This is a genomic window from Achromobacter sp. 77 (assembly GCF_020541125.1).
Lineage (GTDB): Bacteria > Pseudomonadota > Gammaproteobacteria > Burkholderiales > Burkholderiaceae_B > Achromobacter > Achromobacter mucicolens.
Window position 1 is genome coordinate 3333597 of the sequence record NZ_CP059848.1, and the last position, 56950, is coordinate 3390546.

A 56950-nucleotide genomic window follows, 5' to 3' on the forward strand; every position below is an offset into this window, starting at 1 on the left:
GATCCTGGCGCCCGCCATCGAATATGCGCACGAAGAGCATTTCATCATCACGCCCGCGCTGGAGCTGAGCAACGCCTGGCGCGCCGCCGCCATCCCGGTCGGCATGGGCCTGATGGGCATCATCGCGCTGCTGCGCCTGTTGCGCACGCAGCCGCTGCCGCAGGTCGCGATGGCGCTGACCGGCGTGGCCGCCGTCGTCGGCATCTTCTGGATGGCGCAGCCGCTGTTCTCGGGGCTGGGCAAGCTGAACCTGGTGATCTTCTTCGTGGGCATCGTCGCCGCCACCGTGTTCTCGGGCGTGCCGATCGCGTTCTCCTTCGCGCTTGCCACGTTCTCGTACCTGGCGCTGACCACCAACACGCCGATGGTCGTCATGGTGGGCCGGCTGGACGAAGGCATGTCGCACCTGATGCTGCTGGCGGTGCCGCTCTTCATCTTCCTGGGTTCGCTCATCGAAATGACGGGCATGGCGCGCGCCATGATCCAGTTCCTGGCCAGCCTGCTTGGCCACGTGCGCGGCGGACTGTCCTACGTGCTGATCGGCGCCATGTACCTGGTGTCCGGCATCTCGGGTTCCAAGATCGCCGACATGGCGGCCATCGCGCCCGTGCTGTTCCCCGAAATGAAAAAGCGCGGCGCCAAGCCCGGCGATCTGGTCGCCCTGCTGTCGGCCACCGGCGCGCAGACCGAAACGATTCCGCCGTCCATCGTGCTCATCACCATCGGTTCGGTGACGGGCGTGTCGATTGCCGCGCTGTTCACGGGCGGCCTGCTGCCCGCCGTAGTGCTGGGCCTGGCGCTGTGCACCGTGGTCTGGTGGCGCTACCGCAAGGAAGACCTGAGCCTTGTGCAGCGCTTCACCTTCAAGGAGATCGGCCACTTCTTCATGATCGCGCTGCCCGCCGTGGCCCTGCCCTTCGTGATCCGCGCCGCCGTCGTCGAAGGCGTGGCGACCGCCACCGAGGTCTCCACCATCGGCATCGTGTACTCCGCCGTCGTGGGCCTGTTGATCTACCGCTGCTTCGACTGGGCGCGCGTCAAGCCCATGCTGATCGAGACCGCGTCCCTGTCCGGCGCCATCATGCTGATCGTGGGCTGCGCGACCGCCATGGCGTGGGCGCTGACGCAATCGGGCTTCTCGGGCGACCTGGCCAAGCTGATGGCGGGCATGCCCGGCGGCAGCTACGGCTTCCTGGCGGTGTCCATCGTGGCCTTCATCATCCTGGGCAGCGTACTGGAAGGCATCCCCGCCATCGTGCTGTTCGGTCCCCTGCTGTTCCCGATCGCGGTGCAGGCTGGCGTGCACGAGGTCCACTACGCGATGGTCGTGATCTTTGCGATGGGCATTGGCCTGTTCGCCCCGCCCTTCGGTGTCGGTTACTACGGCGCCTGCGCCATCAGCCGCGTCGATCCCAACGAAGGCATCCGCCCGATCTGGGGCTACATCGGCGCACTGCTGATCGGCCTGATCGTCGTGGCCGCCTTCCCCTGGTTCTCCATCGGTTTCCTGTGACGCGACGCGGCCCCTCGCGGGCCGCGCCCTTCCCGTCCCTCAGCCACCCCTTTTAAAAAGATCCATCATGAGTCGTTTCCTAGGCGAGATCCGCCAACTCGGTTATGTCGTGCACGACATCGAAGCCGCCATGGACTACTGGAGCACCAAGCTCGGCGTGGGCCCCTGGTACTACAACCCCCGCGTGCCGATCGTGAACTATGAATACGACGGCCAACGCCACGAGCCCCACAATTCCGTCGCCTTGGCCAACTCCGGCTACGTGCAGGTCGAACTGATCCAGACCCGCAACGACGTGCCGTCCATGTACCGCGACTTCCTGCAGGCCGGCCGCACCGGGCTCCAACACGTCGCCTACTGGACCGAAAGCTACGACGCCGATCTGGAGCGCCTCTTGGCGCAGGGCTTCAAACCCAAAATGAGCGGCGAAGTCGGCGAAAAGGGCCGCTTCATCTATTTCGACACCGAATACCACCCCGGCACCGTCATCGAGCTCTCCGAAGTCGCGGGCCCCAAGGGCCGCCTCTTCGACCTGATCCGCGAAAGCTCGGTGAACTGGGACGGCAAGGATCCCGTCCGCGCCTTCCCCGACCTGAGCCGCCTCTGATACGCCCCTGCCGCACACCGCCACCATGAATTCCCAATCGTTTACCGCCACCTACCTGATTGAAACCCCCGTCGACCCCGCCAAGGTCGCGGAAGTCATGGCCGGCGAGCAGTCCTGCGGCACCTTCACGCGCGTTCAGGGCGAAACCGACGAGCTGCGCGCCCGTGCACGCGCCCGCATCGAATCCATCGAAACGCTGGAAACCGTCGACGTGCCCAGCCTGCCCAACGCCTATCTGGCGCGCCAGGCGGGCGGCATGCCCGGCAAATTCCAGCGCGCGCGGATTCGCATCGCGTTTCCCGTCGCCAACGTGGGCGCCAACCTGCCCACGCTGGCGGCCACCGTCGGCGGCAATCTGTACGACCTGGGCGAGGTCACCGGCTTGCGGCTCGAAAGCATGGAACTGCCCGCCAACTATCGCGCACAATTCGACCTGCCGCAGGTCGGCATTGCCGGCACGCGCGCGCTGACCGGCGTGGACAAGGGTCCGCTGGTCGGCACCATCATCAAGCCCAACGTCGGCCTCTCGCCCGAGCAAACCGCGCATCTGGTGGCCCAGCTTTGCGCGGCCGGCGTGGACTTCATCAAGGACGACGAGGTGTGCGCCAACCCGGCCCACGCCCCGCTCGCCCAACGCGTCGCCGCCGTGATGGCCGTGGTGCGTGCGCACCGCGAACGCACCGGCCGCAACGTGATGGTCGCCTTCAACATCACCGACGAAACCGACGCAATGCGCCGCCACGCCGACCTGATCGAACGCGAAGGCGGCACCTGCGTCATGGCCAGCCTGAACTGGTGCGGCTATTCGGCCATCCAGACCTTGCGCCGCAGCACGCCGCTGGCGCTGCACGGCCACCGCAACGGCTTCGGCGCGCTGTCGCGCCACCCGCTGCTGGGCATCGGCTTTCAGGCCTACCAGACGCTGTGGCGGCTGGCGGGCGTGGACCACATGCACGTGCACGGCCTGCAAGGCAAGTTCTCGCAGGAAGACAGCGAAGTCGTCGACTCGGCCCGGGACTGCCTGGCGTCGCTGACGCCAGGCATCGACGACGCCGTCATGCCCGCCTTCTCGTCCGGTCAATGGGCCGGCACCGTGCCCGCCACCTGGGCCGCCGTGCGCAGCGACGACCTGCTCTTCATGTCGGGCGGCGGCATCCTGGCCCACCCCGACGGGCCCGCCGCCGGCGTGCAGAGCATCCGCCAGGCCTGGCACGCCGTGCGCGACAACCAGACCCTGCAAGACTACGCCCGCAACGCGCCCGAGCTGCAGCGCGCGCTGGAATTTTTTGGAAGCCGCGCATGATTGGCGGCGCCGCGCCGCAGGTGTGCTGGTATGGCGACGACTTCACCGGCGCCACCGACACGTTGGCCGAGGTCGCTCGCGCCGGGCTGCGCAGCCTGCTTTTTCTGAGCGTGCCTTCTTCCGCACAACTGGAACGTGCCGGGCCATTGGATGCCATCGGCATCGCGGGCGCCGCCCGCGGCATGGCGCCTGCGGAGATGACGGACGAGCTGCGGGCGGTCGGTGCATTCATGGCAAGCATCGGGGCGCGCGTGCTGCACTACAAGTGCTGTTCCACCTTTGACAGCGCGCCGCACGTCGGCAGCATTGGGGTGGCGGTGCGCGAATTGCGTCGGCATTTTGCGAATTCCATCGTGCCGATCGTGGGTGGGCAGCCCAGCATTGGCCGGTATTGCAGTTTTGGAAACCTCTTTGCTCGCGCGGGGTCCGCGCTGGAGGTTCACCGCATTGATCGCCACCCGGTAATGAGTGTGCATCCCGTCACGCCGATGCACGAGGCGGATCTGCGGTTGCACCTGGAGGCGCAGGGTTTGGCGGGCATACGCTCGGTGCCGCACACGGCCTACCCTTCGGCCTTGGAACCAGATGCGAAAACGGTTGCAGCCACAGCCGATGCCACCGCCGCGCACTCAGCCGCGCTCGATGCCTGGATCGATCAGGTCATCGACAGCACCGACGGTCCGCTGCTGCTGGATCTGGTGGACGAATCGCAGCTCCCCGTCATCGGCCGTTTGATTCAACGCGCCGCTTCCCGCGACCCCCTCTTGGCCGTCGGCCCCAGCAGCGTGCAACAGGCGCTGGCCCGCGCTCGGCCCGAGGGGTACGCCGGCGCGGCACCGGCGACGCCACTCGGCCCTGCCAATGGCCCGGTGCTGGTCGTCGCGGGCAGCCTGTCGCCCGTCACCGCCCGGCAGATCGCCGCGTGCGAAACCTATACGCGCCAAGCGCTGCACGTCGAACGGCTGCTGGCGGATGACGACTACGCCGCGCAACAGGTCGCATTGGCCGCCGCCACGCTGGCCCAGGGCCGCAACGTGCTGGTGCATACCGACAAACCTGCCGGCGCCGTCAACGCAGACCAGACCGCCGCCACCGCCCGCGCCACGGCGCGGCTGGTCGCGGACATCGTGCGCGCCAGCGCCCAGGCCGGTCACCGGCTGAACCGCATTGGGATTGCCGGTGGCGACACGTCCAGCCAGGCAACGCTTGCGTTGGGACTGTGGGGATTGGCGTTTCGCTGCGTGCTGGCGCCCGGCGTGACCGTCAGCGTCGCACGCAGCGACGATCCGGTGACGGATGGCGTTGAGCTGATGCTCAAGGGCGGGCAGATGGGTGGGGATCGGCTGTTTGACGAGTTGGCGGCCGGCAAGGTCTGACCCCCGGCCCACGCGTTCTGACGTGCCGGGGAGGCTAACGGCCATGCCAATACCGTCTCGCACGCTCGCGCTGTCCCCACACTTCCAACGCATCCGGCAGCGACGCCGCCATCACGGCGCCGTCCCGGTCGCTACGCCAGAAGCTGGCGCCCGCCCGGCTCCAACGCAGCTCCACCGCCCGTGCCGGGTGGCGGAACCGGTTCAGGTGCCCAGCCTGCGCAATGGCATGGACGGCCTGCGTCGCGTTCACCAGGTCATGCCCCGACGACGACCCTGACCCGTGATGCGGCGCCAGCACCACATCGGCACTGGCAAGCCCCTGCGCCACCATGTCCCGCTCCTGCGCCACGCCGACGTCCCCTGTCAGCAACAGAGAATGGCTTTCCCCCTCCACGCGCAGCACGCAACTGTCGGCATTGCGGTCATCTGCCTTCGCGCTGCGTTCTGACGGACCCGGATGCAGGAAGGTGAACAACACCCCGTCCGCTTCCCACCCGAGTCCACGTTCGCACCGCGCCATCGTATCGGGCAACACCGGTTCGGCATTACCGACGTCGGGCCACAACCTTGCGTCGCGCCGTAGATAAGCGGGCAGATCGAACGACGTATAACTTCGCCCCACCGGCACCGCCCCCAGCACCGCGCGCGTGCCGCCGACATGATCCATATCTGCGTGCGACAGCACCAGCACATCCAGCCGCCCTATCCCCCGCGCTTGCAGAAATGGCGCGACGACCCGTTCGCCCGCATCGCTGCCGCCGTAGCTGCGCGGGCCCGCGTCAAACAGCAACGACTGAGTCGCCGTTTCCACCAGGATGGCGCTGCCCTGCCCCACGTCCATCGCGCTCATGCGCCAATGGCCCGGCTCAGGCTTGTCGGGCCGCCAGAACAGCAACGGCAGCATGCAGAACCACCCAAGGTGCCGACCCGGCCAACCCTTCGCCTGCAGCGCCCAGATCATGCCCGCCACCGCCAGCAGCAGCCAGGGCCAGCCGGCCGCGGCAACCGGCACGCTCGACCAGCTTGCATTGCCGACCCACGCAACCGGCGTCATGGTCAGGTCGAACGCGGCCAGCCCGGCCTGCCCGGCCAACGCCGCCAGCGCCTCGGCGCCGGGCACGGACGACAGTGCCGCGCACAGCAACGCCAGCGGCGTCACGATGAATGTCACCGACGGAATGGCGACGGCATTGGCAAACGGCGAACCCAGCGACACCTGATGCACCAGAAAGGCCAGCAGCGGCATCAGTCCTACCGTGACCATCAGCTGCACGTGCACGGCCTGCCGCAGCCGGGCCGCGCATCGCGCGCGCCAGCTGGCATCCACATCGATCGGCGCGGCCGCGATGCGCAACAGCACCGCCACCGCGCCGAACGACAACCAGAAGCCCGCAGACATCGGCGCCCATGGGTCCAGCGCCACCACGGCGGCCGCCGCGCAGGCCAGGACCCGATCACCCGACAAGGGCAGCCGCGACAACGCCGCCCCCAACACCACCAGCAGCATGAAAAACGTGCGGCGTGCGGGCACGCCCCAGCCCGCCAAGAGGCAATACAGCAACGCAACCACCGCCGCTACCGCCCCGCCGGCAACGCGCGCAGGCATCCGCTCAGCCAGGCCCACGCCCCGCCACCGCACGCGCCGCCAGAGCGAAGACGCCAGCAAGCCAGCAATACCGGCAATCGATGTCACGTGCATGCCGCTGATCGACACCAGATGCGTGATGCCGCTGCGATTGAAGATCCGCCAGTCGTCGCGCGCCACGCCAGCCTGATCCCCAATCGCCAACGCAATCAGCACCGGCGCGTAACGATGCTCGCCCAACGCCGCGCGCATGCCCTCGCGCACGAGATGCCGGGCGCGTTCGATGGCAATGCCGGGCGTGGCCCACGGCCGGTCGTCCAGGAGGACGGGTTGCCCGCGCACGGTTCCCGTGGCGCGAATGCCGTTGGCAAACATGCGCCCCTCCACGTCCGGCCCCGCGGGGTTGAGCAACCCATGCGGCCGCCGCAGCACCAGCGCCATTCGCCACACTTGCCCGGGCAGTACCTGCGGCACGGCCTGGTTGGACCCCGCGCCAGCCTGCCAGGTGACCTGGACGTGCGAGGGAACGCCGGGACGAGCGGGCGGCATCACCTCGGCCAGGAAGCGCTGACGCTTCGCGTCGCCATCGGGCAATGCGGCCACGCGCAACACCAGCCGCGACACCTGATCCTGATGCGCGTCGGCAAGCCCATCGTCCAACCGTTGCTGCGCTTGCAGCGCCGCATTCAAGAAGCCGGCCGAAAGCCCCAACGCCAGCGCCGCCAGTACCCGCCATTGAAAATTCCCGACGCGAACCCACACGGCGCAGGACGCAGCGCACCCGGCCGCCGCCAGCCACAGCCCAATCGAACCCGGCAGAGACGGCAGCATCTGCACCAGCCCCGAGCCCGCGACAAACGCAATACAGAACGAGCGGCCCGTGATGGCGTTCTCCCAGAAACCGAAGAGAATAGGTCACGGCAAGAATGGGATTAGCGGCAAGTGAACGAATCGATCCCCCTCGGCCAGCCGCCACCGTCCGGGCGTCAATGCAATAGGCCAAACGAAGAAATGGATTGGGTCTGGCTCCCCGTCAGACCATGTGCACGCCATTGCTTGAGCGGCAGCACACGGCCTGGGGGCTCTTCAAAGTTGAGGTTAGTTGCCGACCGGAATCGGATTGTCGGCGATCGACTGATTGAAGGCGTTGACGAGTTCATGCTCGCTGGAGCCAGGGTTGTCTCGCAGGGCTTGAATGGCATCGACATACACTTCGTCCTTGCCACTGGCCAAGCCTTTCATGGTGTCCGCCACGAAGTCGGCCAGCGGCATGGCGCGTGCATCCCCACTCTTGAAAATCAGGTCAGTATCGACCCAGGGCGGCGCAACCTCGATGACCTTCACTCCGCTCTGACGCAGGGAAAAGCGTTGCGACAGCGTGTAGGAGTGCATCGCGGCCTTGGTAGCCGAATAGAAAGCGTTGGTGGCGATCGGAACGAAAGCCAGCACCGACGAGTTATGAATCACAACGGCATTGGCTTGCTGCTTAAGATGGGGCAGCAATGCGGCGGTCATGCGGACGGGGCCAAGCAGATTGGTGTTCACCGTTGCAAGAATGCTGGCCTCGTCGACATCGCCGGCGGCGTCGTCAAAGGGCATGATGCCGGCATTGTTGAAAAGCACATTCAGTTTTGGATAGTCGGCAACCAGTTTTGCTGCCACCGCCTTGATCTGAGTCGGGTCCTGGACATCCAGCTCGATGCCTTGCATACCCGGATTGGCGCGGGTCACTTCATCCAGCAAAGCCTTGCGACGGCCACTGATGATGACTTGGTTGCCCAGCCTGAGAAAAGCCTCCGCAATACCGCGACCAATGCCTGAGGTGCCGCCAGTGATGAATATCGTATTTCCGGTCATGTTCATGATGAATCCTTTAACAACAAGTGAGATAACGGGTTCTGCAGCGAGGCGGGATCACTTGACCAAGTAACGTGCGCCCGGCGACGAGTGACCAAAGCGGTTGGAAAGTTGCTTGCGAGCGGCCTCGAAGTTGTCCCATTCCGCGCCGTCTTGCAGTGGGGGAATGGTCACGACCTCCCCGATATCGAGGCCGGCCAGAGCGGCGTCGACCATGTCCTCCGTGCGCATGACGATCTCGCCCGGAAGGTTGCTGTGCGGCAGTCCGGCCACGTCCCAGAACTCAGTCGCGGTGGCGCCTGGCAATACGGCCTGAATGCGCAAGCCCTTGGCTGCCAATTCATGATGCAGGGATTGCGTAAGCGCCAGGACGTACGCCTTGGTGCCGCCGTACACGCCGTTCAGGATTTCCGGGCCGATGGCTGCGATGGAAGCGATGTTGATGATGGTGCCGCCACCTTGCTTGATGAAGACGGGCGCGGCGGCATAGGTCAGGCGAGTCAGGGCTGTGACGTTGAGGTCGATCATCTTGACCATCTCGCCAATCTCGCTCTGCGCAAGCGGCGTCACCGCGCCGAAGCCGGCGTTGTTGAGCAGCAGGTCAATGCCGCCATTGGCCAGAATGGTTTCGACTCGCGCCACTCCCTCGTTGCTGCCCAGATCAGCCTTGACGGTTTGCACGTTGCGTCCGGTAGCGGTCGAGACCCTTTCTGCGACCGCGCTCAGGCGATCCTGGTTGCGGGCCACCAGGATCAGGTCGAACCCCCGACGAGCCAGTCGATCGGCATAGACGGCGCCGATTCCGGAAGACGCGCCCGTGATAAGTGCGGTTTTGTCAGTCATGGTCAAGCTCCTTAGTTGATGTGCCGAGTTGCGTTGTTGATGCGATGAAGCCATTGTGCTTTCAGCTGAAAAGACATTTCAGACAACAAACACGCAATTTCTGCCATCACTGACGCCGCAACACAAACACTACGCCCTTAAGTGACTGTCTGATAAGGAATAATTGACATTGCAGAGTTTCGATGGCAATGTCCTCATAAATCAAAAAAACGCATTTAAGGACTTCCATGATCAAGCGCATCGGACTGGTCGTCTATCCGGGCTTCCAAGCTTTGGATTTGGCTGCCCTCACCGTTTTCGAATTTGCAAACGGCTTGCAGAAAGACGTGGTGTACGAATTCGCTGCCTTATCGGTCTCGGGCGGACTCATTGAAAGTTCGACCGGCGTCGTTGTCGGCACCGAGGCGATAGGTTGGGGAAGCTATGACACGCTGCTCATCGCAGGTGCTACAAGCATTCCAAATGCGACACCTGACCTGATCGATAAAATTCGACACGCAGCCGGAGCAACCCGGCGCGTGGCAAGCATCTGTACAGGTGCCTTCATCCTGGCCAAGACTGGCCTGCTGAACGGTAAACGGGCCACTACGCACTGGTACTTCGGAAGACTTCTGCAGGAGCAAAATCCCGAAATTCAGGTTGATGAGGACAAGATCTTCGTCAAGGATGGCGACATGTGGTCATCGGCCGGTGTGACAGCGTGCATCGACTTATCGTTGGCGCTGGTCGAGGTTGACCTAGGCGTGGAAATCGCCAAGACCATATCGCGCCTCATGGTCGTCTACCACCGCCGCACGGGTGGGCAGTCTCAGTTCTCGGCGATGGCGGAAATGGAGCCTAGCTCTGATCGCGTCAAGGAAGCCCTGAGATTTGCAAAGGAGAACCTGAGCAAGGATCTGAGCGTCGAGGATCTGGCGGAACACGTGCATTGGAGTCCCCGTCATTTCAGCCGGATTTTTCAAATGCAAACAGGCATGGCGCCCGCAAAGGCGATTGAAAAGCTAAGAATCGAGGCTGCCGAGACGCTCATTGATCAGGGCCATGCATCAGTAAGCCGTATTGCCTCGCTGACGGGATTTGGCGATGAAGAGCGCATGCGTCGCGCATTCATGCGGTCGCATGGCGTTACGCCGAAGGCCTTGGTCTTGCAGGCCCGCAGCAAGCGCGACAACGTTTATATCAACTGATTCCAACACGCCGGAAAAATGTTCCCGGCGTGTTTTCCGCGCGCCGCGATTACGGAATTTGTGGAAAATCGATTGCCGTATCGTTCACGCGATTGAAGATATTGGTGAATGTAATCACAGAGACGACCAAGCCAATTTCAATGATTTCGGCATCGCTGAATCCGGCGGACTTGATATCGGTAAAGGCCTCGTCGGCAAGCGTGCCAGGGTTGCTTGCAAGCTTGCGAACAAAGCGGGTAAGCGCATCGAAACGCACGTTTCCGGTAGATTGATCTGCAATGACCTGCTTCAACGTCTCTTGCGGAACGCCTGCCAGCTTGCCAACCAGAAAGTGCGCGGCTTGGCAGTAATCGCAACCCGATGCCGAACTGACGGCCAGCTTGATGACTTCCTTTTCCTGTCTGCTCAAGGTGCCGGGCACACTGTCCGCCTGCAAGATGGCTTTCAGGGCGGCAGGGTTGTGTGCGCCGATGGCCGCGTAGGCATTCGGGACGCGACCAGCCGCCTTGCTGATCTGGGAAAAGAGTTCTGCAGTGGCTCCAGAGGCAGACTCAACCGGAGGGGTAACGATTCGGGACATGACTAACTCCTTTGAGAGCAAAGATGGGAGTAGTCACTGTATTTCCCTCAACGACGTTGCTGAAGACGAGCAAGGCTCAACAATATGCTCATTCGTCTCACACACCTGAAAGCGCTGAATTCGCGAACATGACCAATACTGACTGGCTCAGCAACCTGCTGGATATCGTGACCGTGAGAGGGCGCCTGGAGGTGCGCTGCTTGTTTGGTGCCCCGTGGCGCGAGACGTTTGAACAGGCGCCTGCCGACGAGATTCCCTATCACGTGATACTGAGCGGCAGTGCCGTGCTTGAACTTCCAGATCAGCCGCCGCAGCTTCTTGAGGCAGGGACGATTTTCATGGCGGTTGACGGTGGCCCGCATGTCCTGCATGACGGAAGTGGCAAGGCGTCCCTGCCGATCAAAAAGCGCAGTCTCGCCAACATCACGGTCGGCGAAAATCAAGGGCCGGGTGCCAAGATGGACATGTTGTGTGGACGCTTCATGCTGAAGCAACCCTATGACGGGCTCATGCGCAAGCATCTGCCTCCTGCTCTGATCGTCAACACCAATCCGGATAATCAGACCGACCGCGGCACCGAGCTCAATAACCTGATCGGTTTAATCCGCAATGAGTCAATGAATGAGCAGCTAGGCGGCCTCGCCATCCTTAACGCCTTGTCCACTGCGCTGATGGCAGTCGCATTGAGACATGCGGCAAAAGCCGAACAAGCCGCATCTGGATTGCTGGCATTAACCAACAACCCGCGCTTGGCGCCGGCCTTGAATCAGATGTTTCAAGCGCCGGGACAAGCCTGGACACTCCCGGACCTGGCTGCCCTTTGCAATATGTCCCGCGCCACGTTTGTCAGGCACTTCCAGGAAGCGCTGGATTGTTCAGCAATGGAGTATTTGCTGGACATACGCATGTCAAAGGCTGCACAACTCTTGCGCGAGAGTGGCGAATCCATCGGCGGCATCGCCGAGCGCGTGGGTTATCAGTCGGACGCGGCGTTTCAACGCGTTTTCAAGCAGCATCTTGGCGTGACTCCCGCGCAATGGAGAAAATCACCTCGAGCCGGTCTGGCGAATTGATTACCCCTGACTTTGGTGCGACGCGCGCCCGCATGCGATGTACCGCCCGGCCGCACGCTGTACAGTAGCGCCACCCGACCATCACACCCCGCTTCCCCATGAAAGGCTCCCGCAACTCCCTGTCTTCGCTGCGCATTTTCCTCACCGCTGCCGAAACGCTGAACTTCAGCCGCGCGGCCGAAGCGCTTAGCCTGACGCAAAGCGCGGTCAGCAAACACGTGGCGGCGTTGGAGGGCCGATTGGGCACCGCGCTCTTCAAGCGCATGCCCGCGGGCCTGCGGCTGACGTACGCAGGCGCCCTGTACCTGGAACGCATCAGCGCGGCGGTGCGGCTCATCGACGAGGCTGACGCGCTGGTCGCCAACCCCGCGTCGCGCGTCGCCCTGAACGTGGCGGTCTCGCCGTCGTTTGCGCAGTTTTTCCTGCTGCCCAGGCTGGCCGAGTTCTTTGAATTGCATCCCGAGATCCGCGTCAACATCCGCCCTCGCCTGCTGCATGGCCGCGACCGATCTGAACGGTTCGACGCGGAAATCCAGCTTCACACGGGATATGTGTCGGGCATGAGCGCGCAGTATCTGTGCGGCCGCGAAATGGCGCTGGTGGCAGCGCCCTCTGTGATCAAGCGCCATCCGGTCAAGTGCGTGGACGACATCGCCCGATTGCCGTTGCTCAAGCGCGCCCAGCGTGGCTATGGCTGGGACGAGTGGCGGGCCGACGTCGCCCCGCTGTGGTCCGGTCCCGCCGCCACCGCGGCGGAATACGAAGGCTTTTCGATCCTGCTGCCGGCGGTGCTCAATGGCTTGGGCGCGGGCATCATGCCGCTGTGCATGGTGCTGGAGCATCTGGAGTCGGGACGCCTGGTGCGGCCCTTCGGCGAGGCCATCGAAGGCCGCTACGGCTATCACCTGATGCAGCCCCGTCCCAACGTCGGCGGCCCCTACTGCGAAGCGTTCTGCGAGTGGGTCATCGCCCAGGGCCAGGCGCTGAACAAGCAAACGCGGCAATACGCGGGCATCGCCTAGAACCTGACTGTTTTCAGGCCGCGGGCCGCGCAACAGCGCCTATTCCAGTTTGGAATATCCTATGCGCATACTTCCTTTGCGGGGGGCCAACGCGCGCACCACAATGACGTGAATAATTCATGGATCACCATAAAAATCATGTTCAAGTGGAAAAAACTGCTGGCCGCCATGGCCGTTCCCGCGTGCCTGGCAAGCGTGCAATCCGCCTCGGCGGCCTATCCCGATAAACCCGTCAAGATCGTCGTGCCGTATTCGGCGGGCGGCAGCTCGGACGTGGTGGCCCGGGCGATCAGCGATCAATTGAGTGCCGAGCTTGGGCAGTCTGTCGTTGTCGAAAACCGCGCGGGCGCGGGATCGATGCTGGGCACCGCCTATGTGGCGACCGAAGCGCCCGATGGCTACACGCTGTTGCTGGCCGACGTGCCGTTCACCATCGTGTCCGCGCTGTACAAGGACCGGGTGAAATACGACGCGAAAAAGGATTTCGCGCCGATCACGTTGTTGGGCTTGTCGCCCATGTACCTGTTCGTGAATCCCGGGTTCGAGGCGCAGGACGTGCCGTCGCTGGTCAAGGTCGCTTCGGCCAAGCCCGACACCGTCTCCATCGGCTCGGGCGGCAACGGCTCGCTGACCCATCTGATGGCCGAGCTGTTCATGCAGAACACCGGCACCAAGCTCGCGCACATCCCCTACAAGGGCGCGTCGGCATCGGTCAATGACTTGGCCGGCCGCCAGATCGACGCCAGCTTTACGACGATGGCCTCGGCCGTTGCCCTGTTCCAGAGCGGCAAGATCAAGCCGATTGGCGTGTCCTCGCCCGCCCGTCAGGCCGGCACGCCGGACGTGCCGACTTTCCAGGAACTGGGCTACCCGGGCCTGACCGTGCAAAGCTGGTGGGGACTGGTCGCGCCGGCCGGCACGCCTGAGCCCGTCCAGAAAAAACTGTCGGAAGCGATGGCCAAGGTTATGCAGTCCGAGCCCGTCAAGCAGCGGCTCGCCAGCGTGGGCATGAACCTGCCGCCCGACACCAGCGCCGCAGCCCTCAAGGCGTTGCTGACGCAGGACTTCGCCCGCTGGGCCGATCTGGTCCAGCGCGCCAATATCACCTTCGAATAACACGCACGCAGCGCCCCGCGGCATGCGCGCGGCGCCGGAGACATTGATGACGACAAGCTGGCAACAGCAGGCCGCCGACGACGCGGCCTTGATGCACGATTTCCAGACCCTTTGCAGTTTTGGCGGACGCCTGTCCGGCACCGGGCAGGACGATGCGGCCATGGACTGGGCGCTGAATCGGCTCCGGGAAATCGGACCCGACGTGCGGCGCGTGCCGGTGCCCTACGATGGCTGGCGCTGCCTGTCCAGCCGCCTGACCCTGCTAGGCGACGCGCCCGAGGATCTGGAGTGCGTGCCCCTGCTGCGCTCGGCCTCCACCCCCGCGCAGGGCCTGGAAGGTGAAGTGCTGGATGTCGGCGCGGGCCGCCCAGAGGACTTCGAGCGTGCCGGCGATGCCGTGCGCGGCCGGATCGTGCTGGTGCGCCATGAATATCCGTTCTCGCAAACGCACGTGCACCGCCGCCGCAAATACGACATGGCGGTCGCTCAGGGCGCCGCCGCCTTCCTCATTGCCAACACGCTGCCCGGCGCGGGCCCCTTGTCCGGCTCCTCCGGCCGCCCCCGCGACGGCGCGGGCATTCCCGCGGCTTATATTGGCCACGAAGCCGCATCCGCATTGACCGCCCGGCCCGGCGCCCGTGTCCGCTTGCAGATCCAGGGCGAAGAGTTGCGCGATTCGATGGCCTGCGCGGGCGTTCTGGATATGCCCGGCGGCCGGGACAGCCGGATCGTGATCAGCGCCCACATGGACGGCCACGACCTCGGCCAGAGCGCACTGGACAATGCCACGGGCGTTGCCGTCGCGCTGGCTGCCGCGCGGTTGCTGGCTAAACGGCTGGGGCCCGGCACGCCCGGGCTGCGCATCTGCTTCTTCACCGCTGAAGAATGGGCGCTGGCCGGGTCGGCCCGCTACCTGGCCGACATGCCGGCCGCCGAGCGTCAACGGCTGAAGTTCGACATCAATCTGGACACCGTTGCGGGCGACGACACGCTCTGCGCGCTGATCAGCGACTATCCGGCGCTGGCGGACGTGGTCCAGGACACCGCCGCGCGCGCCGGGGTGCCCGTGTCGCACTGGCTGCCTTTCATGCCGAACTCCGACCACGCCAATTTCGCCAAGCAAGGCATTCCTGCCCTGCGTCTGGTTGCGGGCTTCGAGAAGCCCGAATCCCGCGTGCGCCACATCCTGTCTCGCGGCGATTTGCCGGACATCATCCGGGAAGACGAACTGCGCAACGCCTTGGCCGTCACCTGCGCGATGGCGTCGCTGGCGCTGGAAATGACCGATTCGGAACTGGATGCGTTGAAAGCCGGTTCCACTTGCCCGCGCGTCTAGCGCGACCTCGGCGACCTCGATTGCCCGGCCGCGATGCGAGCCGGGCACGCCGCTTGCTGAATATCCGGTTCCACAGGCAGCACCCCGCTGCCTGATCCTTCCAAACCAAGGAGACCGATATGGCCGATCATGTGATCAAGGTGCTGAACAACCTCATCGAAACGTCGAAGAACGGCGAGAAGGGCTTCGCTTCGGCGGCCGAGGACGCGAAGGCTCCCGAGTTGCAGGAACTCTTTCGCAACCGCTCCCGCGATTGCGCCGCCGGCGCCGCGGAATTGCAAGCGCTCGTGGCGCAGATGGGCGGCGAGCCCGAAGACAGCGGCACGGTGGCCGGCGCCATGCACCGTGGCTGGACCAACATCAAGGCAGCGGTGTCCAGCCGCACCGACCTGACGCTGCTCGAGGAATGCGAGAAAGGCGAGGACGTGGCCAAGGCCGACTACGACAAGGCGCTGAAGGAAACGCTGCCGGAAAACGTGCGCGCCATCGTCGAACGCCAATACCAGGGCGTGCTGCACAACCACGACCAGATCCGCGACCTGCGTAACCGCTACCGCGCCACGACGTAAGCGTCGCGCTGCGAACTCAGCAGCACGTGACACGCCGCCTGTCCGATGCAACATGCGCCGGGCAGGCGGCGCGCCCTTGCCGGGCTATCGCATCAGTTCGGCATAGACGCGCTTGAACAAGGCAAAGCGCTCTTTCAGCCCTGCCAGTCCCCCGTTGATGCGCCGCGTAATCCGGGCAAAGTCTTCCAGATCGTCGTCATGGGTCCGGTCGTCGGCCAATTCATTCAACCCACGCGACTGCCAATACCAACCCGCGCTCAGCGCCGCCCATTTCGGGTCGGCCAGCAACTCGGGCGCATTGACCAGGTCCACGCCCATCGCGTCGCCCGCCGAATCGTAATTGCTGCGTCCCGTCAGCTGGATGATGCCTCGCCCGCGATATCGGTAACCATCGTTGCTCAGTGCATCGCCATTGCCCATCCGGTTTGCATAAACCAGATTCGCGAGTCCCTGCGGATTATTCACGTAGGGCAGCGCGGAAGCTTCATCCGGGAATCGTTTGGGCCACACCTTCGTCAACCGCACGGCGGTTGAGTAATTAAGGTCTTCCTCGATCCGGTTGTATTGGCTGGATTCATAGCCCGTCTGCGCCAGAAAACTCGCGATGCGATCAGGAGTTTCAATTTCGTATTTCTGAAACGCGGGCGCCAACGCTTGCGCCCACTCGGCGGGGGCTCTGCAGTTGGGAAACACGCGTTGAAGTTGTTCGGAACTCAGCATGGCGGTTCCTCTGCTTGCTTAAAGGTTCGTGCCGCCCGGGCGATAACGTCGCGAGCCCGATTTTCACGACGATCCGGGGCCGGTCAACGATTGTGAGCCTGCCGGGAAAACCGTCCATACCTCAAATTGCGTACACGCGCCGCCCCGGGCTTGCGCAGCCTCGCCGTAGACGCAGGAAACAATTTATGACACACTCAGATATTTTTGGATACGTTATTACCTTCTCGTCAATCAACCGACACCAAGACCATGAATCGATCGACCAAGAATATGCTGAAACTCGCTGTTGCCTGCGCCGCCGTCCTGGCGGCAACCGGATGCGCGAAAGTTCCGCTGGCTTCCGCAGAAGATAATCAAAAGGCCAAAACCTTTGCGGCGCCGGACACCGGAAAATCCGGACTGTTTGTTTATCGCGACAGTTATGCGGGCAAGGCATTGAAGAAAGACGTGTATATCAATGGCAACTGCCTGGGCGAAACTGCCGACCGGGTTTTCTTCTATACCCAGGTCGAAGGCGACAAACAGCATAAGGTGTCGACCGAATCGGAATTCTCGCCAAACGATCTGCTGCTGACCATGGAATCCGGCAAAAATTATTTTGTCCGTCAGTTCATCAAGCTGGGCGTGTTTGTGGGCGGCGCTGGCGTCGAACAGGTGTCCGAAGAGGAAGGCAAACGCGTGATCTCCAAGCCCGAAGTGATGCTGGCCGTCGAAGGACAATGCGGCTAGGCAGTGCGACCTCCCGCGCCAGGACCGAGTCCTTCGCGTCCCACGCGGGAGCTTGACACCTTCCCCCTGTCCCCGGGAACATACGCCATTCACCCGGGGAGCGCGTCCCCGCGCAACATCCGCCCGGCATGCCCCATTCCCTTCTGACTCCCCTCGCCCATCACGCCCAGGACCTGCTGTCCGCCGTCCGCCGTGACGCGCCGCTGGTGCAGTGCCTGACCAACTTCGTGTCCATGAACTACGCGGCCAACGCCGTGCTGGCAATTGGGGCGTCGCCCGCCATGGTCCATGCCGAAGAAGAGGCCCCCGAGTTCGCCGGATTCGCCGGCGCGGTTGTCATCAATATCGGCACGCTTTCCTCGCCCTGGCTGCAAAGCATGCTGCTGACGGCCAAGGCCGCCGCGGACGCGGACACGCCCTGGGTGCTTGATCCGGTCGCGCACCACGCCACCGCCTTTCGCCGTGACGCCATCCAGCGGCTGCTGGACCTCAAGCCCGCCATCATCCGCGGCAACGCATCCGAGATCATTGCGCTGGCCGGCGGCCTCAGCGCGGGCAAAGGCGTGGACGCGCGCGACGCCGTGGCGCATGCCGAGCAGTCTGCCCGGGACATCGCCACCCAGCGCCAGACGGTGGTGGCAGTGACGGGCGAAACCGATTACGTGACGGACGGCGCACGCGCCGTACACATCACGGGCGGCTCGCCGCTGATGCCGCGCGTGACCGCCACCGGGTGCGCGCTTAGCGCGGTGGTCGGGGCGTTTGCCGCGGTATCGCGCAACGATGCGTTTGCCGCGGCCGTGGCCGCGCTGTCGTGCTTCGGCATTGCGGGCCAGCGCGCCGCTTTGCATGCCGACGGACCAGGATCGTTCGCATGGCGGTTCCTGGATGCGCTGGCCGCGCTGGAAGCGGATTGCCTGACGCGCGAGTCTCCCCTGCGTTGATTTGGCCCCGTGCATGTCACGGGTAGGTCACACACCGTCCCCAAAATTCTTTCCTTCAACACGGAGGAAAGACGGTGAAGCCACACCTACGCAAGATCTATGCAGTCACCGCCAGCTTTGCGCTGGTAGCCGGTCTGTCCGCCTGCGGCGGCGATGACGATGATGACGACACCACCGCCCCCGAGACGCCGCCGCAGGCCAGCGTGCCGCAAGGCGCCACGCTGGACGTCGCGATTCTGGGCACCACGGACCTGCATGCGAACGTGCTCGGTTATGACTATTACAAGCTTGCCGAAGACAAGAGCTACGGCATGGACCGCACGGCCACGCTGATCGCCAATGCGCGCAAGCAGCACCCGAACACGCTGCTGTTCGACAACGGCGACACGGTGCAGGGCACGGCGCTGTCGGACTATCAGGCCCTGGTGTCGCCGGTGCAGTGTTCCGACATGATCGCGATCTACAAGCAGATGAAGCTGCTGTCGTACGACGCGGCCACGATGGGCAACCACGAGTTCAACTACGGCCTGCCCTATCTGTCGCAGATTACCAATGTGGACTTCGGGCTGGCCGGCATCGGCAAGGGCACGGCGCAGACGAACCCGGCGGGCGCCAAGGATTGCGCCGCCCCGGCATTTCCGTTCGTGTCAGCCAACGTTGTCTCGGCCGCCTCCAAACAGCCGATCTTCAAGCCGTACGTCCTGCTGGAAAAGACCTTCAAGGCGACCGACACCACCGGCAAGTCCATCGACGTGCCCCTCAAGGTGGGCGTGATCGGCTTTGCGCCGCCGCCCATCATGCAATGGGACAAGGCCAATCTGGAAGGCCACGTGGAAGTCACGGGCTGGAAGGAGACCGCGGCGCGCTACGTGCCGGAGATGAAGGCCGCGGGCGCGGACCTGGTGGTGGCGCTGGCGCACGGCGGCATCGACCTGGCCACGGCTTACAGCCCCGACATGGAAAACGGCGCGGGCTATCTCAGTCAGGTGGCGGGCATCGATGCGCTCATCACGGGCCACCAACATCTGCTGTTTCCCGACACGAACGCCAAGTCGCAGTTTGCCGGGCAGCCGGGCGTCGAACTGGAAAAGGGCTTGATCAACGGCGTGCCCACCGTGCAAGCCGGCCAATGGGGCAACAACCTGGGCCAGATCACGCTCAAGCTGGCGTATGACCAGGGCTGGAAGGTGCAGAAGGACGCCACGCAGGTGCAGCGCATCTCGACAAGGCTGACGGCGCAAAGCGGATCCACGCCCGCGACCTACGTCGCGCCTGACTCGGCCGCGCAGCAGCTGGTGCAGGCCGAGCACGCCGCGACCATCGGCTACGTGAAGACGCCGATCGGCCAAAGCCAGTTCGACATGGCCACGTACTACGCGCTGGCGGGCGACGTGTCCGCGCTGCAGATCGTGAATATGGCGCAGATCGACTACCTGTCCGACTACATCGCCAAGAACAGTCCGTCGTACGCGGGCCTGCCGATCCTGTCGGCCGCGGCGCCGTTCAAGGGCGGCCGCAACGGTCCCGGGGACTTCACGTATGTGAAGCAAGGCAACGTGGCCATCAACAACGCGGCCGACCTGTACCTGTACCCGAACACGCTGCAAGTGGTGCGAGTCAGCGGCGACATCGTGCGCCAGTGGCTGGAGAAGACGGCCGAGCAGTTCAAGCAGATCGACCCCGCACAGGTCGCGCCGCAGGACCTGATCGACACCGGCTTTCCCACGTTCAACTTCGACGTGCTGTATGCGGCGGGCAACGCGCTGCGGTATGAAATCGACGTGACGCAGCCGAAGGGCTCGCGCATCAAGGCGCTGACGTACAACGGCGCGCCGCTGGACCTGACCGCGCAGTTCCTGGTGGTGACCAACAATTACCGCGCCAGCGGTGGCGGCGATTTCCCCGGCTTGGCCGGCGGCAAGGGCGACATCGTGCTGCAAGCGCCGGATGCCAGCCGCGACGTGTTGATCGCCTACATCAAGAAGAACCCCACGCTCGACCTGGCCACCTTCGGGCTGGATCGCAGCTGGCGTTTCACGCAGGTGAGCGGGCTTGCCGGACCGGTGGTGTTTTCGTCGGTGCCGGGCACGCTGGCGATGGCCACGGCGCACGGCGTGACCAACGTCTCGGTGTACGACGCAACGCCGGACCCGGTGACGCAGCTGTCGCGTTATGCGCTTGATCTGACCCAGTAAGCGGCCCGCCGCCTTACCGGTAGTACACGCAGATGCGCTTGCCGCCGATTTCGTGCACGTCAATCGGCAGCTCGTACAGATCGCTCAGCACGTCAGGCCGGATCAGTTCGGCCGGCGTGCCGTGCCGGGCGATCCGCCCCTGACGCATCGCCACGATGCGGTCCGCGTAGCTGGATGCGAAATTGATGTCGTGCAGCACCAGCACCACCGTCTTGCCCAGTTCATCGGCTGCCCGGCGCAGCGTGCCCATCATGGCGACGGCGTGCTTCATGTCCAGGCTGTTCAGCGGCTCGTCCAGCAACACGTAGCGCGTGTCCTGGCACAGCACCATGGCCACGAACGCGCGCTGGCGCTGGCCGCCGGACATCTCGTCCAGGTAGCGGCCGGCCAGCGGCTCCAGATTCAGATACGCGATGGCCTGGTCGATATGGACCTTGTCATCCATCGTCAGCCGCCCACCCGTGTGCGGGTAGCGGCCAAACGCCACCAGATCCCTGACCGTCAACCGCAGCGGCAAATGGTTGTCCTGACGCAGGATGGCCAGGCGCCGGGCCAGCTCGCGGCTGTCGGCGCGCGTCACGTCCAGGCCTTCGACCAGCACCCGCCCCGCGCTCATCGCCAACAGCCGGCTCACCATGGACAGCAAGGTGGACTTGCCCGCGCCGTTGGGCCCGATGATGGCGGTGACGCCGCCTGCCGGCAGATCCAGGCTGACATCGTCGATGACGACGGTGTCGCCGTATTGCTTGCTGACCTTCTGGATTTCTATCATCGGCGCCCCCTGCGCAGGATCAGGACGAGGAACATCACGCCGCCCACGAATTCAATCACCACGCTGACCGTGGTGTTCAGCCCCAGCACGCGCTCCAGCAGCGTCTGGCCGCCGACCAGGAATATGACGCTCAGCAGCATCGCGGCCGGCACGGTGTGGCGGTGCCGGTCCGACCCCATGGCGTGATACGCAAGGTTGCTGACCAGCAGGCCGAAAAACGTCACGGGCCCGACCAGCGCCGTCGACACGGACACCAGCACCGCAATGGCCGCCAATGTCAGCATGAGCGTGCGGCGATAGTCCACGCCCAGGTTCAAGGCAATATCGCGCCCCAGCGCCAGCACGTCGTAGCGCCGGCGCATGCGCCAGATAAGGAGCGAAGCCGCACAGACGGCCGCCAGCGCGATCGGCAGCAATTCGATGCGCACCGAATTGAAGCTGGCGAACATGCGGTCCTGCAGCACCAGGAATTCATTCGGATCGATCAGCCGGACGACGAAACTGGACAGGCTGCGAAACAGCAGTCCGAAGACGATGCCAACCAGCATCATCAGATGCAGGCTGCGCACGGCATCGGAGAACAGCCAGCGGAACAGCAGGCACGCGAACGCCGTCATCGCGCACACTTCCAGGAGAAAGGCCGCGACCGGATGACTGGCGGTGGCCGCCGCCTGCCCAAAGCCAAACACCACAACCGCCTCGATCAGCAGGTACATCGCATCGAAGCCCATGATGGCGGGCGTCAGGATGCGGTTGTGGGTAATCGTCTGGAACAGCACCGACGACACGGCGACCGCATAGGCCACCAGCAACATCGCGAGCAGCTTGCCGCCGCGAAAAGGAATGACGAATGACCACTGGCCATTGGCGCTCAGCGTCATGAAGGCCACGATGCAGAGCAGCGCAAAAGCGCCCAGCGCCGCAAGGCGCCACGTCTGCGGCGCGCGCGCGGCCAAGGGCGTTATCGAGATATCAGCCAACGCGATTCCTCCGCGTGCGCAGCAGCCACAAGAACAGAATGCTGCCCAGCACGCCCACCACCGTCCCGATCGGAATTTCGTAGGGATGGATGACCAGGCGGCCAATGATGTCGCAGGCCAGCACGAACACGCCGCCCAGCAGCGCCACCCACGGAATGGCGCGGCGCATGTTGTCGCCCAGCACCAGACTGACGGCATTGGGCACGATGAGGCCCAGGAACGGGATGCTGCCGGCCGTCACGACCACCACCGCTGAAATGGCGGAAACGATCAACAGGCCCACCAGCGTCAGCCGTGCATGATTCAGTCCCAGGTTGGACGCGAACTCGCGGCCCATTCCCGCAACCGTGTAGCGGTCGGCGGCGGCATAGGCCGCGCAGGCCAGCGCAAAGCCGATCCACAACAGTTCGTAGCGGCCGCGCAGCACGCCGGAGAAGTCGCCGGTCGTCCACGCATGCAGGGATTGCAGCAGATCGAAGCGGTACGCCACAAAGGTTGTGACCGCCTGGATCACGCCGCCCAGGATCAGCCCGATCAGCGGCACGATGAACGGCGTGCGCAGCGGCACGCGTCGCAAGAGGGCCAAGAACAACAAGGTGCCCGCCAGCGCGAAGCCCGTGGCCGTCAGCATCTTGCCGATGACGGGCGTATCGGGCGCCAGCAGCGTGATGACCAGAATGCCGAGCGTGGCGGACTCGACGGTGCCGGCCGTCGTGGGTTCCACAAAGCGGTTGCGCACGAGCATCTGCATGATAAGGCCGGCCACGGCCAGCGCCATGCCCGCCAGCAGCAGCGCAAGCGTGCGCGGGATGCGGCTGACCATCAGCAGGCGCCACGCGCGTTCGCCCGCCTCGCCGCCGTCCCACAGCGCGGTCCACGGCATCTGGCCAGCACCCAGGCTGACGCTGGCCACGCACAACAACAGCAATACCACCACCACGGCCGCCAGGCTGCCCCACCCGCCGATTGCGCGCCGCCAGTTCACCAGCCGCCCTTCCCGTCTTGCATGTTGTTTACTTTCCCTGCGCCAACGCCGCCGCGATCTGGTCCACGTTCTGCTGCATCGCGGTCAGGCCCGCGCTGCCCAGCAGGTACCAATTAAAGCCGTTCAGGTACACCACGCGCTGGTTCTTCCAGGCCTTGGTCGGACGCACCAGTTCGTTGTCCAGCATGCGCTCGGCCGACACGCCTTCTCGGCCGATGGCGGCGTCGCGGTCGATGACGAACAGCCAGTCCGGATCGGTCTGGGCGATGAACTCGAACGAGATCGCCTGGCCGTGGTTCGACACGTTCAGGCCCGACGCGGCGGGCTTGACGCCGAACGCGTCGTGGATCACGCCAAACCGCGAGCCCGGGCCGTAGGCGCTCATCTTGCCGCCGGTGGTCAGCACGATCAGCGCCGTGCCGGAATTGGCCGCCTTGCCCTTCAGCGATGCAATGGACGCGTCCAGCGCCGCCAGCTTTGTCTTCGCCTCGTCTTGTTTGCCGTACAGCGCGGCCAGCATTTCGGTGTTGCGCTTGACGCTGCCGACCAGATCCTTGGCATCAACCGTCAGGTCGACCGTGGGCGCAATCCTGGAGAGCTCGTCGTACTTGGGCGCCGAGCGGCCCGCCACGAAGATGACCTGCGGCGCGGCGGCGTGGATGACCTCGTAGTTGGGCTCGAACATCGTGCCTGCCTTGAGGTAACGCTTGTCCGCAAACTGGCTCAGGTGCGGCGGCAGCTTGGCGGCGCTGGGCACGCCCACGGGGTCTACGCCGAGCGTGTGCAGGGTATCGAGCACGGCCAGATCCAGCACGATGGCCTTGGTTGGGTTCGACGGCACCGCGGTCACGCCACGCGCATGCTTGACCGGCGTGGTGGACTGCGCGGCGCAAACCGCTGCCGCGGCGCTCAGCGCCAAGGCCATGCCGGTGCGCGTTGCCCAGCGGCGGGCAGCGCCCGCCTGTTTTCCATTGTTCATGCAAACCTCTCTGTTGCGGGGCGCTCTCGCGCCCCCGTAAGACTCAGAACTTCACGCCCACGCCCAGCCAGTAGCGGCGGCCGTCCTCGACATAGCCGAAGTCGTCGTAGGCGACCTCTTTGTCGAACAGGTTGTAGATGCCGGCGTAGACCGACACGGTCTTGTTCACGGCGTACGAACCGCCCAGGTCCACGAAGGTGTAGGACGGGGCCACCAGCGCGTCCGAAGACGGGCCGGTCACCGGCTGGCTCTCGCGGCCGCGGAAGTTCACGCGCGCCCAGGCCTGCAGCGCGTCGGACGGCTGCCAGTTCACCGTGGTGGTGAACAGGTGCTTGGGCAACTGGTTCAGCGGCTCGCCCTTGTATTGGCCCGACTTCTGCTCGGACTTCGTGAAGGTGTAGCTGCTGGTCATCGACCAGTCGGCCGCCAGCGGCAACTTGAGGCTGGCTTCGACGCCGCGCGACACGGCCTTGTCCACGTTCATGTAGGTGGTGGGATTCGAGCCGAACTGGTTGGGGCCGTCCGTGCACTGCGTCAAGGGGCAGGCCACCCGGGTGATCTTGTCCTTGAAGTCGTTGTTGAACAGCGTGACGCCGGCGCTCACGCCTTGGCCGTCGTCATACAGCAGGCCGATTTCCTGGGTCACGGACTTTTCGGGCGTCAGGTCCGGGTTGCCGTACATGTTGCCGCCACGGCTCGTCTGGCCCCAGCCGGCCACGGTCTGGCGCAGGTCGGGCGCGCGAAAGCCCGTGGAGACGCCGCCCTTCAGGGTCCAGCGTTCGGCCATGTGCCACACGCCGTACAAGCGCGGGCTGAAGTGGTTGCCGAAATTCTCGTCCTCGTCCATGCGCAGGCCGGTCGTGACGGCAAAGCTTTCGGTCAGGCGCCATTCGTCTTCGGCGAACAATGCCCATTGATACCGTTCGACCTTGCTCGGGCCGCCAGCAAGCTGGTTGCCCGTCTGATCGTTCAGGCGCTGGTTCAGGTAACTGCCGCCCAGCGTCAGCATGTGCGAACCCAGCGGCAGCGACCAACTGGTCTGCAGGTCCAGGTTCTTGATCTTCATCTGGCGCGAGCGGTTGTCGAACTCTTCCTGCTGCACGTAGCTGTCGGACACGCCCCAGCCCCAGCGGCCAGTGTGCGACAGCGCCCACTTGCTGCTGCGGTAATCGGTTTCCGAGGACGCCGGGCAGCCCGTTCGCGGGCACGCGGTGCCGGGCGGCAGCGGCTCGACCGTCTTGCCCAGGGTGTCCTGGAACTTCTGGCGCATCGTGGTCGCTTCCAGCACGATGTCGTGATCGCGGTTGGGCGTGAGCGCCAGCTTGGCGGTCACGCTTTCGGCATTGCGCTTGCGAAAGCCGTTGTAGATGTCGTCTTCGTCGCGCTGCGTGGCCTGGCCGTAGATCTGCAGGCCCAGCAGGTCGTTCTTGATCGGGCCGGCCAGGTAGAAATTGCCCTGGTAAATGTCGCCCGAATTGCTGCTTTCCTGGATGGTTGTATCCATGCGGATTTCGCCATGCCATTCTTCAGGCACCTTGCGCGTGATGATGTTGATCACCCCGCCCATCGCGTCCGAGCCGTACAGCGACGACATCGGCCCGCGCACGACTTCAATGCGCTCGATGGCCGACAGCGGCGGCGTCCAGCCGCCTTCGACGCCCGTCGAATCCGAATTGGTGCGGGTTTCGCGCGAGTTCTGGCGCTTGCCGTCGATCAGGATCAGCGTGTACTTCGGTCCCATGCCGCGCAGGCTGATGTCCTGGCGGTCGCCGCCGCCCGTGACGATGACGCCGGGCACTTCGACCAGCGCGTCGTTCAGGTCGCGGTAGAACTTCTTGTCCAGGTCTTCGCGCGTGATCACGCTGATCGAGGCGGGCGCATCCTGGATGCGCTGCTCGAATCCGCTGGCGGTCACGACCACCGTGTCCATCGTCGTGGTGGCGTCGGCGGCCTGGGCCCAGACCGCTTGCGGCGCAATGCCGAAACCCGCGGCGCACAAGGCGGCGGCCAGTTGCGTGCGCGACGCGGCGATGCGCGGGCCCGTAGCCACTTCTTTCCTGCTCATGATTCCAACTTCTCCCGTCCCCGGTTTGCACCGCGCCCCACGCGCAGCGTTTCGCCGGCTCCCACTTATTAATGAAAACCATTCTCATATTAGAATTGGGGCTTGCAGCACGCGGCAACACGCTTTCCGCAACTTTTATCTTCTTTGCACTTCTTGACACTGCGCCGTGCACCCTTCGGCCAAACTGCCGGATGCACGACGCCCAACACGCATGCTCTTGAATCATTCAGCGGTGGCGCGCCGCATCCTGCTCATCGACGACGACGTCGAGCTGGCGCAGATGCTGCGTGAATACCTGGAACCGAATCAGTGCCAGCTCACGCTGGCGCACACCCGCTCGCAAGGCCAGACCCTGCTGGCGCAGGACGACTTTGACCTCGTGCTGCTGGACCTCATGCTGCCCGACGGCAATGGTCTGGACCTGCTCAAGCACTACCGCCAGCGCTCACGCCGCCCCGTCATCATGTTCACGGCCCACGGCGGCGAGACCGACCGCGTATTGGGGCTGGAATTCGGCGCCGACGATTATCTGGCCAAGCCGTTCAGCCCACGCGAACTGAAGGCCCGCATCACGGCCGTGCTGCGCCGCTTCGAGCAAGCCCCCGCCCCCGCCAGCCCGTCCCTCAGCCTGGGCGCGCTCTCGCTGGACCCGGCGACGGGCCGCGCGCGCCTGGGCGGGGACGAGGTCATGCTGACCGGCGCCGAACAGCGCATCCTGGAAATCCTCATGCGCGCGCCCGGCCAGGTGATCGCACGCGACCAGATCGGCATGTATGCGCTGGGCCGCGCCCCAGACCGGTACGACCGCAGCATCGACACGCACATCAGCAGCCTGCGCAAGAAGCTGCGCCTGGATCAACACGCCGACATGCTGTCCATCCGGAATCTGCGCGGGCTGGGCTACGTGCTGGCGGGCGCCGCGTGATGACGCTGCTGCCCGCCCGCTCGCTCTTCTGGCGCGCATTCCTGACGTTCTGGGGCGCCATGGCGGTCATCCTGGTCTGCGGCATGGTGCTGACCGCCAGCGTGGCCTGGTACCGCTTCAATTCGCTGGATGGCCTGAACCCGGGCAACCTCACGCGTGACGCCGCGCAGGTAGCGCGCACGCAGGGCGAAGGAGGCCTGGCGCGCTGGGTCCGCGCCATGGACGACAACTACTCGGCGCTGAAGATCTACATCATGGATGCAGAGGACCGGGACATCCTGGGCAGGCGCCTGCCCACGCGGCTGCATGACTGGCTGGTCGCATACCGCGCGGGACCCGACCGGGCCACGCAGTCCGACTACGCGCCGGCCGATCCCGCCGGCGAGCGCGTCTCCTGGTGGGAACCCCAGACGCTGCTGCTGCCGGACGGCTCGGAAATGCTGATGCTGTTCCTGCCCTTTGACTCGTCGCGCTGGGAGGTGCTGGCGTTGTCGCCCGTCGCGCTCGCGCTGCTGCTGTTCGCGCTGGCGGTCACTGCGCCCTTTTGCTGGGCGCTGACCCGCCACATCACCGCGCCGCTCGCGCAACTGCGCCAGGCCACGCATGCCCTGGCCGCGGGACGCCTGGACACGCACACCCCGGCCAAGCTCGCCACGCGCAAGGACGAACTCGGCCTCTTGGCGCGCGACTTCGATGCGATGGCCGTGCGCCTGAAGGCGCTGGTCGATACGCGCGAGCAGCTCCTGCACAACGTCGCGCACGAACTGCGGTCGCCGCTTGCGCGCCTGCGCCTGGCCTCGGAACTGGCGCGGCGCAACGACGAGCGGCGCGATCTGCAGCTGGACCGCATCGAACGCGAATGCGAACGCCTGGACGCGCTGGTGGGCAACACTTTGCGGCTTGCCCGCGTGGGCGCGCTGCCCGTGCCCACCGAACCGCTGGATCTGTCGGAAGTCGTATCGGGCGTGGTGGACGACGCGCGCTACGAGGCGGCGGGCCGGCGCCTGCGCATCGATTGGGAAACGCCGGCGCCCATCCTGATCGCCGGCGACCGCGCCAGCCTGGCCAGCGCGATCGAGAACGTGCTGCGCAACGCCTTGCGCTACGCGCCCGCCGAAAGCGTCATCCGCGTACGCCTGCTGACCAGCGCCACCGAGGCTAGCCTCGAAATCGAAGACCGCGGTCCGGGCGTCGCCACGCAGGAACTCGCGTCGTTGTTCGAGCCCTTCTATCGCGCGGGATCGGCCGCCGCCGCCAACGCGTCAGGCGGCGGCGCGGGGCTGGGCCTGTCGATCGCGCAAGCCGCGATCGCCGCGCACAAGGGAACGATATCGGCCCGCAACGTGGCGCCACAGGGACTGAGCGTGCGCATGGACCTGCCGCTGCTGACGACGCCAGCGTAAGACGACGGGCACGGCGCCCAGGTCGAGGACGTGGCGGTCAGTCCGCGTCGGCCAGAATGGCTGCGGGCAGCCTGGGCAACACCCGCATGGCATTTGCGGTCGTCGCGTGCGCCACCTGCCCCGGCGTGATGCCGCGCAGGTCCGCCAGCACCTCGGCAATACGTGCCAGTTCGCCGGGACGATTGCGGCGGTTCGGCTCGTGCAGCCAGGCGGGCGGAATGTCGGGCGCGTCGGTCTCAAGCACCAGATGCTCCAGCCCGACGTCCACCGCGTGCCGGCGAATTTGCAGCGCGCGCTCGAACGTCATCGCGCCGCCCATTCCCAGGGCAAATCCATGATCGATGAAGGCCTGCGCCTGCTGGGCGCTGCCATTGAACGCGTGCGCAATGCCGCCGATGCGCGGATGGCGGCGCAGGTATTTCAGCAGGATGTCCTGGGATTTGCGCACGTGCAGCAGCACCGGCAGGCCAAATTCGACGGCCATGTCCAGCTGCGCGGCGTAGAAGCGCTCCTGGCGCTCGCGCGGCTCGCCGGACGAAATTTCCGGCACGAAGAAATCCAGTCCGATTTCGCCAATGGCGACAAAGCGCGGATCGCCAAGCGATGCCTTGATCGCTTCGCGCAACGCGTCCAGATCGGCGTCGTCGGCGCGTTGGACGTACAAGGGATGAATGCCCAGCGCATAGGCGCCGCCGGCGATGCTGGCGGCCAGGTCACGCACGATGGCGAAGTTGGCCCGTTCGATGGCCGGAATCACGATGGCCTGGACGTCGGCGCGGGCGGCGTGGTCCGCGACCTCGGTGCGGTCGGCATCGAATTCAGCGGCGTCCAGGTGGCAATGGGTGTCGATGAGCATGGGCGTGTCCTCCGAATGCGGATTATCCGCCCGCGGCCGCCGTGCGGACCAGCGACCGGCGGCTTTCGCTGCGGACCGGGCTAGCCGGACACCAGGCGGCCGTTTTCCATCAGCAACTGACGGTCGGCGCGGGCGGCAAGTTCGGGATCGTGCGTCACGATCGCAAATGCCGTGCCCGACTCCTGGTTCACCCGGGTCAGCAATTCGAACATGTTGTGGGCGGTGTGGCGGTCCAGGTTGCCCGTGGGCTCGTCGGCCAGCACGCACACCGGTCGCGTCACCAGGGCACGCGCCAGCGCCACGCGCTGGCGTTCGCCGCCCGACAACTGCCCCGGAAAGTGGCCTTCGCGGGCCGACAGGCCCACCAGACCCAGGACTTCGCGCGCGGCCTCGCGCGCCTTGTCGCGGTTCTCGCGGCGCACGATCAGCGGCATTGCCACGTTGTCCAGCGCGGAAAACTCCGCCAGCAAATGGTGGAATTGGTACACAAACCCCAGGCTGCGGTTGCGCACCGCGCTTTTCCGCGATTCGGACAGCCCGATGCCCAGTTGGCCATCCACGGTGATCGAACCGCTGGTGGGCACGTCGAGCAGTCCCAGGATATGCAGCAAGGTGCTCTTGCCGGATCCCGAAGCACCCACGATGGCGACCATTTCGCCGCGCGCGACGGACAGGCTGACGTTGCTGAGCACTTCGATGCGGGCGGGGCCTTCGTCGTAGACCTTGACGATGTTCTCGGCCTGCAGCGCCGGGGTGGCGCCGGCCTGGGGCGTGTGCGTCGGGGAATCAATCATGGCGCAGCACCTGTGCGGGTTGCAGGCGCGAGGCGCGCCAGCTCGGATACAAGGTCGCCAGCAAGGACAGCACCAGCGAGGTCACGCCGATGGTGACGATGTCACCCACCTGGGGATCGGACGGCAGCGCGCTGATGAAATAGATCTCGCGCGGCAGGAAATGCACGCCCAGCATGCGCTCGATGAACGGCACGATCACATCGACGTTGTAGGCGATGGCAATGCCGCCGGCCACGCCCAGCAAGGTGCCGATCACGCCGATCAGCGCGCCTTGCACCAGGAAGATGCGGGCCACTTCGCCCGGCCCCGCGCCCAGCGTGCGCAGGATGGCGATGTCCGATTGCTTGTCCTTGACGGCCATGACCAGCGAGGACAGCAGGTTGAACGCGGCCACGGCCACGATCAGCGCCAGGATCAGGAACATCATCCGCTTTTCGGTCTGGACCGCGGCAAACCAGGTGCGGTTGTTGCGCGACCAGTCGCTGGCCATGACATAGGGCGGCAGGACGTTGCGCAGCTCGGCCGCCACCTCGGGCGCCTTCTGCATGTCGGCGATGCGCAGGCGCACGCCGGCGGTGCCGCTTTCGCGGAAAACGCGGGCGGCGTCTTCGTTGTCGACGAATGCCAGCGAGGAATCGTATTCATAGTGGCCGGACGAGAACACGCCCACCACGGTGAACTGACGCATGCGCGGCGCGAAACCGGCCGGGCTGATCGAGCCCTGGGGCGCCATCATCAGCAGCGTGTCGCCCACCTTGACGCCCATGCCGTCGGCCAGTTCATTGCCCAGCACCACGCCGAAGCCGCCGGGTTTCAGGTCTGTCAGCTTGCCCGACACCATTTGCCGGGGCAGGTCTGACACATTGCCCTCGGTGGCCGGATCGATGCCGCGCACCTGAACGCCGCGCAGCGCCTGGCCCCTGACCAGCATGCCCTGCGCCGCGACGAAGGGCGCGCCCGCCTTGACCTCGGGGTTGCGCTCGGCGGCGGTGGCAAACTGTTGCCACTGCTCCAGCACCCGTTCGGGCGACGCGCCGGGAAGGTAGAGTTCGATGTGCGGCAGCACCGACAGCATGCGATCGCGCACTTCTTTCTGAAAGCCGTTCATCACGGACAGCACCACGATCAGGGCGGCGACGCCCAGCGCGATGCCCGCCATGGAGCTGGCGGCGATGAAGGAGATGAAGCGATCGCGGCGGCCGCGTCGCTGGCGGATACGGGCAAGACCCGCATAGCGGGCGCCGATCCAGAGTTCGTAGGGTATTTTCAGCACGTGCGCATTATTGCATTAACCGTCCGCAAATCGCCGCGCGGATGTGCGGATCCTAGACCAGCCGTGACAACGTATGGCAGTTCCGGAAGGCGCTAAGTTCCCCATGCCGCCGCGGACTACAATCGCGCCCATGCTGATCGTCATTCCGGGCGCGTTGCCCGCCCTTCCCGTCGCCGCCGAACTGGCCAAGCTCCTGCCCGAGCGCGCGCCCACCCTGCACGGCTGGCTGCAGGCCGCGGCCGCCCGTCTGCAGGCTTACGACCTGCGCGCCCACGGCTGCACGGCCTTCGAATCCTGGCAACTTGCACGGGCGGGGTACACCGCCGAGCCCGGCCTGCTGCAAAGCGCGGGCCTCGGCCCGCTGCTGGCCGTAGAACAGTCCAGTGCCTCGCCGCAAGAGCCCGTCTGGCTCTGCGAACTGGTTCATCTTGCCCTGGGCGCGGACCAGGCCTCGTTGCTGGATCCCGCCTTGATGGACCTGACGGAATCCGAAACGGCCGCCCTGCTGGAGACCGCCCGCCCCCTCTTTGACGGCACCGGCTTCTCGGTCGAGCCGCTTTCGCCCCAGCGGTGGCGGCTGCGCCTGCCGGCGGACCTGCGCCCCCAGACGGCCAGCCCGGCAGCAGTGGCGGGAAAGCGCCTGAATGACTGGTGGCGCCAGGATGCAGAAGCGCGTCCGTGGCGGCGCCTGCTCAATGAGATCCAGATGGCGTGGCACGAACACCCCGTCAATGATGACCGGGCCGCGCGCGGCCTGCCGCCCGTGAACGCCCTGTGGCTGTATGGCGGCGGCACGCCCTGGACGGCGGCGCCCGCCAGCCCGGCCCAGGTGCTGACGGAACTGGACGCGCCGCAACGCGCCGGCGACTGGGCCGCCTGGCTCGACGCGCTGGCTGACCTGGACGCGCGCCATCTGCGCCCGCTGGCGGCCGCCAAAGGCCTGCCCGCCACGCCTATCGAACTGCTGCTGCTGGGCGATGACCGCCAGGCCGCCCTTGACCTGAAACCGCGCGGGGGCCTGCTCGGCATGCTGCCCGCGCCCAAGAAGAACTGGAGCGCCTGGTGGTCTCACCCCGCTTAACGATCCGTCCGGCCGACCTGGCCGCCTGCCACATCCTCGAATCCTCCGGCATCCATCCGCTGCTGGCCCGCCTGTGGGCCGCGCGCGGCGTGACCCATCCCGACCAGACCCGCCTCGCCTGGCCGTCCCTGCTGCCGCCGGCCGGCCTGACACACTCGGCGCACGCCGCCGCCGTCCTGGCCGACGCCATCCAGGCGGGCAAGAAGCTGCTGATCGTGGCCGACTACGATTGCGACGGCGCCACCGCCTGCGCGGTCGGCCTGCGCGCGCTGTCGGCCATGGGCGCGGATGTCGACTTCCTGGTGCCCAACCGGTTCGAAACCGGCTACGGCTTGTCGCCTGCCGTGGTCGAGCTGGCCTGCCGCCACCGCGCCGGCAAGCCCGACATCATCATCACCGTGGACAACGGTATCGCCAGCGTCGACGGCGTGGCCGCCGCCAATGCCGCCGGCATCGGCGTCGTCATCACCGATCACCACCTGCCGGGCGACACCCTGCCCGAGGCGCTGGCGATCGTGAATCCCAACCAGCCGGGCTGTGGCTTTCCGTCCAAGAATCTGGCCGGGGTGGGCGTCATCTTCTACATGATGCTGGCGCTGCGCGCCGAACTGCGCCGCCGCGGCGTGTATGCCCCCGACGGCGGCCCGCGCCTGGACGCGCTGTCCGACCTGGTTGCGCTGGGCACCGTGGCCGACGTGGTCAAGCTCGATGCCAACAACCGCCTGCTGGTCACGCAAGGCCTGCAGCGCATGCGCAGCGGCCGCCTGCAGCCGGGACTGCGCGCGCTCTTCGCCGTCGCCGGCCGCGAGCCGCGCAGCGCCAACGGCTTCGACCTCGGTTTCGCGCTGGGTCCGCGCATCAACGCCGCGGGCCGCCTGGCCGACATGAGCCTGGGCATCGCCTGCCTGACCACGGACGACGAGGCGCAGGCGCTGGAAATGGCGCGTGAATTGGACAACATCAACCGCGAACGCCGCACGATCGAAGCCGAGATGCGCGAGCAGGCGCTGGCCGCCATGGAAGCGCCCGACGCTGCCGCGGGCGCAACCGTCTGCGTGTTCGACCCGGGCTGGCACCAGGGCGTCGTGGGGCTGGTCGCCTCGCGCCTGAAGGAAAAATTCTGGCGTCCCACCCTGGCCTTCGCGCCCGCGGGCGACGACGAGATCCGCGGCTCCGGCCGATCGATCCCCGACGTGCACCTGCGCGACGCGCTGGACCTGGTGTCCAAGCGCCATCCCAACCTGATCCGCAAGTTCGGCGGCCACGCGATGGCAGCCGGCCTGACGTTGGGCAAGGCCGATTTCCCGGCCTTCGCCCCCGCCTTCGACGCTGCGGTGCGCGAACTCACCGGACGCGACACCTTCGAACCCATCATCGAAACCGACGGCTCGCTGGAAACCGGCTACGCCAACGCCGACGTGGCCGGCATGCTGCAACAGCAGGTGTGGGGTGCGGGCTTTGCCGCCCCCCTGTTCCTGGACGAATTCACCGTGCGCAACCAGCGGCTGGTCGGCGAAAAGCACCTGAAGCTGTCCCTGGAACGTGGCCACCAGCGCTTTGACGCCATCTGGTTCGGCCACGACCAGTCGCTGCCGGAACACATCCAGGCGGCGTACCGCCTGGAACAGAACGTGTGGAATGGGATGGTGTCGGTGCAACTGGTGATCGAACACGCCGGATAAGTGCGCGACGGTGTCTTATGAGACACCGTCCACCCGCAGCGCTACTTATTCACCAGCTTCGCCGGCTGCGCCAGCGCCACCAGCGCGCCCACCACCAGGCAGCCGCCCAGCATGTACAGCCCCGTATTCGTGGTGCCGGTCATGTCCTTCAGCCAGCCCACCAGATACGGGCTGACAAAGCCGGCCAGATTCCCCACCGAGTTGATCAGCGCAATGCCCGCAGCCGCCGCCGTGCCGCCGAGCAGCGCTGTCGGCAGGCTCCAGAACAGCGGCAGCACCGTGCAAATGCCAATGTTGGCCACGGTCAGCGCAAAAATCGCCAGCACCGTATTGCCGCTCCACAAGGCCGACAGGAACAGACCGACGGCGCCAAACAACGCGGGCAATGCCACGTGCCAGCGGCGCTCGCGCTGCCGGTCCGAATTGCGCGAGATCAAGATCATGCCGATCACGGCGAACAGGTTGGGCACTGCCGTCAGTAGACCGATCGCCAGCGGACTCTGCACACCGGTGTTCTTGATGAGGCTAGGCATCCAGAAGCCCACCCCATACAGACCCATCACGAACGAAAAGTAGATCAGCGCCATCGCCCACACCCGCGGCTTGGTCAACGCGGCGCGGATCGGCGGATCTTCCTTTTGCTGTTCCTCGGCCGCAATGTTGCGGATCAGCACGGCCTTTTCATTGGCCGTCAGCCACTTGGCCTTGTTGATGCGGTCATCCAGATAGATCAGCACCAGCACGCCGATCACCACCGACGGAATCCCTTCCAGCAGGAACAGCCACTGCCAGCCCGACAGACCGTGGTCGCCGTGAAAGGTCGCCATGATCCACCCGGAAATCGGGCCGCCGATGAGGCCGGACATAGGCACGGCGGTCATGAAGAACGTCGTGATGCGTCCGCGCCGGGCGGCCGGGTACCAATAGGTCAGATACAGGATGATGCCCGGGAAGAAGCCCGCCTCGGCCGCGCCCAGCAGGAATCGCAGCAGGTAGAACATATGCACGCTGGTCACGAACATCATGCACGCCGAGATGATGCCCCACGTGATCATGATCCGGGCGATCCAGATCCGCGCCCCCACCTTGTGCAGGATGATGTTGCTGGGAATCTCGAAGAGGAAGTAGCCGATGAAGAAAATACCGGCGCCCAGCCCATACACCGTTTCGCTAAATTGCAGTTCCTGCAGCATCTGCAGCTTGGCGAATCCCACGTTCACGCGGTCCAGGTACGCCACCACATAGCAGACCACCAGCAGCGGCACCAGCCGCCAGCCCACCTTGCGGTAAATCCGGTCCTCTTCGCTGGCGTCGAGCGCCGGCGAGAGCCCGGGGGGCATCGTGTTTTCCATCACTGTCTCCATTCCTCTGGCGGAATAGGCCGGCGCGGGCCGGCGTTGTCGCGGTCCGCGCCCCAAACGGGGACATCGCGGCCATCAGGCAAGGCTAGAGCCGTCGGGTTGACAAAAAACTGAACAACTGGAATTGCCCCCGCGTAACCCGGGAAACAGGACCCGCCACCCGTGCCCGCGATGAACGCCCGCGAACAGGCTCCATCCACGGTAAAATGCCAGGTTTCGCACAAAGTCATCAGGACAGGATCATCATGGAAGCCGAACGTCAGAACCAGCTCGCAGCCCGCCTCGCCGACTACGCGGAGCGCGAACAGGCTCTACGGAGGTATCTTTGACTACGATGCCAAATCTGAACGCCTCCAAGTCGTAAACGCCGAACTCGAAGACCCGGCCGTCTGGAACGACCCCAAGCACGCCCAGGATCTGGGCCGTGAAAAGAAATCGCTCGAGGACGTGGTGGAAACGCTCACGAGCCTGGGCGCCGGCGTGGCCGATTCCCAGGAACTCTTCGAAATGGCCGCCGCCGACGATGACGGCGACACGCTCGAAGCGATCGAACTGGACGCCGACGCCTTCCAGGAAAAGCTCGAAGCCCTGGAATTCCGCCGCATGTTCTCCAACCCGGCCGATCCCCTGAACTGCTTCCTGGACATCCAGGCGGGCGCGGGCGGCACGGAAGCGCAGGACTGGGCGTCGATGCTGCTGCGCCAATACCTCAAGTACGCCGAACGCAAGGGCTTCAAGGCCGAGATCCTTGAAGAATCCGATGGCGAAGTCGCGGGCATCAAGTCGGCCACGATCAAGATCGAGGGCGACTACGCCTTCGGCTACCTGCGCACCGAAACCGGCGTGCACCGCCTGGTCCGCAAGAGCCCCTTCGACTCCTCGGGCGGCCGTCACACGTCGTTTGCCAGCGTCTTCGTGTATCCGGAAGTGGACGATTCCTTCGAGGTTGAAGTGAACCCAGCCGACCTGCGCGTGGACACCTACCGTGCCTCGGGCGCGGGCGGTCAGCACATCAACAAGACCGACTCGGCCGTGCGCCTGACGCACATCCCGACGGGCATCGTCGTGCAGTGCCAGAACGACCGTTCGCAGCACCGCAACCGCGCCGAAGCCATGCAGATGCTGAAGTCCAAGCTCTACGAACTGGAAATGCGCAACCGCATGGCCGAGCAGCAGAAGCTGGAAGACTCCAAGACCGACGTGGGCTGGGGCCACCAGATCCGTTCGTACGTGCTGGACCAGAGCCGCATCAAGGACCTGCGCACGAACGTCGAAATCTCCAACACGCAGAAAGTGCTGGACGGCGACCTGGATCCCTTCATCCAGGCCAGCCTGAAGCAAAACGTCTAAGTTCCGCGATTCTTCCCGCTTTTACGCACCCAGAGGTCCACGAATGTCCGACACCATTGCTATTCTCACCGGCGCTTCGCGCGGCATCGGCGCCGCCATGGCGCGCGGCCTGGTCAAACCCGGCACCCGCCTGATTACCCTGGCGCGCCGCGAAGACCCCGAGCTCGCCGCCCACGCGCGCTCGCAGGATGTGCAGCTGGAACAACTGTCCGTGGACCTCTCGGACTTGAAAGCGGCCGAATCCGCGGCCGAACGCATCTGCGCCGCGCTGCCGCGCGACGCTAAGCGCTATTTGCTGATCAACAACGCGGGCACGGTGCATCCGGTGGCGCGCACCGACGAACTCACCGACGGCGCGGCCATCACCGCCGCCTTCAACCTGAACGTCACTGCCGTCATGCTGCTCACGGCGCGGTTCCTCGCCGCCGTCGCTGACATCAAGGCCGACCGCCGCATCCTGAACATCTCCTCCGGCGCGGGCCGCAATCCCAACGCCGGCTGGGGCGTGTACTGCGCCACCAAGGCCGCGCTCGACATGCACGCCCGCGTCGTCAAGCAGGAACAAGGCGCCGACGGCGCCCGCATCGTCGCGCTGGCCCCCGGCATCGTCGACACCGACATGCAGGCCGCCATCCGCGCAAGCGACCCCGAAAGCTTCCCCGCGCTGGCCAAGTTCCAGGACTTCCATGCCACCGGCAAGCTGTCCTCGCCCGCCAACGTAGCCTCCCGCATCCTCGCCTACCTGGATCGCGAAGATTTCGGCACGACCGAAATCGACGACATCCGCAATTACGACTGATCCCCCGACCATGACCGACCACTCGACCACTCCGGCACCCGCCCAGGATGAAAACCGCTTGATCGCCGAACGGCGTGCCAAGCTGGCCAAACTGCGCGAAGCCGGGGTCGCGTACCCCAACGATTTCGTCCCGGACGCCCGCGCCGCGGCCCTGCATGACAAGTACGACGGCCAGGAGCAGGAAGCCCTGGCCGCCGCCGCGGTCAACGTCAAGGTCGCCGGCCGCATGATGCTCAAGCGCGTCATGGGCAAGGCCAGCTTCGCCACGCTGCAGGACAGCACCGGCCGCATCCAGATCTACCTAGACCGCGGCACGCTCGGCGAAGACGTCTACGCCGCGTTCAAGCAGTGGGACATCGGCGACATCATCGCGATCGAAGGGTCGGTCTTCAAGACCAACAAGGGCGAACTGTCGGTGCACGCCGCCTCGGCGCGCCTCTTGTCCAAGTCGCTGCGCCCCCTGCCCGACAAGTTCCACGGCGTCGCCGACCAGGAACTGCGCTACCGCCAGCGCTATGTCGACCTCATCATGACCGACGCCACGCGCCGCACCTTTGAAGCGCGCAGCAAGGCCGTGGGCAGCATCCGCCAGTTCATGCTGAACGCGGGCTTCCTTGAGGTCGAAACGCCCATGCTGCACCCGATCCCAGGCGGCGCGGCGGCCAAGCCCTTCGTCACGCACCACAACGCGCTGGACATGGAAATGTTCCTGCGCATCGCGCCCGAGCTCTACCTCAAGCGCCTGATCGTCGGCGGCTTTGAACGCGTGTTCGAAGTCAACCGCAACTTCCGCAACGAAGGCGTGAGCCCGCGGCACAACCCCGAATTCACGATGATGGAGTTCTACGCAGCCTTCGCGGACTACCGCTGGCTCATGGACTTCACCGAAGAGCTGATCCGCCAGGCCGCCATCTCGGCCACCGGCAGCGCCGTCCTGACCTACCAGGAACGCGAGCTGGACCTGTCCAAGCCCTTCGACCGCCTGACCATCTGCGAAGCCATCCTCAAGTACACCGACGGCTACACCCAGGCCCAGCTCGACGATCCGGCCTTCGTGCGCGCCGAACTGAAAAAGCTGGGCGCCGACGCCGACGGCCCCGTGCTGTCGCGCGCCGGCCTGGGCGCGCTGCAACTGGCGCTCTTCGAAGAGACCGCCGAAGCCAAGCTCTGGAACCCCACCTACATCATCGACTACCCGGTCGAAGTCTCGCCGCTGGCGCGCGCCTCCGATACCCGAGAAGGCATCACCGAGCGCTTCGAGCTCTTCATGACCGGCCGCGAAATCGCCAACGGCTTCTCCGAGCTGAACGACCCCGAAGACCAGGCCGAGCGCTTCCGCTCGCAGGTCGAGGCCAAGGACGCCGGCGACGAGGAAGCCATGTTCTACGACGCGGACTACATCCGCGCCCTCGAATACGGCATGCCCCCGACGGGCGGCTGCGGCATCGGCATCGACCGCCTGGTCATGCTGCTGACCGACAGCCCCAGCATCCGCGACGTCATTCTCTTCCCGCACCTGCGCCGTGAAGACTGATCGTCGGCGCGCGTCATGATCTTCAAGATCCTGATGCTGCTGCTGGTCGTGGCGGGGCTGGTCTACTGGATCAAGCAACCCCGCCGCGTCCAGCCGGGCACGCCCTACCGGTCCGCCCCCGTGCGGCGGCCGGCGTTCATTGCCTTGTGCGTGGCCACCGCCATCTCGCTCATCGCCGCGATCCTGACCGCCCTGCTCTGGATGGGCGGCGTGGCTGGCGGCGTCACGGGCGGCGGTTATCACGGCGAAGCCGATTTCCTCTTGCCCGTCGCGGCCTCGCTGCTGGCGCTGTCGGTCGCCTGCGCCGTCGGCGCGTTCATCAAGCGGCGCGGCTAGGCTCCACGGGCCACCTGCCCGCCCCCGCGGGCAGCGCCGGCAACGCCGCCTGCAACATGGCGTCGATGAACGCGGCGGGGGCCAGCCGCCCGCCCGGCTTGTACCATTGCACCGTCAAATTCATCGCGCCCAGCACGCATCGCTTGATGACGCGCGCATCCCCCCGCAGCAACCCCGCCTGCACCGCCCCCGCCACCACGGACTGCCACATCGCCTCGTAGCGGTCGCTCAGCACCTTGACCGACGCCTGGCTCGGCGCCGACAGGCTGCGCCATTCGTACACCAGCGCGTTCATCGCATCCCCGCCCGCGCCGTGCAGCATGCTCCACATATGCACGCGAAACAGCGCCGCCAGCCGGTCTGCCGGCACGGCATAGCAGTCCAGAGCCTTCTCGCCCAGGTCGATCACCTCCTGGATACCGTTGTTCATCACGGCGACCAGAATCTCTTCCTTGCTACGGAAATGGTGGAACAGGCTGCCCGACTGCAACCCCACCGCCTTGGCCAGCTCACGCACCGTCGTGCGCTCATACCCGCGCTTGCTGAAGAGCCGGCCGGCCGCCAGGACCAATTCCTGGCGCCGCTGCGTCTCCGCGCCCTCGTCCCGCGACACAGCGGTCCCGGTCTTGTCCATGCAGGTCAAACCCTCTGGATGATGGTCGCGGTCGCCATGCCGTGCCCGATGCACATGAGCTGCATGCCCAACTCGCCTTCGGTCGCCTCCAGCCCCGCCAGCATCTTGGCCATCAGGCCTGCGCCCGTGGCGCCCAGCGGATGGCCGTGCGCAATCGCGCCGCCCCACGGATTCACGCGCGTCAGGTCCGCGCCCAGTTCGCGCTGCCAGGCCAGCACCACGCTTGCAAAGGCCTCGTTGATCTCGATCCAGTCGATGTCCTCCAGCGCCAGGCCCGCACGCGCCAACGCCTGCCGCGCCGCGGGGATCACGCCCGTCAGCTGCATCACGGGGTCCGAACCCACCACCACCCGCGCCAGGAAGCGCGCCCGGGGCCGCAAGCCATCGGCCAGCGCCGCGTCCTTGTCGCCCAGCAGCACCGCCGCCGCGCCATCGGCGAGCTGGCTGGCGTTGGCCGCCGTCACGCCGCCCTCTCCCGGCGCGCGCATCGCCGGCGCCATGGCCGCCATCCGGGCGGCGTCCGTCGTTTCGCGGATGCCTTCGTCGCGGCGCGCAGCTTGCGCCGGGCCCGGCAGCAGCTCGGCATGCAGCCCCGCGCTGGCCGCCGCCCACGCGCGCGCGTGACTCTCGCGCGCCCACGCGTCCATGTCGGCCTGCGACAGCCCCCATTGGCTGGCGATGCGCTCGGCGCTCTCGATCTGGTGAATCAGCGGATAACGCGCCAGCAACGCCGGGTTCAGCGATTCGAATCCCCGGAATTCGCTTTGGCCCAGCGTCACGTCCAGGAACATCGGCACGCGGCTCATGCTCTCGACGCCGCCGGCGACCACATAACGCATGTCGCCCGCGGCGATGGCCTGCGCGCCAAAATGCACGGCCTGCTGGCTGGACCCGCACATGCGGTTCAGCGCCACCCCCGGCACACGCTCGGGCAGCCCGGCCAGCATGGCGGCCAGCCTGCCGATGTTGGCGCCCTGCTCGCCCGCCTGGCTGACGCAGCCGGCGATCAGGTCCTCAACCTTGTCGCCCGGCAGGCCCGCGCGCGCCAGTAGCGCGTGCACGGTGTCCGCCAGCAGCGAGTCGGGCCGGGTCTCGGCCCACCATCCGCCGCGACGCCCGAACGGCGTGCGCACGGCTTCCAGGATCACGGCTTGGTTCATGCCGTCGTCTCCTCAACATAGAGCGATTCGATTTCGTTGGCGTAGGCGCGGTAGATGCTGGCGCGCCGCACCTTCATCGTTGCAGTCACTTCGCCATCGTCGTGGTCCAGTTCCTTGGTCAGCAGATGGAAACGCTTGATCTGCGAGACGGGCGCCAGCCCGGCGTTGGCGCGCGTGACCTCCTGCTGGACCAGTTCGCGCACCTGCAGGCATTCCGCCAGCGACCGGAAATGCGTGAACGCGATGCGGCGCGATTCGGCCCATTTGCCCACGGTGTCGAATTCCAGCTGGATCAACGCCGTCACGTACTTCCTGCCGTCGGCAATGACGATGCACTCTTTCACATACGGACTGCCCTTGACCGCGTTCTCGATCTCGGACGGCGTCAGGTTCTTGCCCCCCGCCGTGATCATGATGTCCTTGAGCCGGTCCACGATGCGCACGCGCCCGTCTTCCTGCGCCACGACGTCGCCCGTGTGCAGCCAGCCGTCACGCACGGTGTCCGCGGTCGCCTCCGGGTTCTTGTAGTAACCCTGGAACACCATGTCGCCACGCACCAGCAGTTCGCCGGATTCGCCGATGCGCCACGCCACACCCAGGATCGGCTCGCCCACCGTGCCCACCTTCACGCGGTCCGGATGCTGTCCGAAGATCATGCCCGCCGACTCCGTCAAGCCATACACCTCGATCAGCGGCACGCCCAGCGTGCGAAAGTAGCGCACCACGTCCGGCGGAATCGGCGCGGCGCCTGTCATTGCCACCCGCACACGACGCAGGCCAATGAAATTCTGCAGCGCGCGCAGCACCAGCCAGTACCACAGCCAATGCGTCAGCCGCTCGCCCACGCGATACTGCGCGGGGGACTTCTCCAGAAACGGCGCGCACTGTGCCAGCGCATTGCGGTACAGCCACTGCTGCAACCGGCCAGCCTCCTGCATCTTGATCGAGATCGCGGCGTGCAGTTTTTCCCAGATGCGGGGCACGCCCAGGAAAATCGTCGGCGCGACTTCGCGCAGGTCCTCCTGCACGGTGCGCAGCGACTCGCCAAAATTCACCTGCGTGCCCAGGTAGATGGGCACGAACGTGGACAGCATCTGCTCGGCAACGTGACACAGCGGCAGGTACGACAGGTGCACGCTGGACGCATCCATCGACAGGCGATCGGCGATGCCCGGCGCCACGCCGCGCATGTTGCGGTAGCTCAGCATCGCGCCCTTGGGCTTGCCGGTGGAACCCGACGTGTAGATCATCAGCCCGGTGTCGTCCAGGCGCTGCCCGTCCAGCATCGTATTCAGCGCGGCCAGCTCCACGGCTTCGCGCTGGCCGCCATCGGCCTCGACTTCGGCAAAGGTCACGATGCGCGCCCGATCCGCCGCACCATACGCGCGCAGACCCTTCGTTTCAATGACCACGATGCGGCGCAAATTCGGCAGCCGGTCCGCCACGTGCAGCACCTTGTCGGTCTGCTCCTGGTCTTCGCAGACCACCAGTTCGACGTCCGCATGCGCCAGCACGTAGCCCATTTCTTCGGCCGGGCTTGTGGAATAGACGCCTACCGCCACGCCCCCGGCCGCGCACGCCCCCATCTGCGTCAGCAGCCACTCCACCCTGTTGTCCGAGACGATCGCGACCCGCCCGCCCGCGCTAAGCCCCAGCGCGCGCAGTCCCAGCCCCACGCGGCATGCGCGCTGCCAGTACTGGTCCCAGGTCAGCGGCTTCCAGATGCCAAAGTCCTTCTGCCGGATGGCAACCGCCGACGGCTGGCGGCGCGCCTGCTCGCGCAGCATCTGCGGCAGCGTCAGTTCAGGCCAGGCGCCCGGATCCCTGTGCGCGTCCATCATGACAGCCAGCGCTTGCGGCGCTTGTAGTGCTTGATGTCGCGAAAGCCCCGGGCCTCGCCCGTTCCGCCCACGCCCAGATAGAACTCGCGCACGTCGGGATCCGCCGCCAGCTTGTCGGCCGAACCGTCGATCACCACCTTGCCCGTCTCCATGATGTAGCCGTAATGCGCCACCGCCAGCGCAACCGAAGCGTTCTGCTCCACCAGCAGCATCGACACCCCCTGTTCGATATTGATGCGCGCGATGATCGAAAAAATGCTCTCGACCAGCATGGGCGACAGGCCCAGCGATGGCTCGTCCAGCAGCATCAGCGTGGGCTGCGCAATCAGCGCGCGCCCGATGGCCAGCATCTGCTGTTCCCCGCCGGACAGATAACCTGCCAGTCCGCGCCGCCGCTCGAAAAGCCGCGGAAAGTAGCCGTAGACCAGATCGAAGTCCGCGCGCGCGGCGGGCCTTCCGGTCAGCGCATAGGTTGCCGCCACCAGGTTTTCTTCGACGGTCAGGTCTTCGAACACGCGGCGCCCTTCCATCACGTGCGCCAGGCCCGACCGCACCAGGTTCTGCGGCTTGATGCCCGCCGTGTCGCCGCCAGCGAACACGATCTGGCCACGCACCAGTTCCCCGTCCTCCAGGTCCAGCAGACCGGATACCGCCTTGAGCGTGGTGGATTTGCCAGCCCCGTTGCTGCCCAGCAGCGCGACGATGCTGCCGGCCGGCACCGACAGGGACAAGCCGCGCAGCACCTGCACCGCCTTGTTGTAGACGACCTCGATGTTGTTGATGTCGAGCACCGCCTTGGGCGGCGCGGCGGCGTTCATGCCTGAACGAACGCCCTGTCCTGCCACGTCCTGTCCCTGGTTCACGGCAGCCTCACTTGAGCACGATCCAGTCGGACGCCGGCACCATCTGCTTTTGCTTGACGTCCGCGCGATAGATCCGGCCCACCGGGATGGAGTTGCCCTTGATGGTGATCGGCACGCCGATCAGCCCGCCCGTATCGAAATCCTTGATGCCGTCCAGAGAGGCCTTCATGTTCGCGGCGGTCAGTTCCTTGCCCGCGTCCAGCGTGCGCTTGGCGACTTCCGAGAACAGCATGGCGGCCAGGAATCCCTGCATGTAGCCCGTGCTCTGGTACTGCGGCCGCATTTCGCGGATCTTCTTGAGCATCGGCGCGTCGGCGGCCTGGTCGTAGTAGTAGCGGTACGGCATCACGCCCATGAAGCCCTCGGCGTCCTCGCCCATCTGCATCACGGTCGAGTTGTCCATCGTCCAGAACGTGCCCATGTAGCGCGTCTTCAGGCCCATGCGCTTGCCCTGTCCCACAAACTCGGGAATCGGCGCCAGCACGTAGCCGTGGAAGATGGTGAAGTCAGGGTCGGCGCGGCGCAGCTTGATGACCTCGGTCGACACGTCCACGCTGCCCGGCGGCGTCATGATCTCGGTAGCCACCTTCAGGCCCAGCTTTTCGGCCACCGCGCGCGAACTGGCGATCGGATCACGTCCGAACTCCGTGTCCGAATACACGAACGCCACCTTGGCGCCCGGCTGCTCCTTGGCGATGTAGCGCAGCAGGATCCCGAACATCTCGGTGTAGTCGGGCCCCAGCATGAACTGGGCGGGATACTTCGCCGGATCGTTCAGCTCGGTCGCGAAGGACGCGCCCGTCATCAGGATGTCGCCCGTGCGGTTCAGCTCGGCATTGATGGTCTTGGAAAAGCCGGTCGAATCGCCGTAGTAGAAGTTGACCTTGTTCTGGCTGGTGATCTTCTTGAACGCCGCCACCGATGCATCCACCTTGTAGGCCGTGTCCTCGGGCACATAGCGCAGCTTGCGGCCCTTGATGCCGCCCTGGTCGTTGATGATCTTCACGTAGTCCGTGATCCCGGCATGGATGCCCTGCCCGGCAAAGGCAAACACGCCACTCAAGGGAATCGAGCCGCCCAGCACCAGGTCCTCGGCCGCCTGCGCCGCGGGCGCCGCCGCCAATGCCGCCGCCAGGCCCAACGGGGCCAACAACCTCGATAAACCGCTGCCTATCCGGATGCGCTTCATGGTTTGTCTCCTGGGTCTTATGGGTGGCCGCCGTCACGCCGCACGCATCGCGCTACGTACGGAAAGGCCAGAGGTGAAAGAATCGGCGCACGCGCCGCCAGATTTCCGCGAGCCCGTGCGGCTCGAAGATCAGAAAGCCCACGATCAGCAGGCCGAAAACGATGGTGCGCACCGGTGAGATCAGCCGCAGCGCATCGCCGCCCACGGGCAGCCAGCCGACAACAAGCTTCAGAAACTCCGGCACCATCGTCATGAAAAGCGCGCCCAGGATGGATCCCAGGATCGAGCCCATGCCGCCCACGATGATCGCCGCCAGAAAGAAGATCGACATGATGAGCGGAAAGCTCTCGGGCGTGACCACCCGGAAAAAATACGCCCACAGACCGCCCGCCACGCCGGCATAGAACGAGGACAGCCCGAACGACAGGAGCTTGTAGCGCAGCAGGCGGATACCCAGCACCTCGGCGGAAATGTCGCGGTCGCGGATTGCGATGAACGCGCGGCCGATGCGGGTGCGAAAAAGATTCGCCGCGCCCAGCACCATCAGCACGGTCACGGGCACGATCAGCCAATAGATCTTGAAGGACGTATCCAGGTCCAGCCCCAGGATGCGCGCGGGCGGCACCTGCAACCCCGAGGTACCGCCCGTGAATTGCCAGTTCGCGAAGATGAAGTGCGCGATGAACGACGCGGCAATCGTCGAGATCGCCAGGTACAGTCCCTTCACCCGCAGCGAGGGAATACCCACCAGCAGCCCACCCAACATCGCCACCACGCCGCCCGCCAGCAGATTCACCAGGACCGGCGTGCCCAGGTGCAGCTCCATGACTGCGACCGTGTACGCGCCAAGGCCCATGAACGCCGCCTGCCCCAGGCTGACCAATCCGGTGTAGCCGGTCAGGATGTTCAGCCCCGTCGCGCTGGCGATGTTGATCGCGACCAGGCACGCAAGATAAAGCCAATAGGCATTCGCCACGAAGGGAAACAGCACCAGCGAGGCCGCCAGCAGCGCCAGCCACACATGCTGCGTGCGCGTGTCGAAAAGCGCCTCGTCGGCCAGGTAGGTCTGTTTGGCGGTCGCGATACGCATGGATCAGAGCCTCTCGATTTCACGGGTGCCGAACAGGCCGTAGGGCCTGGCCATCAGCACGACGACCAGCACGACGAACGTGGCCAGCAGCTTGTACTCGCCGCCCAGATAGGCGCCCGCCCAGGCCTCCAGCAGGCCGATGAAGATGCCGCCGACCAGCGCGCCCGCGACGCTGTCCAGGCCACCGACGATCACCACGACCAGCACCGACAGCCCGAACACGCCCATCGACGACGAGATCCCGCCGATCGCGCCGACAATCACGCCGGACACCGCGGCGATGGCGCCCGCCGTCACCCAGGCCAGCGAAAACACGCGCGGCACATTGATGCCCATTGCATAGGCCGCGCCCTGGTCCGACGCCGTCGCACGCAGCGCCACGCCGCCGCGCCAGTAGCGAAACACCACCAGCACCAAAAGCGCCAGCACCACCGCCACCCAGAAGCCGTAGAACACCTTGGGTGCCACGAACGCCTCGCCCACCATGACTGGCGCGCGCGGCATGAACTCCGGCAGGCGCCGCTGGTCCGCCGTCCAGATAAGCTCGACCGCGCCGACCAGTATCGACGCCAGACCCACGGTAATCATGAAGACAGAGATCGGCGATTCGCCCAGCATCGGACGTATGGTCAGCCGCTCGACGACGGCGCCCAGCGCGCCCGACACCACGACCGCGCCCGCGATGGCCAGCCAGATTGGCCATTGCATCCCCGACGCGAACGCATAGAACACGTATGCGCCCAGCATCAGGAATTCGCCAATGGCGATGTTCACCACGCGGGTCGCTTTGTAGACGATCACAAACGCCAGCGCGGCCAACGCATACAGGCCGCCGCTGCCCAGTCCCGCCAGCGACACCTCCAGGAAGAACAGCCAGTCCATCAGGCCGCCTCCCGCAGCCGCCGCCGCAAATCGCCTACGTCGCCCGCGCCCAGATACGCCTTGATGACTTCCGGATTGGACTGCACCTGCGCCGGCGTGCCGTGGGCAATCACCTGCCCGAAGTTAAGCACCACGACGTGATCGGACAAGTCCATCACCATGCCCATGTCGTGCTCCACCATCAGCACCGTCACGCCCCACTCGGCGCGCGCATCCAGGATGAAGCGCGCCATGTCGTCGGTCTCTTCGCGGTTCATGCCCGCCACGGGCTCGTCCAGCATCAGCACCTTGGGCTGCATCGCCAGCGCCCGCGCCAGCTCAACCCGCTTTTGCAGCCCATACGACAGCGCCGCGACCGGCGCGTGGCGGATGTGATCGATCTCCAGGAAATCGATGATGCGTTCTTCGATGTCCGCCCGCAGCGCCATCTCCTCGCGGCGCGCGCGGCCCAGGTAAAAAAGCGCATCCAGCACATTGGTGCGCAGGTGCGCGTGGCGGCCCAGCTTGATGTTGTCCAGCACCGTCATGCCGCGAAACAGCGCAATGTTCTGGAAGCTGCGCGCCAGACCCAGCTTGGCGCGATCGGGCGCGTGCATGCGTGTGATGTCGCGGCCCTCGAAGTGGATCCGTCCCGCCGCGGGCTTGTAGAAACCGGAGATCGTGTTGAACAGCGAGGTCTTGCCGGCGCCATTAGGGCCGATGACCGTGGTGATGGAGCCCTGCTCCACGCGAAAGCCCACGTCGGTAAGCGCCTTGACGCCGCCAAACGCCAGCGTCACCCCATCGGCCTGCAACAAGGCAGGCCTGTCGGACTGATCCACCATTTGTCTCCCCGCTTTGATGCGAAGTTATTCTGCCGCCTGGGGCGGACATTTTTTACGACGGTGAACCTGGCGGCCCTGCGAGGCAGGAGATGCAACGAACCTGTCTTTACCTTCGCCAGTACAGCGCCGGAAAATCGTTCTATGCGTTACGCTAAGCGTGCTCAAAACCCAACCAAGCAAGCGCTTGGTTCAGAACATAGCATCGCGGTTTTTTGATCGACAGTTGGTATTTACCCGACAACGGAGACTCGCCATGACCCAGGAACCACCGAAGTTCCAGACGCTGTTGCTCGAGACCGACGGCCCCGTCGCCACGCTCACCCTCAATCGCGCGGACGCGCTCAACGCCATCGACGTGGCCATGGCGTGCGACCTGTTGCGCGCCGCGCAGTGGATCGAAACGTGCGACGCGGTGCGCGTCGTGCTGCTGCGCGGCACGGGCAAGGCATTCTGCGCGGGGGGAGACATCGGCATGTTCACGGGCGAACCCGACAAGGTACGCGCCACGCTGTCGGAACTGTTCACGCCGCTCAATGCATTCGTTGCGCGCATCCCGCGCATGGACAAAGTATGGCTCGCGCAGGTCCACGGCGTGGCGGCGGGCGCGGGCCTGTCGCTCGTCCTGGCCTGCGACCTCGCAATCGCCGATGCGGGCGCGCGCTTCATGACGGCCTACCTGAAGCTCGGCGCGACGCCCGATGCCGGCATGTCGCATGGCCTCATGCGCGCCGCCGGTCCCAAGCGCACACTGGATCTCCTCTTGCGTCATGACGCCTTCACGGCCGACGAGGCGCAGGCCTGGGGCATCATCACGCGCACCGCGCCTGCCAGCGAACTTGCTGCCGCGGGGCAAGCTTATGCCCAAGACATCGCCCGCCACGCGCCGCACGGCATTGCGGGCGCCAAGGCATTGCTGCGCAGCGCCGCGCACGCGCCGCTGGAAGCCCAGTTGGCCGAGGAAACGGCGCGCTTCCTGCAGTCGGCCGCACGCGCCGATTTCGCCGAAGGCGTGGCGGCGTTCCGCGAAAAGCGGCCGCCCCGCTTTACCGGCCAATAGCGTTAGCCCGTTTCGCCGACGCTTGCCCAGTCGGGCGCCCGCTTCTGCACGAAGGCGCTCAAGCCTTCGCGCGCCTCTGGCGTGGCCGCGGCGTTGCAGAACACTTCCACCGCCGTGGCCACCCGGCGCCGATACTCGTTGTCGTTGCTGTACACGAACGCGCGCCGGCCCATCGCCAGGACCTCCGGCGGCTTCTGCGCCAGCGACCGCGCCAGCGTGCGCGCCTCGTCCAGCAGTCCGGCCTCGGCAGCGACACGCGACACCAGCCCCATCGCCTGCGCCTCGCCTGCACTGAACGTGCGGCCGGTAAAGAGCAGATCGAACGCCCGATGCTTGCCCACCACCGCCGGCAGATGCACGTAATGAATGGCGGGCAGCACGCCCACGTCGATCTCCGGGTAGCCAAACGTCGCGCTGTCGGCGGCCACGATCATGTCGCTGGAAATCGCCACCGTCATGCCGCCGCCGCGCACGGCCCCAGACACCACCGAAATCGATGGTTTGGTCAGGTTGAACTGCGCGTCATACAGCTTGATGTAGAGCCGGGTCAGCAACTCCCGCACACCCGCGGGCGTGCTTTGCAGCAGCTGCTTCATGTCCAGCCCGGCGCAGAATCGCCCGGGCAGGCTGCTGGCCAGCAGCACCGCCCGCACGCCCGCATCCGCATTCGCCTTTTCCAGCGCACCAATCAGCGCGTCCAGCACACCCACGTCCAGCGCGTTGACGGGCGCATGGCATAGATGGATTTCCGCAATGCCATCGCGGACTTCGTAACGCACCGGATTCATGCCGTTCCTTTATCGAAGGGGTGCTGCTGCACGCTGCCACTGACCAGCATCGCGGCAATCTCGCTTGCCTCAAAGCCCAGCTCCGCCAGGATTTCACGGCTGTGCTCGCCCAACATCGGCGCGGGCCGCGCGGCCTTGCGCGGCTGCCGCCCAAAACGCACGGGCAGCCCTATATTGCGCACTTCGCCTAGCGCCGGATGCTCGGTCGTCACGATCAGTTCGCGCGCCGCGACCTGCGGATGCGCCAACGCCTGGTCCAGCGTATGGATCGCCGAACACGCGATTCCCTTTGGTTTTAGCAATGCCAGCCATTGCGCCACCGACCGCGTTTCGATGCGCGACTGCACCAGGGCGACGGTCGCATCAAAGTTGCGGACTCGCTCGGCATTGGTCGCAAACGCCGGATCGTTCACATATTCCTGCAACCCCGCCGCCGCGCAGAAGCGCTGCCACTGCGCGTCATTGCCCACACCCAGCATGAGGTCGCCATCGGACGCGCGAAACGCCTGATACGGACACATGGCGGGATGGCCCGTGCCCATCCGGCGCGGCACCTTCCCCGTGCGCCAATAATTCTGCGCCATGTAAGACATCAGCCCCAGCGACGTATCCAGCAGCGACACATCCAGGTATTGCCCCTTGCCCGTCTGCCCGCGCTCGAGCAGCGCCGCCAGAATGCCGCTCAGCGCAAACGATCCCGTGCCCAGATCCACCGGCGAAAAGCTGGCGCGCGCAAAATTGCCATCCGGCTCGCCCATCGTGCTGATCATGCCGCTGAAGGCCTGCAGCATGACGTCGTAGCCCGGCTCGTCGCCCATCGGCCCTTCACGGCCGTAGCCCGAGATCTCGCAGTACACGAGACGCGGATTGAGGCGGCTCAGCGTCTCGTAATCGACGCCCAGGCGCGCTGCGGTCTTGCCGCCAAACCCCTGCAGCACGACATCGGCCTGGCCGGCCAGGCGATGGACCACCGCCCGCCCCGCTTCGGTCTTCAGGTCCACCGCGAGGCTGCGCTTGTTGTGATTGACCGCCAGGAACGTGGCGGACTCGCCGGCCTCCTGCGGCAGCCACGCACGCGTGTCGTCGCCGGTGCCCACCGGCTCGACCTTGATCACGCGCGCCCCCAGCTCGCCCAGATACTGCCCGCACAACGGTCCGGCCAGCACCTTGCTCAGATCCAGGACCGTGATGTTCTTCAATGGCGTCATGCGATGCCTGCCTTCCATGTTCACTGCTCCGCCTTCAACCCGATCGTCTTCGCCGCCTGCGTCCATTGCGCGGTTTCCTGCTTGAAGAACTCGTCCAGCTTGGCCGGCGCCACCTGAAAGGCCTCCGCGCCCCGCTCCTGCATGGCCTGGCGGTAAGCGTCGCTGGCCACCACCTTCGCGACCGCGGCACGCAGTTTCTGCACCACGTCATCCGGCGTGCCGGAGGGCGTCTGCAGCGCGAACCAGAATTTCAGATCCAGGGCGGGATAGCCCGCCTCCTGCAGCGTCGGCACATCCGGCAACAGCGGCGAACGCGCCGCCGACGTGATCGCCAACGCCTTGAGCCGGCCGCCTTGCACTTGGCCGATGCTGGTGGACATGCTGTCGAACAGAAAGTCGACCTGACCGCCGATCACGTCCGTCACGGCGTTGGCGCTGCCTTTGTAAGCCACGCCCACGGCCTGAAAATTGGCCAGTTTCTGCAGCGAGGCGCCATACACGTGCGGCGAGCTGCCCGGACCAAACGTGGCGTAGCTCAAGCCCTGCGGCGCGCGGCGCCCGCGCTCCACCAGTTCGGCCAGCGTCTTGACGGGCGTGCGCTCGGGGTTGACGACCAGCAGGTTCGGCATGGCGCCCGTCGTGCCAACCGGCACGAAATCCTTGGCCGGATGCATCTTCGCGCTGGGATACATCAACGGATTGATGGCCTGCATGGCCACCGTGTTGTGCATGAGCGTGTAACCGTCGGCCGGGCCATTGAGCACGCTTTGATAGCCCACGTTTCCGCTCGCGCCCGGCTTGTTCTGCACGATGACCTGCTGCCCCAGCTCGCGTGCCAGCGGCTCGGCCACCAGGCGTGCGATGAAATCGGTGGGCCCGCCTGCGGAAAACGGCACGACCAGCGTGATGGGCTTGGCGGGCCAGGCATCTGCAAACGCGGGGGCCGACAGCGCCGCCGAAGCAAGGCAGGCAGCGAATAGTTTGTTGAGCGTCATGTTGTCTCCTGTGATTTTTTCTTGGATGACGCTCATTATGGAAAGCGGATTGATATATTAGAAATACCGTTTAAATATGCAGGCCATAACCAAAACATGATGGCCCGCACCGTCCGGAGCCCTCTCATGTCCATGTCCATCCGTGCGATGCAGTGCTTTGTCGCCGTGGTTTCAACGGGTTCGATCAGCCGTGCGGCCGCCGCGTTGCACGTAGCCCAACCGGCGCTCAGCCTGCTGATCCGCAACCTCGAGGAAGATCTGGGCGTCGTGCTGCTGCATCGCAGCGCGCGTGGCGTCACGCCGACCGCCGCCGGTTCACGGCTGCTGGCGCATGCGCGCGAGATCCTTGGCCGCATCGACGCGGCGCGCGCGGACGTGCGCGAAGACATCAACGCCCCTCGCGGAACGGTATCGCTGGCAATGTCGATGTCGATGGCCAAGTTGCTGACCGTGCCGCTCCTGCGCTTTTCCCTCGCCCAATGGCCGGGCGTCTATCTGAAGATCATCGAATCCAGCACCGGCTACATTCCGGGCTTTGTCAGCTCGGGGCACGCCGACCTGGGGCTCACGTTCAGCGACGAGGCGTCGGTCGACCTTCGATTTCAGCATCTGATCGACGAAGAGCTGGTCGTGGTGTCGCCGCCCGCGGCAAAGCGCGGCAAGCGCGCGGCATCGGATCTCGTTGGGCTACCGTCCATCACCCTGCGCGCGTTGTCGGCGCTGCCGCTGGTGTTGCCAGGCAATCCGCATAGCCTGCGCCGGCTGCTCGATCAATACCAGCAGCGCGAACAGGTGCAATTTCGCATCATTGCCGAGGCCAACGCCATTCCGCAGCTCATCGAGCTGGCGCAGGCCGGCGTTGCCAGTACGATCCTGTCCTACGAGGCCGTCCGCCAGGAAGCCGCGCGCGGCCAGGTCGTGCTGCGCCGGATCGCCAAGCCCAGGCTGACGCGTCCGGTCTTTCTGTGCCGTTCGGATGTCTTGCCGCTGTCGATGGCGGCAGCGGCCGTCGCGGACCGCGTCGCTCGCATCATCACCGGCGCTGGCCCGGCCGCGACGCGCGCGTAGCGGTCAGATGCCGCGCTTTTCGACGGCTTGCGCCCAGCGGCGCGCGACGGAGGGAGACGTGGCGCAGGTGGCGGACTCGGTCACCACGCGCACCGCGCGTTCCAGCAACTGGATGTCGGCCTCGTGCTGGCGCGCGACGTGGGGGTCTTCGAAGAAGATGACGCGCTGGCATTGGTGCTCCAGCACCAATTCGGCAATCTGCGCATCGCCGCCCAGCGGGCCGCTGAGGTAACGGTGAACCCACGGCGTATCCTTGGGCCAGCCGCGCGACCAGGCCAGCTCGTTCAGGCGGCCGCCGGTCGTGCCCGTGGCCACGCGCCGCGCAAACCGGGACAGCACATCGAAGTGCTCGCTGGCGAAGGCCACCATTTCGTCCTTGAGCGCATCGTGGGCGATCATCGCCAGCGTCTGGCCGGAGAAATTGAAATGGCGCGACACGGACGCGTCCGGCGCCAGCCCCGCATGGATGCGTTCGACCTCCATCCACTCGATGGCGCCGGCCAGCGTCGAAATGAAAGGCCGGCCATGCGTGATGCACTGCCGCTTGAGCGCAAGCGCTTCCGGAAAAATCGAGGACGGATCCACGGGATCGATCAGGTAGATCGCGCCGTCGAACGGCGCCTGGCCATCGCGGCCTTCGGTCACGCGCGCCACCAGCTTCATCAGACCGCCCTCGCGGCCGTACGGGTAGCGGATCAGGCCGGCGTAACCCTGCAGCATGCCCTCGCGCACGATCGCATCATGGGTGCGCCCCACCGTGTGCAACTGCACGCCCAGCTCGCGGATGGTGGACGAGCACGAACGCAGCCAGGTGAACAAGGCGGCGTCGGGGGTTTCGTGGTGCAAACGATTGGCGGCCAGGCCAAAACGCAGTTGGGCAGCGGGCATCGGTAGACTCGGCTGGAAAGGACAACAAACGGATCCCCGATGATACCGTGGCCTGCGCGACGCCGGCATGTCAAAGACGGCGGCAGACCATCTCCGACCAACGGCATGGCGCGGCCGCGCCCAAAAAAAACGCTCCCGGAAAGGGAGCGTTCTTGGCAAATCGCGTTCAGTCGGCTTCGTCGATCCAGGCCATCTGGATGGCCTCCAGGATCTTCTCGCCACAGTGCGCAGGATCGTCGGAAAAGCCCGGCAGCGCCATGACCCAGTCGCGCAGCTGCGTGAACCGCAGCGCCTTGGGGTCGACGTCAGGATGCGCGTCGTACAGCGCGGCGGCGATCTCGTAGGTGTCGGTCCACTTCATCAATGGCCCTCTTTGGCGTGATTGATCGTGTACTTGGGAATCTCGACCGTCAGGTCGGCGTCGCTTACCAGCGCCTGGCACGACAGGCGCGAGGTCGGGGTCAGGCCCCAGGCCTTGTCCAGCAGGTCTTCCTCGTCGTCCGTTGCGTCTTCCAGCGACGAATACCCTTGCTTGACCACCACATGACAGGTCGTGCAGGCGCACGACAATTCGCACGCGTGCTCGATATCGATGTGGTTATCCAGCAGCACACGGCAGATCGACACACCCTTGGGCGCGTCTTCGATCACCGCGCCTTCGGGACAGTAGTCGGGATGAGGCAATACAGTCAGTTTCGGCATAACTTCTTATCAGGCGATTTCGTCAAGTTTGCGGCCGGCAAGCGCGGCGCGGATACTGCGGTCCATGCGGCGCGCGGCGAACTCATCCGTCGCGGCCGACAGGGCCTGCACGGCTTGCGTCACGGTGTCCACGTCCTGCGCCTGCTGCGCAGCAATGGCCCCTTGCAGGCATTCATCCACGCGCTTGCGTTCGTCCGGGTCCAGCAGGTCGCCGTCGACGGCCAGCGCGGCCTGCACCGATTCCACCAGCTGACGCGCATCCACCTGCTGCTCACGCAACATGCGCGCCTTCGCATCGGTGTCGGCCTGCGCCACGCTGTCGGCCAGCATCTTGGCGATCTCGTCATCGGACAAGCCGTACGACGGTTTGACCGACACCATCGCCTCGACGCCCTGGCTTTGCTCGCGCGCGGTGACGCTCAGCAGGCCGTCCGCGTCCACCTGGAAGGTCACACGGATACGCGCCGCGCCGGCCACCATGGGCGGAATGCCGCGCAGTTCAAAGCGCGCCAACGAACGGGAATCCGACACCAGATCGCGCTCGCCCTGCACCACGTGGATGCTCATGGCCGTCTGGCCATCCTTGAAGGTCGTGAATTCCTGCGCGCGCGCGACCGGAATGGTGCTGTTGCGCGGGATGATGCGTTCGACCAGGCCGCCCATCGTTTCCAGACCCAGCGACAGCGGGATCACGTCCAGCAGCAGCCAGTCCTCGCCAGGCGCGCGGTTGCCCGCCAGCAGATTGGCCTGCAGCGCGGCGCCCAGCGCCACCACTTGGTCGGGATCCAGATCGGTCAGCGGCTCCGTGCCAAACACCTTGGCCACGGCAGCGCGCACGACGGGCATGCGCGTGGCGCCGCCCACCATCACCACGCCGCGCACGTCGGCCGGCTTGAGCGCCGCATCGCGCAGCGCGCGGCGCGCCGTGTCCAGCGTGCGCTCGATCAGCGGCTGGGCCAGGACTTCGAATTCTTCACGGGTCAGCGTCAGCGCGACATCGCGTCCGCCCGACAGCGTCAGCTGCAAGGTCGTCACGTCGGACTCCGACAGCGTTTCACGCGCGGCGCGCGCGGCCATCAGCAAGCCCCGGCGCTCGGCGGGCGACATCTCGCCCAAGCCCAGCTTCGCCACGGCGTGGTCCGCGATCAGGACATCGAAGTCGTCGCCGCCAAGCGCCGTATCGCCGCCCGTGGAGATCACCTCAAACACACCCTGCGTCAGGCGAAGGATGGAGATATCGAATGTGCCGCCGCCCAGGTCATAAACTGCGTAAACACCCTCGGCAGCATTGTCCAGCCCGTAGGCAATCGCGGCCGCGGTCGGCTCATTCAAGAGGCGCAGAACGTTCAGGCCCGCCAAGCGCGCGGCGTCGCGCGTGGCCTGACGCTGTGCGTCATCAAAATACGCGGGCACGGTAATGACCGCACCCACCAGTTCGTCGCCGAGCACGTCTTCGGCGCGCTGGCGCAGCACCGCCAAGATCTGCGCGGATACCTCGACCGGGCTCAGATCGCCCTGCGCCGTGCGGATTCGCACCATGCCGGGGGCATCCACGAATTCATACGGCGCACGCGTCGCGCGCGCTTCTTCCAGCGACCGGCCCATGAAACGCTTCACGGACACGACCGTGTTCAGCGGATCCTCGGCTTGCTGCGCCAGGGGCTCACGGCCGGTCGTGACCTTGCCGCCAGGAAAATAACGCACCGCCGACGGCAGCAAGGCATGGCCTTGTGCGTCGGGCAGCACTTCGGCAACGCTGCTGCGTACGGCAGCAACCAGCGAATTGGTGGTGCCCAGATCAATCCCGACCGCCAGCTTGCGCTGGTGCGGCGCGGGCGATTCGCCGGGCTCGGATATCTGCAATAAGGCCATGATTCTTTTTTCTGGTCAGTAGGCCGCGCCGTGCAGGCGCCCGTGTCGGGCACGCCCCAGCGCGCCGTTGGCTATCCCGCGGGCTGCACGTTGGCCAGCTCCTGCGCCAGCTTTTCCACGAACATCCATTCCCGCACCTTGCGCCCGGCAGCCGCGTAG

The 56950-nt window shown here is 65.6% G+C and carries 53 protein-coding genes (2 of these 53 only partly in view); 23 read left to right on the forward strand and 30 right to left on the reverse strand.

Annotated elements, in window-relative coordinates:
• From H4P35_RS15375 to H4P35_RS15390, 4 genes are all read left to right on the forward strand, one after another.
• Nucleotides 1-1513: the 3' portion of a TRAP transporter large permease subunit gene (locus H4P35_RS15375; RefSeq protein WP_226846162.1), read on the forward strand. The gene continues 368 nt to the left of window position 1, outside the view; 1513 of the gene's 1881 nt are visible here — the last part of the coding sequence; its start codon lies off the left edge, out of view; it ends in the stop codon at nt 1511-1513.
• Nucleotides 1514-1580: 67 nt separating this feature from the next.
• Nucleotides 1581-2120 carry a VOC family protein gene (locus H4P35_RS15380; RefSeq protein WP_056318999.1) on the forward strand — a complete coding sequence of 180 codons (540 nt, stop codon included), beginning with the start codon at nt 1581-1583 and terminating at the stop codon, nt 2118-2120.
• 25 nt (nt 2121-2145) lie between these two features.
• A complete protein-coding gene (locus tag H4P35_RS15385) occupies nt 2146-3423 on the forward strand; it encodes a ribulose-bisphosphate carboxylase large subunit family protein (protein ID WP_226846163.1) in 1278 nt (425 codons plus the stop codon).
• Nucleotides 3420-4799, forward strand: coding sequence for a four-carbon acid sugar kinase family protein (locus H4P35_RS15390; protein ID WP_226846164.1), 1380 nt, complete (start codon nt 3420-3422; stop codon nt 4797-4799). Before H4P35_RS15385 ends, H4P35_RS15390 begins: the two co-directional genes overlap by 4 nt.
• A 34-nt stretch (nt 4800-4833) precedes the next feature.
• Here H4P35_RS15390 and H4P35_RS15395 read toward each other — a convergent pair whose 3' ends face one another.
• From H4P35_RS15395 to H4P35_RS15405, 3 genes are all read right to left on the reverse strand, one after another.
• Nucleotides 4834-7215 carry a DNA internalization-related competence protein ComEC/Rec2 gene (locus H4P35_RS15395; protein WP_226846165.1) on the reverse strand — a complete coding sequence of 794 codons (2382 nt, stop codon included), beginning with the start codon at nt 7213-7215 and terminating at the stop codon, nt 4834-4836.
• Nucleotides 7216-7482: 267 nt separating this feature from the next.
• Nucleotides 7483-8247, reverse strand: a complete 765-nt coding sequence (locus tag H4P35_RS15400; RefSeq protein WP_180098503.1) for an SDR family oxidoreductase — start codon at nt 8245-8247, stop codon at nt 7483-7485.
• A 51-nt stretch (nt 8248-8298) separates the two neighbouring features.
• A complete protein-coding gene (locus H4P35_RS15405; protein WP_218948877.1) occupies nt 8299-9084 on the reverse strand; it encodes an SDR family oxidoreductase in 786 nt (261 codons plus the stop codon).
• Between the two features lie 227 nt (nt 9085-9311).
• Here H4P35_RS15405 and H4P35_RS15410 point away from each other — a divergent pair, with 227 nt between their 5' ends.
• A complete protein-coding gene (locus H4P35_RS15410) occupies nt 9312-10271 on the forward strand; it encodes a GlxA family transcriptional regulator (RefSeq protein WP_276558123.1) in 960 nt (319 codons plus the stop codon).
• Between the two features lie 49 nt (nt 10272-10320).
• Here H4P35_RS15410 and H4P35_RS15415 read toward each other — a convergent pair whose 3' ends face one another.
• Nucleotides 10321-10851 (reverse strand): carboxymuconolactone decarboxylase family protein, encoded by a 531-nt coding sequence (locus H4P35_RS15415; RefSeq protein ID WP_217617549.1) that lies wholly within the window; start codon nt 10849-10851, stop codon nt 10321-10323.
• A gap of 128 nt (nt 10852-10979) precedes the next feature.
• Between H4P35_RS15415 and H4P35_RS15420 the strand changes: the two genes are divergently transcribed.
• The 5 genes from H4P35_RS15420 to H4P35_RS15440 all read left to right on the forward strand — a co-directional run bounded on the left by H4P35_RS15420 (nt 10980) and on the right by H4P35_RS15440 (nt 15967).
• Nucleotides 10980-11924, forward strand: coding sequence for an AraC family transcriptional regulator (locus tag H4P35_RS15420; protein ID WP_226846166.1), 945 nt, complete (start codon nt 10980-10982; stop codon nt 11922-11924).
• 98 nt (nt 11925-12022) lie between these two features.
• Nucleotides 12023-12946, forward strand: coding sequence for a LysR family transcriptional regulator (locus tag H4P35_RS15425; RefSeq protein ID WP_226846167.1), 924 nt, complete (start codon nt 12023-12025; stop codon nt 12944-12946).
• 138 nt (nt 12947-13084) lie between these two features.
• Complete coding sequence (locus H4P35_RS15430) at nt 13085-14062, forward strand: tripartite tricarboxylate transporter substrate binding protein (protein WP_226846168.1); 978 nt, start codon at nt 13085-13087, stop codon at nt 14060-14062.
• 46 nt (nt 14063-14108) lie between these two features.
• Nucleotides 14109-15398: a M28 family peptidase gene (locus tag H4P35_RS15435; protein WP_226846169.1), complete on the forward strand. Its 1290-nt coding sequence runs from the start codon at nt 14109-14111 to the stop codon at nt 15396-15398.
• Nucleotides 15399-15517: 119 nt separating this feature from the next.
• Entirely contained in the window at nt 15518-15967 is a 450-nt protein-coding gene (locus H4P35_RS15440) for a PA2169 family four-helix-bundle protein (RefSeq protein ID WP_142054773.1), read from the forward strand.
• A gap of 84 nt (nt 15968-16051) precedes the next feature.
• On the opposite strand, the gene H4P35_RS15445 is transcribed toward H4P35_RS15440, so the two are convergent.
• Nucleotides 16052-16687 carry a glycoside hydrolase family 19 protein gene (locus tag H4P35_RS15445; protein ID WP_226846170.1) on the reverse strand — a complete coding sequence of 212 codons (636 nt, stop codon included), beginning with the start codon at nt 16685-16687 and terminating at the stop codon, nt 16052-16054.
• Between the two features lie 249 nt (nt 16688-16936).
• Between H4P35_RS15445 and H4P35_RS15450 the strand changes: the two genes are divergently transcribed.
• The 3 genes from H4P35_RS15450 (at nt 16937) to H4P35_RS15460 (ending at nt 20555) form a co-directional block, all read left to right on the forward strand.
• Nucleotides 16937-17416, forward strand: coding sequence for a DUF2846 domain-containing protein (locus H4P35_RS15450; RefSeq protein ID WP_226846171.1), 480 nt, complete (start codon nt 16937-16939; stop codon nt 17414-17416).
• Nucleotides 17417-17544: 128 nt separating this feature from the next.
• Entirely contained in the window at nt 17545-18360 is an 816-nt protein-coding gene (thiM, locus tag H4P35_RS15455) for a hydroxyethylthiazole kinase (RefSeq protein WP_180098498.1), read from the forward strand.
• 74 nt (nt 18361-18434) lie between these two features.
• On the forward strand, nt 18435-20555 hold the full coding sequence (locus tag H4P35_RS15460; protein WP_226846172.1) for a 5'-nucleotidase C-terminal domain-containing protein: 2121 nt from the start codon (nt 18435-18437) through the stop codon (nt 20553-20555).
• Nucleotides 20556-20568: 13 nt separating this feature from the next.
• On the opposite strand, the gene H4P35_RS15465 is transcribed toward H4P35_RS15460, so the two are convergent.
• From H4P35_RS15465 to H4P35_RS15485, 5 genes are all read right to left on the reverse strand, one after another.
• Entirely contained in the window at nt 20569-21327 is a 759-nt protein-coding gene (locus tag H4P35_RS15465) for an ABC transporter ATP-binding protein (protein ID WP_226846173.1), read from the reverse strand.
• Nucleotides 21324-22208 (reverse strand): iron chelate uptake ABC transporter family permease subunit, encoded by an 885-nt coding sequence (locus H4P35_RS15470; protein WP_370638982.1) that lies wholly within the window; start codon nt 22206-22208, stop codon nt 21324-21326. Before H4P35_RS15470 ends, H4P35_RS15465 begins: the two co-directional genes overlap by 4 nt.
• 91 nt (nt 22209-22299) lie before the next feature.
• Nucleotides 22300-23292: an ABC transporter permease gene (locus H4P35_RS15475; protein ID WP_226846175.1), complete on the reverse strand. Its 993-nt coding sequence runs from the start codon at nt 23290-23292 to the stop codon at nt 22300-22302.
• Between the two features lie 28 nt (nt 23293-23320).
• Nucleotides 23321-24271, reverse strand: coding sequence for a siderophore ABC transporter substrate-binding protein (locus tag H4P35_RS15480; protein ID WP_226846176.1), 951 nt, complete (start codon nt 24269-24271; stop codon nt 23321-23323).
• 43 nt (nt 24272-24314) lie between these two features.
• Nucleotides 24315-26336, reverse strand: a complete 2022-nt coding sequence (locus H4P35_RS15485) for a ligand-gated channel protein (protein ID WP_226846177.1) — start codon at nt 26334-26336, stop codon at nt 24315-24317.
• A gap of 211 nt (nt 26337-26547) precedes the next feature.
• On the opposite strand from H4P35_RS15485, the gene H4P35_RS15490 reads away from it, so the two are divergent.
• Both H4P35_RS15490 and H4P35_RS15495 read left to right on the forward strand, forming a co-directional pair.
• Complete coding sequence (locus tag H4P35_RS15490) at nt 26548-27261, forward strand: response regulator transcription factor (RefSeq protein WP_226846178.1); 714 nt, start codon at nt 26548-26550, stop codon at nt 27259-27261.
• Entirely contained in the window at nt 27261-28664 is a 1404-nt protein-coding gene (locus H4P35_RS15495; RefSeq protein ID WP_226846179.1) for an ATP-binding protein, read from the forward strand. Before H4P35_RS15490 ends, H4P35_RS15495 begins: the two co-directional genes overlap by 1 nt.
• Nucleotides 28665-28701: 37 nt before the next feature.
• On the opposite strand, the gene H4P35_RS15500 is transcribed toward H4P35_RS15495, so the two are convergent.
• From H4P35_RS15500 to H4P35_RS15510, 3 genes are all read right to left on the reverse strand, one after another.
• Entirely contained in the window at nt 28702-29520 is an 819-nt protein-coding gene (locus H4P35_RS15500; RefSeq protein WP_226846180.1) for a TatD family hydrolase, read from the reverse strand.
• An 80-nt stretch (nt 29521-29600) separates the two neighbouring features.
• The gene (locus tag H4P35_RS15505) at nt 29601-30314 is read right to left on the reverse strand and encodes an ABC transporter ATP-binding protein (protein ID WP_056318936.1); all 714 of its coding nucleotides are present in this window, start codon (nt 30312-30314) and stop codon (nt 29601-29603) included.
• Nucleotides 30307-31587 (reverse strand): lipoprotein-releasing ABC transporter permease subunit, encoded by a 1281-nt coding sequence (locus tag H4P35_RS15510; RefSeq protein WP_056318935.1) that lies wholly within the window; start codon nt 31585-31587, stop codon nt 30307-30309. The genes H4P35_RS15505 and H4P35_RS15510 overlap by 8 nt, the downstream gene beginning before the upstream one ends.
• A 130-nt stretch (nt 31588-31717) precedes the next feature.
• Here H4P35_RS15510 and H4P35_RS15515 point away from each other — a divergent pair, with 130 nt between their 5' ends.
• Both H4P35_RS15515 and recJ read left to right on the forward strand, forming a co-directional pair.
• Nucleotides 31718-32668: a hypothetical protein gene (locus H4P35_RS15515; protein WP_226846181.1), complete on the forward strand. Its 951-nt coding sequence runs from the start codon at nt 31718-31720 to the stop codon at nt 32666-32668.
• Nucleotides 32650-34350 carry a single-stranded-DNA-specific exonuclease RecJ gene (recJ, locus tag H4P35_RS15520; RefSeq protein ID WP_180098489.1) on the forward strand — a complete coding sequence of 567 codons (1701 nt, stop codon included), beginning with the start codon at nt 32650-32652 and terminating at the stop codon, nt 34348-34350. The genes H4P35_RS15515 and recJ overlap by 19 nt, the downstream gene beginning before the upstream one ends.
• A gap of 41 nt (nt 34351-34391) precedes the next feature.
• On the opposite strand, the gene H4P35_RS15525 is transcribed toward recJ, so the two are convergent.
• Nucleotides 34392-35702, reverse strand: a complete 1311-nt coding sequence (locus tag H4P35_RS15525) for an MFS transporter (protein ID WP_226846182.1) — start codon at nt 35700-35702, stop codon at nt 34392-34394.
• A 254-nt stretch (nt 35703-35956) separates the two neighbouring features.
• Here H4P35_RS15525 and prfB point away from each other — a divergent pair.
• The 4 genes from prfB to H4P35_RS15545 all read left to right on the forward strand — a co-directional run bounded on the left by prfB (nt 35957) and on the right by H4P35_RS15545 (nt 39730).
• Nucleotides 35957-37061 (forward strand): peptide chain release factor 2 gene (gene prfB, locus H4P35_RS15530; RefSeq protein WP_226846183.1). Its coding sequence is split into 2 segments (ribosomal slippage): nt 35957-36037 and nt 36039-37061, totalling 1104 coding nucleotides; the frame shifts between segments, so codons are not numbered across the junction.
• Between the two features lie 43 nt (nt 37062-37104).
• A complete protein-coding gene (locus H4P35_RS15535; RefSeq protein ID WP_128828489.1) occupies nt 37105-37860 on the forward strand; it encodes an SDR family oxidoreductase in 756 nt (251 codons plus the stop codon).
• Nucleotides 37861-37870: 10 nt separating this feature from the next.
• Nucleotides 37871-39394 (forward strand): lysine--tRNA ligase, encoded by a 1524-nt coding sequence (gene lysS, locus H4P35_RS15540; protein ID WP_056318923.1) that lies wholly within the window; start codon nt 37871-37873, stop codon nt 39392-39394.
• A 15-nt stretch (nt 39395-39409) separates the two neighbouring features.
• Nucleotides 39410-39730, forward strand: a complete 321-nt coding sequence (locus tag H4P35_RS15545; RefSeq protein WP_142054757.1) for a preprotein translocase subunit TatB — start codon at nt 39410-39412, stop codon at nt 39728-39730.
• Here the strand turns inward: H4P35_RS15545 and H4P35_RS15550 are convergent.
• The 8 genes from H4P35_RS15550 to H4P35_RS15585 are packed head-to-tail and all read right to left on the reverse strand — an operon-like array spanning nt 39714 to nt 48213.
• Entirely contained in the window at nt 39714-40364 is a 651-nt protein-coding gene (locus H4P35_RS15550; RefSeq protein WP_152384749.1) for a TetR/AcrR family transcriptional regulator, read from the reverse strand. The genes H4P35_RS15545 and H4P35_RS15550 overlap by 17 nt on opposite strands.
• 5 nt (nt 40365-40369) lie before the next feature.
• Nucleotides 40370-41524, reverse strand: a complete 1155-nt coding sequence (locus H4P35_RS15555; RefSeq protein ID WP_226846184.1) for a thiolase family protein — start codon at nt 41522-41524, stop codon at nt 40370-40372.
• A complete protein-coding gene (locus H4P35_RS15560) occupies nt 41521-43365 on the reverse strand; it encodes a long-chain fatty acid--CoA ligase (protein ID WP_226846185.1) in 1845 nt (614 codons plus the stop codon). Before H4P35_RS15560 ends, H4P35_RS15555 begins: the two co-directional genes overlap by 4 nt.
• Nucleotides 43362-44183: an ABC transporter ATP-binding protein gene (locus H4P35_RS15565; protein ID WP_056318911.1), complete on the reverse strand. Its 822-nt coding sequence runs from the start codon at nt 44181-44183 to the stop codon at nt 43362-43364. Before H4P35_RS15565 ends, H4P35_RS15560 begins: the two co-directional genes overlap by 4 nt.
• Before the next feature lie 52 nt (nt 44184-44235).
• Nucleotides 44236-45417 carry an ABC transporter substrate-binding protein gene (locus H4P35_RS15570; protein ID WP_056318909.1) on the reverse strand — a complete coding sequence of 394 codons (1182 nt, stop codon included), beginning with the start codon at nt 45415-45417 and terminating at the stop codon, nt 44236-44238.
• Nucleotides 45418-45469: 52 nt separating this feature from the next.
• The gene (locus H4P35_RS15575; RefSeq protein WP_142054751.1) at nt 45470-46507 is read right to left on the reverse strand and encodes a branched-chain amino acid ABC transporter permease; all 1038 of its coding nucleotides are present in this window, start codon (nt 46505-46507) and stop codon (nt 45470-45472) included.
• A gap of 3 nt (nt 46508-46510) precedes the next feature.
• The gene (locus H4P35_RS15580) at nt 46511-47389 is read right to left on the reverse strand and encodes a branched-chain amino acid ABC transporter permease (RefSeq protein ID WP_180098485.1); all 879 of its coding nucleotides are present in this window, start codon (nt 47387-47389) and stop codon (nt 46511-46513) included.
• Nucleotides 47389-48213, reverse strand: coding sequence for an ABC transporter ATP-binding protein (locus H4P35_RS15585; RefSeq protein WP_056318900.1), 825 nt, complete (start codon nt 48211-48213; stop codon nt 47389-47391). Before H4P35_RS15585 ends, H4P35_RS15580 begins: the two co-directional genes overlap by 1 nt.
• A gap of 253 nt (nt 48214-48466) precedes the next feature.
• Between H4P35_RS15585 and H4P35_RS15590 the strand changes: the two genes are divergently transcribed.
• Nucleotides 48467-49270 carry an enoyl-CoA hydratase/isomerase family protein gene (locus H4P35_RS15590; RefSeq protein ID WP_226846186.1) on the forward strand — a complete coding sequence of 268 codons (804 nt, stop codon included), beginning with the start codon at nt 48467-48469 and terminating at the stop codon, nt 49268-49270.
• 2 nt (nt 49271-49272) lie between these two features.
• Here H4P35_RS15590 and H4P35_RS15595 read toward each other — a convergent pair whose 3' ends face one another.
• Genes H4P35_RS15595 through H4P35_RS15605 form a run of 3 tightly spaced genes read right to left on the reverse strand, consistent with a single transcriptional unit; the run spans nt 49273 to nt 52261 of the window.
• Nucleotides 49273-50058 (reverse strand): enoyl-CoA hydratase/isomerase family protein, encoded by a 786-nt coding sequence (locus H4P35_RS15595; RefSeq protein WP_226846187.1) that lies wholly within the window; start codon nt 50056-50058, stop codon nt 49273-49275.
• Nucleotides 50055-51266 (reverse strand): CaiB/BaiF CoA-transferase family protein, encoded by a 1212-nt coding sequence (locus H4P35_RS15600; protein ID WP_180098820.1) that lies wholly within the window; start codon nt 51264-51266, stop codon nt 50055-50057. The genes H4P35_RS15595 and H4P35_RS15600 overlap by 4 nt, the downstream gene beginning before the upstream one ends.
• A gap of 20 nt (nt 51267-51286) precedes the next feature.
• Nucleotides 51287-52261: a tripartite tricarboxylate transporter substrate binding protein gene (locus H4P35_RS15605; protein WP_180098482.1), complete on the reverse strand. Its 975-nt coding sequence runs from the start codon at nt 52259-52261 to the stop codon at nt 51287-51289.
• A 126-nt stretch (nt 52262-52387) separates the two neighbouring features.
• Between H4P35_RS15605 and H4P35_RS15610 the strand changes: the two genes are divergently transcribed.
• Nucleotides 52388-53329 (forward strand): LysR family transcriptional regulator, encoded by a 942-nt coding sequence (locus tag H4P35_RS15610; RefSeq protein WP_226846188.1) that lies wholly within the window; start codon nt 52388-52390, stop codon nt 53327-53329.
• A gap of 3 nt (nt 53330-53332) precedes the next feature.
• On the opposite strand, the gene H4P35_RS15615 is transcribed toward H4P35_RS15610, so the two are convergent.
• From H4P35_RS15615 to hscB, 5 genes are all read right to left on the reverse strand, one after another.
• Nucleotides 53333-54217: a methylglyoxal synthase gene (locus tag H4P35_RS15615; RefSeq protein WP_226846189.1), complete on the reverse strand. Its 885-nt coding sequence runs from the start codon at nt 54215-54217 to the stop codon at nt 53333-53335.
• 166 nt (nt 54218-54383) lie between these two features.
• Nucleotides 54384-54578, reverse strand: coding sequence for a Fe-S cluster assembly protein IscX (gene iscX / locus H4P35_RS15620; protein ID WP_056318884.1), 195 nt, complete (start codon nt 54576-54578; stop codon nt 54384-54386).
• Nucleotides 54578-54919, reverse strand: a complete 342-nt coding sequence (gene fdx, locus H4P35_RS15625; protein ID WP_056318881.1) for an ISC system 2Fe-2S type ferredoxin — start codon at nt 54917-54919, stop codon at nt 54578-54580. The genes iscX and fdx overlap by 1 nt, the downstream gene beginning before the upstream one ends.
• Before the next feature lie 9 nt (nt 54920-54928).
• Nucleotides 54929-56791: a Fe-S protein assembly chaperone HscA gene (gene hscA, locus H4P35_RS15630; protein ID WP_226846190.1), complete on the reverse strand. Its 1863-nt coding sequence runs from the start codon at nt 56789-56791 to the stop codon at nt 54929-54931.
• A gap of 71 nt (nt 56792-56862) precedes the next feature.
• Nucleotides 56863-56950, reverse strand: partial view of a Fe-S protein assembly co-chaperone HscB gene (gene hscB / locus H4P35_RS15635; RefSeq protein WP_152384759.1) — the final stretch only. The gene runs 425 nt beyond the window's last position; the window shows 88 of its 513 coding nt (coding positions 426-513); the start codon falls outside the window, past its right edge; its stop codon occupies nt 56863-56865.

Coding starts and splice junctions, on each gene's coding strand:
- H4P35_RS15400 (WP_180098503.1), bottom strand. CDS start 8,247: ATGAACATGACCGGAAATACGATATTCATCACTGGCGGCACCTCAGGC.
- H4P35_RS15565 (WP_056318911.1), bottom strand. CDS start 44,183: ATGAACGCCGCCGCGCCGCCCAAGGCGGTGCTCGACATCAACAACATC.
- H4P35_RS15480 (WP_226846176.1), bottom strand. CDS start 24,271: ATGAACAATGGAAAACAGGCGGGCGCTGCCCGCCGCTGGGCAACGCGC.
- H4P35_RS15445 (WP_226846170.1), bottom strand. CDS start 16,687: ATGCTGAGTTCCGAACAACTTCAACGCGTGTTTCCCAACTGCAGAGCC.
- H4P35_RS15560 (WP_226846185.1), bottom strand. CDS start 43,365: ATGATGGACGCGCACAGGGATCCGGGCGCCTGGCCTGAACTGACGCTG.
- H4P35_RS15580 (WP_180098485.1), bottom strand. CDS start 47,389: ATGGACTGGCTGTTCTTCCTGGAGGTGTCGCTGGCGGGACTGGGCAGC.
- H4P35_RS15495 (WP_226846179.1), top strand. CDS start 27,261: ATGACGCTGCTGCCCGCCCGCTCGCTCTTCTGGCGCGCATTCCTGACG.
- H4P35_RS15410 (WP_276558123.1), top strand. CDS start 9,312: ATGATCAAGCGCATCGGACTGGTCGTCTATCCGGGCTTCCAAGCTTTG.
- H4P35_RS15425 (WP_226846167.1), top strand. CDS start 12,023: ATGAAAGGCTCCCGCAACTCCCTGTCTTCGCTGCGCATTTTCCTCACC.
- H4P35_RS15515 (WP_226846181.1), top strand. CDS start 31,718: ATGCTGATCGTCATTCCGGGCGCGTTGCCCGCCCTTCCCGTCGCCGCC.
- thiM (WP_180098498.1), top strand. CDS start 17,545: ATGCCCCATTCCCTTCTGACTCCCCTCGCCCATCACGCCCAGGACCTG.
- H4P35_RS15450 (WP_226846171.1), top strand. CDS start 16,937: ATGAATCGATCGACCAAGAATATGCTGAAACTCGCTGTTGCCTGCGCC.
- H4P35_RS15505 (WP_056318936.1), bottom strand. CDS start 30,314: ATGATTGATTCCCCGACGCACACGCCCCAGGCCGGCGCCACCCCGGCG.
- H4P35_RS15420 (WP_226846166.1), top strand. CDS start 10,980: ATGACCAATACTGACTGGCTCAGCAACCTGCTGGATATCGTGACCGTG.
- H4P35_RS15485 (WP_226846177.1), bottom strand. CDS start 26,336: ATGAGCAGGAAAGAAGTGGCTACGGGCCCGCGCATCGCCGCGTCGCGC.
- H4P35_RS15435 (WP_226846169.1), top strand. CDS start 14,109: ATGACGACAAGCTGGCAACAGCAGGCCGCCGACGACGCGGCCTTGATG.
- H4P35_RS15490 (WP_226846178.1), top strand. CDS start 26,548: ATGCTCTTGAATCATTCAGCGGTGGCGCGCCGCATCCTGCTCATCGAC.
- hscA (WP_226846190.1), bottom strand. CDS start 56,791: ATGGCCTTATTGCAGATATCCGAGCCCGGCGAATCGCCCGCGCCGCAC.
- H4P35_RS15405 (WP_218948877.1), bottom strand. CDS start 9,084: ATGACTGACAAAACCGCACTTATCACGGGCGCGTCTTCCGGAATCGGC.
- H4P35_RS15385 (WP_226846163.1), top strand. CDS start 2,146: ATGAATTCCCAATCGTTTACCGCCACCTACCTGATTGAAACCCCCGTC.
- H4P35_RS15525 (WP_226846182.1), bottom strand. CDS start 35,702: ATGGAAAACACGATGCCCCCCGGGCTCTCGCCGGCGCTCGACGCCAGC.
- H4P35_RS15600 (WP_180098820.1), bottom strand. CDS start 51,266: ATGACGCCATTGAAGAACATCACGGTCCTGGATCTGAGCAAGGTGCTG.
- H4P35_RS15605 (WP_180098482.1), bottom strand. CDS start 52,261: ATGACGCTCAACAAACTATTCGCTGCCTGCCTTGCTTCGGCGGCGCTG.
- lysS (WP_056318923.1), top strand. CDS start 37,871: ATGACCGACCACTCGACCACTCCGGCACCCGCCCAGGATGAAAACCGC.
- H4P35_RS15615 (WP_226846189.1), bottom strand. CDS start 54,217: ATGCCCGCTGCCCAACTGCGTTTTGGCCTGGCCGCCAATCGTTTGCAC.
- H4P35_RS15575 (WP_142054751.1), bottom strand. CDS start 46,507: ATGCGTATCGCGACCGCCAAACAGACCTACCTGGCCGACGAGGCGCTT.
- H4P35_RS15390 (WP_226846164.1), top strand. CDS start 3,420: ATGATTGGCGGCGCCGCGCCGCAGGTGTGCTGGTATGGCGACGACTTC.
- H4P35_RS15500 (WP_226846180.1), bottom strand. CDS start 29,520: ATGCTCATCGACACCCATTGCCACCTGGACGCCGCTGAATTCGATGCC.
- H4P35_RS15550 (WP_152384749.1), bottom strand. CDS start 40,364: ATGGACAAGACCGGGACCGCTGTGTCGCGGGACGAGGGCGCGGAGACG.
- H4P35_RS15570 (WP_056318909.1), bottom strand. CDS start 45,417: ATGAAGCGCATCCGGATAGGCAGCGGTTTATCGAGGTTGTTGGCCCCG.
- H4P35_RS15465 (WP_226846173.1), bottom strand. CDS start 21,327: ATGATAGAAATCCAGAAGGTCAGCAAGCAATACGGCGACACCGTCGTC.
- H4P35_RS15535 (WP_128828489.1), top strand. CDS start 37,105: ATGTCCGACACCATTGCTATTCTCACCGGCGCTTCGCGCGGCATCGGC.
- H4P35_RS15555 (WP_226846184.1), bottom strand. CDS start 41,524: ATGAACCAAGCCGTGATCCTGGAAGCCGTGCGCACGCCGTTCGGGCGT.
- H4P35_RS15585 (WP_056318900.1), bottom strand. CDS start 48,213: ATGGTGGATCAGTCCGACAGGCCTGCCTTGTTGCAGGCCGATGGGGTG.
- H4P35_RS15545 (WP_142054757.1), top strand. CDS start 39,410: ATGATCTTCAAGATCCTGATGCTGCTGCTGGTCGTGGCGGGGCTGGTC.
- fdx (WP_056318881.1), bottom strand. CDS start 54,919: ATGCCGAAACTGACTGTATTGCCTCATCCCGACTACTGTCCCGAAGGC.
- H4P35_RS15395 (WP_226846165.1), bottom strand. CDS start 7,215: ATGCTGCCGTCTCTGCCGGGTTCGATTGGGCTGTGGCTGGCGGCGGCC.
- H4P35_RS15415 (WP_217617549.1), bottom strand. CDS start 10,851: ATGTCCCGAATCGTTACCCCTCCGGTTGAGTCTGCCTCTGGAGCCACT.
- H4P35_RS15440 (WP_142054773.1), top strand. CDS start 15,518: ATGGCCGATCATGTGATCAAGGTGCTGAACAACCTCATCGAAACGTCG.
- H4P35_RS15590 (WP_226846186.1), top strand. CDS start 48,467: ATGACCCAGGAACCACCGAAGTTCCAGACGCTGTTGCTCGAGACCGAC.
- H4P35_RS15595 (WP_226846187.1), bottom strand. CDS start 50,058: ATGAATCCGGTGCGTTACGAAGTCCGCGATGGCATTGCGGAAATCCAT.
- H4P35_RS15430 (WP_226846168.1), top strand. CDS start 13,085: ATGTTCAAGTGGAAAAAACTGCTGGCCGCCATGGCCGTTCCCGCGTGC.
- H4P35_RS15380 (WP_056318999.1), top strand. CDS start 1,581: ATGAGTCGTTTCCTAGGCGAGATCCGCCAACTCGGTTATGTCGTGCAC.
- H4P35_RS15470 (WP_370638982.1), bottom strand. CDS start 22,208: ATGACGCTGAGCGCCAATGGCCAGTGGTCATTCGTCATTCCTTTTCGC.
- H4P35_RS15610 (WP_226846188.1), top strand. CDS start 52,388: ATGTCCATGTCCATCCGTGCGATGCAGTGCTTTGTCGCCGTGGTTTCA.
- iscX (WP_056318884.1), bottom strand. CDS start 54,578: ATGAAGTGGACCGACACCTACGAGATCGCCGCCGCGCTGTACGACGCG.